The following is a 43685-nucleotide window of genomic DNA, read 5'->3' as shown; positions in this document are numbered from 1 at the left end:
TCTGGGCCGCCGAGCGGCAGCACACCGAGCACCGCGCATCGCCGACGTGGTGCAGCAGCTCGCGCACCACGGTGTGAAGAAGCGCCACATCAAGGACCCCGACAAGGCCTCCTGGCGGGAGGCCGAAGTCCAGGCGATGGCCGAGCAGGCCGGCTTCGAGCGCCGCTACCAAGCGGTCATCGCCGACAACGGCAGCCTCACGACCTGACAGCGCACCACCTCGTTGCGCACCGATGAGCCGATGGCTGGCCGGGGCCGAGCCCATCACTCCCCGGCCACAGCCCTGATGCGCAGCCGGTCATCGACCCATCACCCCCTACGGCGAGTGCGCACTCCACTTGATCCTCGCGGCTACCCGACGGAGCACCGGGCCCCGGGACGATGACTGCTGGTGGCAGTGGACAAGCCCACGCTGATCACCGGTCACGGCGCCAGCTGCTCGGCGACTGCGCAGCTGTCCGTTTTCGCGCCGACGGCGATGGGTGCGCGGCGCAGCTGTACGCCAACATCGCCCAACGAAGAACGGCTGCATGCCTCCCCGATGCTGACGCGGGGACGGCCAAACTCGGCCTCCTGCAGCGATCACACCCCTAGGCTGGTCATCTGCAGGTGCGCAGTGCCTCATCGCTGCAGGACCCGGTCACCGGATGCGCATTGCGCACCACATCGCAGGGAGGGGATGACGCCGATGACGACCGCGTTGCGCATCGCTGTGGACGCCGAGGTAAGCGACGTGGAGCTGCCGGACGATGGGGCCGCGCAACGGACGTGCCTGAACGATCTCGTCGGCGGCGACGTGGAACTGGCCTACTACCATCGCTCGACGGTGCTCCATCTACACGGCCGGGGCGCCGTCCTACAGCTCCCGCCGAACATCACCGCTTGGGCGCTGGCCTGCGTCTGGCGGCGTATGACCCTGCCCACCGAATACGTACTGCACGGCCCGATCGTCGTCACCGGCGCCTACGGTGACGATGGCCTCCTGGCGCCGCTGCCCGCCGAGTTCGATGTCCAGGTGCGCACCGCCGCGGCCACCGTGTGCGAAGCACTGCGCAGCTGGCAGGAGCGATCGCCGGTCTCCACCGAGGCCGCGCTCGCGGAAGTCCTCGCCTACGTACGGCGCGACGTGGCGTCAGCCTGACTGCGCAACGGGGGGGGGCGGCAGAGGACCTCACCCAGCGGTGTGGTCCTCGCGCGGACCCCACAAGGCTGGTGTTGGGCTGGGTTGGTCGAGTAGTTGATGGATGAGCTGCTCGGTCTCGATCTCCAGCGACAGGTCCAGCGAGCGGTTGACGGCCTCCAGGCGGGAGATCGCGGCTTTCAGCCCTCCACGATTGCCTGCGGCGGCTTCAATTTTGAACCACGCCCGATAGAGGAGTTCGGCGCTCTCGTCGACTTCCAGCCCGGTGGCGGTGGCCCGGCGGGCGAGGGTGAGGTCGTGGTGGGGGCCGGGGGCCAGGCGGTAGGTGGCCACGGTGTGGGCGACGTGCACGATGCGCATGGCCATCTCCTGTTGCAGTGGCGCGCTCCAGGGCAGCGGTTGGGCTCCGAAGGGACGGCCGCGGACCTGGTCCAGTGCCTTCTCCAACTGGGCGAGTCCTGCGGGGCCGTGGGGGAGGGCTGCTTCGACGGTGCGCTGGACGTGGTGCCAGTCGCAGCAGACCTTGTCGGACAGGGTGTAGGGGTCGGTCTTGATGGCGCGGCGCGGCACATAGGGCTCGCCGTCTGGGTCGTTGCCCAGGCTGCGGCGCAGTCCGCCCAGCCGCGCGTTGAGGGTGTCCGTGGACCAGGGCCTGGCCGGGTCCATGTCCGCGCAGAGGGTGTCGGCGCTGCGTCCGGGCTTCAGATGCAGCAGTGCGGCCAGGTGTGCCTCGCGGGTGGCGTGTCGGGAGGCAGCGACGCCGGAGATGGCCAGCGGGCCTAGAACCTGGATGAGGGGAGCAGTTGGGTCAGCGTGCTCGGCCGGGGCGGGCGGTGCGACGTTGCCGGTGCCGGGTTCCGATGCACTGGAGCGGTCGGTGGCCAGCCGCCCGGAAAGCGGGCTGTCGGCCTCCTCAGCATGCTTCTCCTGGTTGTCCCCGCCTGAGCTTGGAGAGTCGGCTTCACCGGGCGTATCTGGAGGAGTGGGCAAGGTGACGGCGGCCGGGGAGGGTGAGGCTGCCAGGAACGCTGGGAAGACCCCGAGCTCCGAGGCGCCCGTCACGCTGTCTTGGCTGCCTGCACTGGCAGCGACGGTCTCCACCGCAGGTGCGCTGGGCGGGGACGGCCGTGGGGTGGGGGCGGCGGGTGTCTGGTCCGGTTGCCGGTTGGCGGCCGCGGTGGGTGCTGCGTGAGCAGTGTGGGTTTCGGCGGGCACGTGCTGCCACGCGCCCTGGGCGGGGTGGGCGTCCTGACCGGAGACGGCCAGCGCGGCGGTGATCTCCTCCACGGCCTCTCGCTCCAGGCGCTGCAGGGTGATCTCGGTACCCAGGATGTCGATGCGCTGGGGCTGCCTGCCGGCCGCATCAATCACCTGGCTCTGCTCGAACAGCAAATCGACAGATGATGAGGCCGGTGCGATCAGCGCCACCTGCATCACGCCCGAGGCTTTGTCGAAGGCCTCGGCGATCTGCCAGGCGCTGTCCGCCGTGAGCTGCGGTGCGCAGAGGATGAGATAGGGCGGGCGGTTGCCTTTCGGCTCCTGATGAGCTTCCAGCAGGCTTTCGGTGAGATCACGTGCGGTGTGGGCGCTTTCACACATGTAGGCGATCCGGGACGTCGGCAGGAGCTGATTCAACCCCTCGCCGAAACCGGTCACCACGACTTCCGCACCCGTGCCCCAGGGGCTCATGCCCAACTCCAGCGCCATCGAGGTGAGGATCTCCTCGACCTGCTCCTGCTGGCCGCTCAGCAGGACGACGCCGGCATGGGGCAGATTTAGCAGCACCACGTTGCCCTGCTTGTCCGCTCCGATCGTCACCAGTCCCGGATAGGGGGCATCCACCTGCGCCGCGTCCTGCTCCTCCAGGAGTTCGACGGTCTCGTCACACGTCCACCAGCCGCCCCCACCTGAGGTGAAAGGGGATGCGGGAGAGGCTTGGAGGTCCTCGGGCAGGATCTGCACGCCGTTGCCGGTGATCCGGGCGCCGCGCACGGCAGGTGGGGGCGTGCCCTCGCGGCCAGCCTGGTAGGCCAGCGTGCGCAACGCCCGGTCCAGCCGCAACGGGCCTGCCGTTTCTGCGGCCTGCGCCATCTGCGCCTCGGCTGGGGAGACCTCGTCGGGCATGGCAATCAGCTCGCCGGGTCTGGCGCGGCGACGCTGCAGGATGCGGCGGAGGGCCAGCGCGAGTGTCACCGCGGCCGCCAGCGACACCAGCACCCCGGCCGTGCGCGTGGTGTTCAGCACGCTCGAGGACGTGTCGGTGGCGTCCGGCACGGGCGCTGGCGTGGAGGGGGCGGGGCTGGCGGGCGAGGCGGGCGTGGCCGATGGCGCGGGGCTCGATGGCGCGCCGGACGGCTTCTCACGGCGGTCCTGTGTGGGCGAGGGGCCGGGCTTGGCCGACTCGGCGGGCTTGTCGCCGCCAGCGGGAGCGTCCTGGTCCTTCTCGCCGTCCTGATCGTGAGGTGAGCCCTCCTCGTCATCCGGGCGCTCGCGGTCGCCGGAGGGGTCCTTGGACGCGGCAGCGGCCGGGATGGTGACCCGCTGGCCAGGAAAGATCAGATTGGGGTCGCTGAGGCGGGGCGTGCCGTTGGGTTGCGTGCGGTCCTTGCTTGCTTCGTACAGCTGCGGCCACTGGTCGGCGTCGCCGGTCTCGTCTTCGGCGATGCTGGAAAGAGACTCACCTGGCCTGACGGTGTGGGTGCGCTCTGCGCCCGCTTTGACGTCATGGGCCGTGGTGATCGGCTGCTCGCTGGCGGCGAGTTGGACATGCGGTGCGGACGCGGGCGAAGTATCGGCCTGTGGGATACGGGCGTCGGTGGGCAGTTGCACGGATGTTCCGGCGGGCAGGAGTGCGGTGTCGGGCAGCTGCGGGTTGAGGCTGCGGATCTCCTGAGCGCGGGGGCCGGAGCCGAGATACTCCACGGCCAAGTCCCACACGGTTTCACCGGTCTCACCCACCACATGGACCGGCCCAACGGCTGAACCCGGCGCCGGGGTGGCAGCACGCTCACCCTTCTCGGCGCCCAGGTCGGCGCCGGCGACGTGCACAGTGGGCTGCACCGGCGCTGTCGCGGCGATCGCCGGAGCCGGTGCGGCCATCGCCGTACCCGCGGGCAGCACCAGCAGCCCGCCCAGGAGGAAACCGGCAAGCCGTTGAGGAGCGCCCAGCACGCGCCGATGCCGCTTTGCGGGGCGGCGCCTGCGCACCAGTCGCGGGAGCTCGGTGAGCACCCCCAGCGCGAACCACCCCCACAACGCCCAGGCCACCACGGTCAGCACGGTGAACAGCACGCCGCCGTCGTCGGGAGACATCAGCGCATCGGTGAGGTCCGAACCACTGGGGGCGCCGCCGGGCAACGTGCCGGCCCTGGCCAGCACCCAGGGCACCCCGACCAGGAGCAGCGCAAGGGCGGCAAGGCTGGCCACGGCGCGCACCAGGCGCACAGCGAGGGCAGCAGGGCCGGGGGAGTGGGGCATCTTCAGGCTCCGGGGTCGGTGCGTTCGAGCGTGACGTCGGCGTGCGCACTCACCTGCATGCTGGAGTAGCCGAAGCCGCCCAGCAGCAGCGTGTGATAGGTGTCGTGGACGGTGATGTCGATGCTCTGCCCGTCCTGGGCCACCGTCACCGCGCCCTGCACCCCGGCATCGGCCAGAAAGGCCTGAGCGGTAGCGACGGCCTTCTGCGGGTCGGCGCGGGTTCCCTCACCGGTGATGGCGTCGGGCCCGTTGATCTCCTGCCCGGCGCTGCGGGCCGCTTCCGCGGCGATGTCCTCCGCATCCGCGGACGCCATCAGGAGACGCCCTCCATCGACCAGCAGTGCCAGCAGGCCGATCACGACGATGGCGAAGCCGAGGAAGTACAGGGTCACCGAACCCCGCTCTGCCCGGCCGCGCACGCGCTGTTGAAGGCTCACTCCACATTCCCCTCGCCCGTACGGTCGACGTAGCGGTCCACTGCGCTGTGCCGCGTCGCGGTGAGTGTCTTGGATCCAGGCAGCCCGGGAACAGCCAACTTGGCCAGGGGGATCGTGCAGTCCACGCGGACCGTGACGGTGCCCGGCTGTCCGGGCTGCGAGGGGAAACCACTGGTGTCGATGACGATGTCCGAACTCGCGCAGGTGCGCTGCGCCTGCCCCAGCGACTTCAACGCCGCCTGGCGGCCGCGGGCTTGAGCGATGTCGGGGTCATCCGATGCGCTGGCCGCGCGCGCGGCGGCCGCCGCCGCGTTCGCCGCGGTGCTGTCCCCCAGACCAGCCAGCCCGAACGCCGCGATGATCCCCAGGATCGGCACCAGCACGGTCAGGCACAACACCGCCTCCAGCGTGGAGGAGCCCCGGTCACCACCGGCCCGCGCGCGGCGTGCCGCGCCCTCCAGGACCCGCAGCGCAGCGCAGAACGGCGTGGGGAGATGGGGGAGCCGGCTCACTGGTTCTTCTCCACGGTGTCCTCGGCGCTGCGCTCGATGCGCAAATCCCACGGCAGGAAGTTCATGACCCTCCCGGTCACCGTCACCCGGACCCGCTCACCGGTGGAGCCAGCCGTGCTGACCTGGGACTGCTGGACCACCCCGACCTGGCTGAGCCAGGACTGGGCACGTTCTGCACCCTGCCCGGGGCTCGACTGGAATTCGGCACCGGTCTGTGCGCCCTTGCGGGCCGCGGTGTGGGCTGCGGTGCTGGCCAGGAAGAACACCCCCAACTGCAGGACGAGGCAGGAGATGAACAGCAGGATGGGCGTGATGATCAAAAACTCCAGGGTGGCGATGCCCCCATCCGCGCGGCGGCCGCGCCCGGCGTCCAGGCGGGCACGCCACCACCGCCAGATCCGGTGTCTCATGCGCCGACTGCGGCCTTGAACCGGTCGATCAGCGTCGTCGACGTGCTCTTGAAGACGGTGCCGAAGGCCACCGCGACTCCGAGCACGACCGCGCCCAGGATCAGCTTCTCCAATGTCTCCATCCCGGCGTCCCGGCGTGCGCCGGACATCTTCTCCACCCGGGTCAGCCATGCGGTGTGCAGCCGGATCGCAGCGTGGTCAAGCACGTTGAACTTCATGATCTGTTTCCCCTCGTTTTCCACCGCGCACCCCTGCGCGTGGTTGGTCGTCAGATGTTGGTCAGGGCGCTGAACGCCGGGTAGGCGAACATCACCAGCACGACGGTGAACAGGATCGTGCCGGGCACCACCAGCCGCTCCGAGGCGGAGTTCGCCTCCGCCTCCCGGTCGGTCAGCAGCCGCTGGCGCAGCAGCAACGCCTGCGTGGCCAGGGTCTTTTGAATCGAGGCGCCTGCCCCGGCCAGCGAGAACGACTCTGCCGGGGCGGCCAGTTCGGGAATGTCGAGCTGCTCACCGAGCTGCTTGAGCGCTTCCCACTGCGGGATACCGGCCAGCTCGGCGCGCTTGAGAGAAGCGCTAATCCGGGTCAGGATCCAGTGGTCGCCGACCTCGGCGGTGCGCTGCACGGCTGCCTCCGGCCCTACGTTCGCGCCCCGCTCCAGTTGCGCGCGCTCCAGGAAGGAGGCGATGGCGTAGCGGACCTCCAAACGGGCGGCCTTTGCCTGGCGGCGCACATTGGCATCCGCGTCGAACCAGATGTAGGCCGCGAACGCGAGCGATGCCAGCAACGGTGGTGCCCACGACAACCCAAAGCCCGCCAAGCTGAGGAGCAGACCGCCGGCTTGCACCATCACCATGGCCAGCAGTGAACCGAGGACCTTCGTCCCGACGTGGTGGGCCACTGACTTGTTCAGCAGCTCCAGGTCTGAGCGCGGCACGGTCAGCCGGTGGCCGTGCGAGGCCAGGATCTGCTCCCCGGCCCGCTCCCACACCGATCCCTTACGGCCAGGCTGCGCATCTGTGGCAGTGGTACTGCGGCGACCCGGTCCTGAGGTGGTGTTCTCCAGGCGGTCCAGGACGGCGTCCATGTCGGGGCGGGAGGGCAGTAGCTCCCGTACCAGCAGAAACAGTCCAGCGCCCACGACAGCGCCGCACGCGAGTGCTCCAGGCGAGATCACAACAGGGCCCCCTTCGCTTTCTGCTTCACGGGCTTGGCCGCTGCACCCAAGACGCTGGACGTGCCGTCAGCGGCCGACGCCAACGGGGCCAAAAGCCGTGGGGCGGGCTTCGATTGGGCGAGCTTGCGCATCCCCACCAGCGCACCGGTGAACATCAACCCGAGCACCAGCATCACCAGCTGCCCCGAAGCCGTGCGGTAGATCTCGCCCCAGGACGGGTTGGTCAGGATGTACACGGCGATCGCCAGCGAAATGATCGACACCCAGCGGGTACCGGTACGCACCTGGCTGCGCTTGGCATCCAGGCTGCGCAGCGAGATCGCCTCCTGCTCGGTGAGGCTGGCCATGGACTGCAGGGCCCGGCTCAAACCGGGCCCGTGATCCTGGGCGTGGGTCAGGAAGAGCATCACCGCGTTGTCGACGGCGCCGTCGGCGAACGCGTCGGCGAACTGCCGGTAGGCCAGGCTGGGGTTGGCGCCCACCCGCAGGCGTGCGGCCAGCAGCCGCACCTGCGGGCGGATCACCTGCGGGGCCCTGGTCGCTGAGGCGGTGATCGCACTGTCCAGGGTGCCGCCGGACTCGTGCACACCCGCCAGCTGCTGCATCCACTCCGCCAGCGCCTCCAGCCGCACGATCTGCCGACCGCTGGTCCCGGCCGGATTCCAGATCCACGGAATGCCCAGCACCGCCGCACCCGCCAGCAGTCCATGGACAGGCCGGGCCCAGATCAGCCAGGCCCCGACCGTGGCCAGGGCGGCGGCGATGACGATGAACCGATAGCGCCGCGCCCAGGCATCGGGCAGCGCGGCTTGGGCGGCCTGCCAGCGCACCACCCACCGCGACGGCGGCCGGTCCGCTGCCGCCACCGGTACACGCGTAACCCCGCGCACGCTCACCAGCAGCCCGCCGATGATCAGCGCGCCGCACAGCGCGGCCAGCAGACTCCACTGATCGCTGCTCATGCGGCGCTCTCCGTTCTGCCGACCAGATCCAGCGGCGTGGGCCAGGCCCCGTACTGGGGCACGGTCAGCCACCGCCGGTCGAACCCGGCCAGGCCTTCCAGCTCGGTGATGCAGGACGGCGCCAGCTGCGGCACCCCGCGCGGGTCAGACCCGTTGGGCGCGAAGATTTCCTGAATGGAGGGGTGGCCGCCCTCGCCGGGCTGAACCTCCAGGACATGCGAGATGAACCGGTGGCGGCGTCCGCCGACCCGGGTCTGGTTGATCTGCTTCAGATAGACGACGAAGTTGATGCTCGTGCCTACCAACTCGTGGACGTCGTCGCGGTGCATGCCCCGGCACAGCGTGACCAGACGCGGCAGCACCAGGTTGGGGTAGGCGGCGTGCAGCGTGCACATGGATCCGGCGCCGCCCGCGCTCATCGCCTGCAGCATCGCGATCGCCTCAAGGTCACGGACCTCACCGACGATCACCCGGGTGGACAGCATGCGCAGCGCGTGCGGGAACATCTGCTCCACGCTGATCTCTCCGACCGGGTGCCCGTCCACGAGCTCACCGTTGGACTCACGCGACTCCATCGCCAAAAACTGTGCGCCGCCCTCGAACTGGTCCAAGAACAGCTCACGGTCGGACTCCAGTGTGACGACGCGCTCTTCCGCGGGGATCTTCTGCGCGAGCGCCCGCAGCAGCGAAGTCTTGCCGGTGCCCATGTCCCCGGCGAACAGGATGTTCTTCCTCGCCAGCACCAAGGCGTGCAAGAAGGCGGACTGGGCGGGGGAGAGGGTGCCCCACTCCTGCAGTTGCTCCAGGTTCGAGGCCAGCACGCGGTGGCGGCGCACGCCCAGGAAGGGAACCGGGGTGAGGGTGGTGGCTTCGGCGCGTGAGCCGTCGGGCAGGCGGAAACTGACCATCGGCGAAGAGGCGGACAGCCTGCGCTCGCGGTGGCCGGAGTTGGAGGCCAGCCGGTTGATCAGCGCGATCAGCTCGTCGTCGTTCTGCGCGACCGGCGCCACCTTCGCGGTGGGCCGGTTGTAATAGTCGACCTGGACGTCGTCACCCAGGACCACGACGTTCTCCACGTCCGGGTCATCCAGGTACTTCTGCAGCGGTCCGGCGTGGAACAGCGCGTCGTAGACGGCCTGGGAGAGCGTCTCGACCTGCGCCGGGGCCAGGGCCTTGTGGCGGCGTGCCTGGTCCACGGCCCACCGAGAGACCCGCTCGGCAACCAGCGAACGCGCCCGTTCGCGGCGTGCGCTCTCGTTGGGCAACGGCTCCTGGTCATCGGCCTCGACGATGTCATCACTGACCGAATCCCGCAGATCAGCGATGTCCTGCGGTGAGGCGGGCAGCGCCCCGTGGGCGGCGACCTCAACAGCCGCCGGAGAGGGAGACGTCAGCGCGGCTGCCGGGCGCAGGGCGTTCGACGCCGCGCCCGGCGTGCCTGGCGCGGTGGGGCGCAGGGCCTGGCTCAGCACATCCTGCAACCGCGCCGGCGAGCCGTTCATGCCGGGTGTTCCGCCGTTCCGCTCAGCCATGCATGCTCACCCCCAGGCGCGGACCCTGAGGCGGCACCGGCGGGGCCTGCCTGCTGGAGGAAAGCCGCTGCAGCACTCCAGCCACCACAGGCGAACTCACCGGAGCCGCAGGCATGTCCAGCGCACGGCGCCGGGTGTGGACCTCCACCCCGATCGACGGCATGGTTTTGCGAGCCTGCTTGATCAAGGCCAGCTTCGCCAGCTTCACAGGGCGCTGCGAGCCGTGCGTAAACAACGCGCCTGCTGACGCATCCCACGGCAGCATGTCGACCACCGGCACGGCAAAGCGCCGCGCAATCGCATCAGTGCGCAACCCGCCCGCCGCCATGGGCAGTTCCTGGATGACCAGCAGCCGCAACGCATCCGCGCCACTGCCGTTGCGTTCCAGCTCACTCTGCAGCACCCGCGCGACCGGAAGCGTCTGCGCCACCGAGGTCAGCGAGTTGCGCACCACCAGCAGCACCACATCGGCCCGGTTGGCCAGCACAGCGGGGAAGAGGCTGGCATGCAGCCCGCCGCCATCGACGACCACCTGCCCGGCATCGACCACCACGTCATAGCCCGCGTGCTGGTCCATCGCCTGCAACAGCAGGGACAACGGCTCCCACGTCCCTGCCAGCGCGGCAGCTTGCGTCGGGTCGGTCAGACCCGGCAGCAGCAGCCGATTGCCCTCTGCATCCAAGGGACGCAGGTGCGCCTCGAACGCTTCGGCCAGCTGGTTTTGCAGGTGGGCCTGCGCCAGATGCCACAGCCCCACCTCCCCGCCCCAGGCCCCTTGCCGATACCCGGAGCGGATCGAGGCCTGCTTCGCCCCGGCCTCCACCAGGAGGGAGGGGCGGGTACTGGAAAGAGCCAACGCCAGCGCGGACACGGTGACACCGCACCCGTGGCCGCCGGCCAGCACCATCACAGACATCGCGCCTCAGCCCCCGGTCTTCAGCACGATCGCCACCTGGCCCGCACTCGCATCCGAAGCCACCCCAGCGCTGTCCGCTTCCAGGACGGCGACCTGCACGACGACGTCGCCGCTACTGGAGGGCGCACCGACCTTGACGACACGACCGCCGACCTCGGTGAGCTCAGGCTTCTTGCCGATTACGTCGCCCTCCTTGGGGCGGGTCACCAGGCTGACCGTGGCGCCGGGCCGCAGCGCATCAACCGGCGCCATGCCCCGCTTCACCTCCACAGCAACCAGGGCCTCGCCAGGCCGGAGTCCGCCCTTGCCGGTGAGCTGACGGGCTGTAAGCAGGGAACCTACCGACAATGCGGCAGAGGCACGCCGACCCACGATTGTGTTCTTCTTGGCGGCAGCCACCGGCTTCAGACCCGGGTCCTCCGGGAGGGCGACCACCCGCAGATCTTCGTCCGTGATCTTCTGTCCGGCCGGCACGTCGCGGGCCAGGGCGAGCACATCGGAACGCTGACCCGAGGCGTTCAACAGACCGGCGAACCCGATGGCCCCGGCCAGCACCATGACCGCGCCGATCACCATGAACGAACGGCGCCGACGGCGCGGCGGCTCCGGATCGATGATGTCCAGGTCCGGTCGCATTACATCCCCGGCCGGTGGGGCAGGCACCTTCGTTGCCCTGTTCTTCGTACTGCTCTTCAACACGTGCGTGCCATCCCGCCTAGTCGAGGACTCTCATCTCGCCCACGGACACCTCAAAGTCGCTCTCGCGGACCTCGGGGAACGCTCCCTGCTCGTCGCCGCCTGCGGTGACCTGCCAGTCCACCGCCCACGTCGCGGTTGCGGTGCCCTTGAAGCGGCCTTCCGCGTTCTCCTTAGAGGAGGTGCGGTAGAGGTGGCCGCAGTCGGGCGACTTGGCCATCCCGTAGGAGGCCTTGTACTTGGTACCCGCGCCCTGACAGGTGACCGTCTTCTCGTCACCCATCGACCAGCGGATAGACGACACCTTGGCCGTTGCCGACACCGTGACGCTCCCGGCTGTCGCGGTCGCTGTGTTGGGGCCGAACGTCGTGGTGGAAGGATTGACCCACATCCACATCGGCACCCCGACCGTGTACTTGCCCGCCGCACGTGGGCTGGCGACATCAGGGCCGAGCAAGTTCATCTTGTCCACGGCCTCCTGGGCCAAGACTTCGGGGTCAACAGCGGGTGGCTCCTCCGCCGCCCAGAAGGGCATGGGAATGGCTCCGATACCCCCGTCTGTCGAGAAGCGGCACTCCCGCTCGTAGACTGCGCCGTCGTCGTGGCCTGCCCAGAGCGCGCTGTCCTTGGGGGGTTGCGGATCCATCTTCGTGATCTTGCAGGCCTGACGCTCGTCCTTCTCCTTGCCCTTGCTGGTTCCTTTTCCAGCTCCAGATTGGGCGGGTTGGGCGCCGTTCCCACCCGGCGGGCGGCCTTCCTGGCCGGCCTTGCACATGATCAAGGTGACCGCTCCATCCACACAACTCCCGCTTTCGGGAGGAGCTGCCTGGGCAGGGCGTGGCGCTGCGACGGCGAGGCTGGCCACTGACGCCAGGGCGGCGAAGATGGTCAGCAGGCGCGCTGCTGGGGCTCGAGTTCCAAGACCATCCACTTCTTCCCCCACTTCTCGGCTTTGACGGTGGTCGTGTAGCGGCTGAGGTTTCCCGTGGGCAGGGGGACTGGCTTGCCCGACTTGCGGTAGAAGTACTTCCAGGTGGAGGTGTCGAGGCAGTCTGTGAGCTCGGCCCGGGGTACCTCGCGATTGAGATCGGTGCTGGTCACTTTGGTTTTGTGGCCAGGCTTGCCCTTGGCGAACATGCCCTTCTTCTGCAGGCCTTCGACATCGAGCTTGGCGCGCGCGTAGGCACCCGCCGTGGCGTACTTCTTCAGGGCGGTGCCTTCGAGGTCCGCTGCCGCATAGGCCTTGACCTGCTCTTCCCACATGCGCTCGTAGACTTTCAGGACTGCCCGCTTATCTGCGGCCTGCGGGTCTGCGCTCTTGGTGGGTTTGTCTGCGGTGGGCTTGCTGGGTGGGGCGGAGCTCTTGTCGGCCTTTGCGTCGGAGTCGCTGCTGCAGGCTGTGAGCACGCCTGCGCTACAGAGGGCGACAAACAGGGCGGTCGAGCGGTTCATTTTCCTGCTGCGAATGCCGGAATATGCCTGCTGGTGTGCTGCGCGTGTCACTGTGTCTCCCCGTGCGGCGTGATGGCGAGCCGGTCATCTCCCATGGCCGAGATCAATGCACTTGGGGAGTGCGCGGCTGGTGCGAGCTGCGGTGACGTGTTCTGTGACGGTCACACTACGACTCACCATGCGCATGGGTCACCCTGTTCCTCCCGCTCCCATAAGGGAGTTGGGTCAAATTCGGTCACAACAAGTCACCGTATGAAGGCAGTTGGAGAGCGTGGCTGTCTCTGCCTGCAGTGGGGCGGGGTCTGTGGCCGGTGCAAAGGCGAACACTGAAGCGGCGAGCGAATCCGGAGCGTGACGCCTGGCTTCGATCTGCCCTTGGTCTCCGAGTGCGAGGCGGTGCGTGGCGGCAAGACCGGTTGGGACGAGCTGTCGAGAGGCCAGGGAACTGGAGAAGGTAGAGGACGTGAATCGCCCGTGGTTTGCGCATGGGTAGGGGCCGCCCCCTGGATGGAGGAGTCGGCTGGGTCCTTTCGCGCGGGTAACGTTTCGCCTGCTCAGGGCGAGGACGCACGGACGCCTCGGGCTTCCCGGTGTGGTGTGCCTAAACTGCGCCGGAGCTACGGGTTCCATGGTCTGTGCTCATGCCAACGCCAAGGGAGGGATCACTGTTAATGAGTACGGCGGCGGGCCTCACGGGGTGGAGGAGCGGTCGATTGGGGCGGCGGAGGTAAGCATGGAGCAGTATGGGGTGAAGAAGCGGAATCTTGCGTGGTCTTCGTGCCGTCGCCCAGGGCTCCTTTCAGTCGGCCGCGGCCGACTACCGCGGCGTCGAGCAATATCCCGGGGCGACGGGCCGAATCCCGAGCGAAGCAGCGGTGTCAGCTGTTAGATAGCCGGGAAAGTTGGCGCGAATATGATGAGGGACGGGGTACGGGGGCCCAACCGCGCGTTGAGTCTGGTCTTGATCGATGAGGTGCCCGCTGTCGCACAGGGCTCTCTTGAAAATCACCTGCAGGCTGCCGTGTTGGCCCAGGTCAAGCGGAGTCCTGGTGGGGCGCGATAGTGACGTCGTGGCCAAGTGCCGCGAGTTGGGCGAGCAGGCGTCGGGTCTGCCGTTCCCTGCCCAGCCGGCTGGTGAAGTGATCCGCGCCCAGGTCCCGGTAGGGGGCACCCTCGTGCAAGATGTGCCACGCGGCGACGAGGATGGAGTGCCCGACCGCGACGGTCGCCCGTTTCACGCCACGGTGTGGCACCAGCCTTCGAAACTGGGCGCCGAGGTAGGTGGCCTTCATCCGGGCGGCGCTTGAACCGGCCATGTATAAACCGGTCTTGAGCCAGGTGTCGCCGTGCCGGGTCCGGCCCGACATTCGTTTGCCGGCGGACTCGTTGTTGCCCGGGCACATCCCTGCCCAGGAGGCGAGGTGGCCGGCGGTGGCGAACCTGCTCATGTCCACCCCGATCTCCGCGATGATCACCTGGGCCAGGACCAGGCTGACACCGGGAATCGTGGCCAGCAGTTCGGCCTGGCGCTGCAGCGGCCGCAGTTGACGAGCGATCTCCTGGCTCAGCTGGATGATCCGGGCGTCGGCCTGGTCGATCGCCCGCAGCATCGCCGCGACCATGAACGCATGGTGATCGGTGAAACTGTTGGTCAGTGCACGGTTCAGCAGCGGCACCTTCTCCAGCATGCGGCCCAGCGCCATCCCCGCCAGTACTTGCGGATCGCGCTCCCCGGCGACCAGGGCATCGAGCATGTTCCGGGCGGACCGGCCGGTGATGTCGGAGACCACCGCGCTGAGCTTGATGCCCGCGTCTTCCAGGAACATCGCCAGCCGGTTGACGTCCCTGGCCCGGTCCCGGACGGTCTCGGTGCGATAGCGGGTCAGATCCCGCAACTGCCGGATGTCGCGCGGCGGTACGAAACTGGGCCTCACCAGCCCGTGCTCGACCAGGCGGCAGATCCACTCGCAGTCCCTGACGTCGGTCTTGCGCCCCGGTACGGTCTTGATGTGCTGGGCGTTCAGCAGCCACGGATCGATGCCTTCAGTGGCTTCGAGCAGGTAGTACAACGGCTTCCAGTACGAGGCGGTGGCCTCCATACCTACCCTGGTGACCTCGTTCGCCAGCAGCCAGTCCCGCAGTTCCAGCAGGCCGTCGCACATCGTCGAGAACGTACGTACCTCGCGACGGCTCCGCTTCCCCTTCCCCGGAATCCGGATGCACACCTTGCACTCGATCTTGCCCAGGTCGACCCCGGCGCAGCGTTCCTCGAACACGTCCATAGCCGCCTCCACACGACCGGTTCGGTCAGCTGACGGTGCCCGCCCTTCCGGGGCCACAGGATTCGAAGAAGCTCTCTTGCGTGCTCATGGCAACATCACTGGACTCCTGCACACGGCCCCTGCGTCCGACTTCGTTTCGGGCTCAAGACTCGGCGCCAAGCTCCATCGACGTCCTCCGGACGAGCACCACCCGAATTTTCCCGGCCACGGGGCGGGCCCGCCAGGGACCGGGGCGACTTCGTTCTGATCGGCGGTGTCTTGGTACCGCCGATGGCACGAGCGGCAGTGCACCTCCTGGGTGCCAACGCGGATACCTTCACCCTCGTGTACGAGCCGCGGATGTCCGCGAGTGTCGCTAAACGTCCCTCGATCTTGATCTCTGCGGCGACGGTCCAGACGTGGGCTAAAATTCTTCGGGATCCGCGACGACGGCGGCTGGCTCGGAGGTTCCCGTGGCAGGGCGAAGAGATTGGCAAAGGGTTCGAATTCCAGTTGGTCGCGGACTACTGGAGTCGCGGTCGGCACAGTGCGGGTCCTCCTGGCGGCGATACAGCGAATCGTGGCCGAGCGTCAACGGCTGGCTCGCTCTACGGACGGCGTTGCGTCGACACGCGTTACACAGGAGGTGGAGGTACTTCGCGGGCTGCGCGGACATGGCGGCGGCCTCCGGCCGCTGAAGGCACCAGGGCCGAGGGGGCGTGCGGTACTACATCAACGGAACGGATTCGAGTCGCTGGATCTGTCCGTCACGGACGTGCACCATTGCTCCAATGGCGAGGGCCTGGAGGCCGAGGAGAACACGTGCGCGGGCACGTTCCGGCAGGGCCGCGAGAGCCTGCACGGTGGGCAGGACGCGCACCTTGGTGCGCGGGTCGCGGTAGGTCAGCGTCTCCGCCTGACGGTGTGTGAGGGGAGCAGTTACGACGATGTGGGTGATGATCTTGCGACGCCTCATCTGCACCTGGTCCACTGCGACTCTGCGCCGTGTCGGCAGGCCGGTGGGCAGCCTGGTGAGGACCGTCTGGGCGGCTTCCTCCGGACTCTGGTCGTGTTCGACTGCCCCGGTGGGGAGCGCCAAGGTGTTGCCCGGCCCGTATGCGAGGGCGAGTTCGAGTGCCCCGACGGGGACGAGGACGCAGACGCCGATGATCGGGGGGCGCCAGTTCTCGTACGGCGTCCGCGTCTGGGGCGTGGCTGTGAGCGCGAGGGTCAGTGTCACATCCAGCCGCCTTGCTCCACGGCGTTCACGATGTCGGCCAGGTGCTTGAGGCTGCTCGTTCCCGGAATGGGAGCTATGTGGGGGCCGTGGGCGAGGAGCCAGGAGAGCGGGGTGGTCACGTCTCCGTTCGGTGCTGCCGCGCCGGCATCGAGAGGCCGGTAGGGGACGTAAGGAATGCCGTGATCGCGGCACAGTTCCACGACTGGGTCGTACCGGTCATGGATGTTGAGGACGTTCTGCACGGCTGCCACGGGCGTCTGTTGCTGCGCCAGTTTGAAGTCCTCGGCGGTGATCCTGGAGAGGCCGATGTGCCCGATCTTCCCTTCCTCGCGGAGCGCGCGCAGCGTGCCGAGCTGATCGGCGAGGGGCACCTCGGGGTCGATGCGGTGCAGGTAGCACAGCTCCAGCCGCTCGACGCCGAGGCGGCGCAGGCTCGCCTCGATGCTGGCTCGCAGATACACCGGGTGCCCGTGCGGAGCCCACAGGTCCGGGGCCGGTCGCGCCAACCCGACCTTGGTCGCAAGCAGGATGTCGCCCGGGTAGGGGTACAGGGCGTCTTTGATCAGGTGCTCGACGGTGTGCGGGCCATAGGCGTCCGCGGTGTCGATATGAGTGATGCCGTGGGTGTGCACGGCGTGGCGCAGCACGGCCAAGGCCTGGCGGCGGTCGGCGGGGTCCCCCCAGGTTCCAGGTCCGGTCAGTCGCATGGTGCCGAATCCGAGTCGCGAAACGGTCTTTCCGGCGATCGCGATGGTGCCGCCGGGTGATGTCACCACAGGGTTGGCTCCTGTTCTGGTTCGGGGGCGCCGGGCAGGCCGGGCGGGACAGCGGCGGCCACGAGCTGGTCCCACGTCTCGTAGTGGCGGGCCATGGCGATGAGGATCTGGGCCGTCGCGTACGCGTCGTACGTCGCGCGGTGGCGCTGCGCGGGGGCCTGGGTCAGGTCCGGCTTAACGTGCTCGATCAGGGCGTCGAGGCGGTACTTGGGCAGGCCGGGATAGGTGGCTCTGGCCAGCCGAAGCGTGTCGATGACTCCGGCCGGCTGCCACTGCGGCAGATGCGCGGACAGGACGCGGTAGTCCACGTGCGCGTTGTGCGCGGCGATCCACGCCGTGCCCAGGCACGCGTGGACCGCGCCCTTGATCTCCTCCCAGCCTGGCTTGTCGGCCAAGAACTGATTGGTCAGGCCGTGCACCCGGGCCGCGAAGGGCGTGACGGGCCGGTTGGGCTTGGTCAGCCAGGCGCCAGCGGTGCTCGTGTCGAGCCTCCCGTCGCGTACGGGGAGTGCCGCGACCTCGACCAGGTCGGGTGGTGTGGTGCCGTTGCCCTCGACGTCGACGACCAACAGGGCGGGCCAGGAGGAGAAGTTCATTTGGCGGGTGTTCCGTTCTCCGCCTCCCAGCCGATGTCGGCTCGGCCATGCTGGCGGTGGTGGTGGGGCTTGGCTCGGTCGTGGCACTGGTATCCGAAGCCGTGTTGGAGGTAGTAGCGCGGCGGTTCGTCCAGTCCCTCCACGACGATGGCACGGTTGGTGACCTCGATCGGGCCAGTCGCGCCGAGCCCACGTGCTTCTTGAGTGACGGCCGTCAACGCTGGTTTGACCCAGGCGGTCTCGCATCGCGCGAGCTGCTCGGGCGGGCAGATGTCGCACAGTTCCCGGATGCCGTAGTGGCCGTTATAGTCGGCCTCCCCATGGGCGTAGGCCACGCCGCAGGAGGTCTTGCGGAACAGGGCTTCCCACGAGCCGTCTTGCTCGAAGGCGTCGAGGATCCGCCGCTCGGCGGCCTCGGGCAGGATCTTGCGTCGGGCCGTTTGGTCGTACGGCATCGTGAGGCCGTGCGCCTCGGAGGACGCGGCGATCTCGTCGCGGAAGAACAAGCCGGTGAAGACGGTGGCGTGCGCGTGCCGGGACAGTTCGCGGGCGCGCGCAAGGTCGGCGTCGGTGTCGTTGAGGCCGGGCACGATGGGCCGCCAATACAGGACGGTGCGATACCGCTCGGCGTGCTCGTACAGGACGCGCAGGCTCGCAGCGGCGATGCTGCTGTCCACCGGTTCGATCCGCTCGTCCTGAATGTTCGAGTGCGTCACCAGGACGGTCAGGCGCAGATTCTGGAGGCTGTTGAGGACAGCGCAGTCCTCCGGTGTCACCCTCCACCGCGTGATGACCAGGACGTGGTTGGTCAGGCCCCGCTCGTCCAGGTTCCGCAACACGCTGAACACGTGGGGCTTGACGGCCGGGAGCATCGGATCGGTGGCCCGGTTCAGGAGCTGGATTGGCGTCTTGTGCGGCACGAAGTAGGCGTGGCCGATGAGTTGGCGTACGGCTTCCTCATCGCTCATCAGGCGGCGTGGGACCTTCATCGCGAAGTTGTCGAAGGTCTGCCGGATGCAGTACGCACAGTCCAGCGGACAGCCCACGACCCAGTTGAGCGAGAGTCCGGACTTGCGGTACTCGATGACGGTCGCGAGGTCCGGCTTCAGGCTGGCGATACTGGCGGCAGACAGGATCGGCAGGGACCGTCGCGCGCCGACGGTGGGAGCGTTCATCAGGGTCTCCTTGGGTCAGGCTTGCGCGGATGTGCTCTGTGCCGGGAGGTCCGGGGTGAGGAGATCGCGGTGCCTCGCGCCGTACCAGGTGCCGAAGTCGCGGCGGGCCGCTTCCGGGTCGTCGGAGGTGTGCACGAGATTCCGGACAAGCCGCTTGTCGGCGAGCGCGGCCGAGAGGCTGTCATCACCCAGGTCGCCGCGGATCGTGCCTCGCGCGGCACGCGTGGGGTCGAAGTGGCCCACCAGATCACGCAGTCGGGCATGTACACCCGGCTCGCCGTGGGCGAGCGCGACGGTGACCTGGCGTCCTGCATATTCCGCGTCCAGGCACGCGGGTATGTCCCGGTCGGGGAAGTGGTCGGCGTCCACCAACAGGTCCCAGTAGTGCACGTGGGCCTGCCAGGGCTGCACGGTGACCTGCCGTTGGTTGGTGACCGTGGCGCCTTCGGCAGCGATCCGCTCCAATACCGCACCATCCAGTCCTCGCTCGACCGCATCGGGCTTGCACAGGATGACTGAGCAGCGCGCGAAGTCGGAGACGTTCAGGGACCGCCCTGCGCCGTACCAGGTGCCGAAGTCCCGGCGGGAAGCCTCCGGATCGTCCGAGGTGTGCACGAGATTGCGGACAAGCCGCCTCTCGCGGGTCGCGGCCGAGAGGCTGTCGTCCCTCAGATCGCCGCGTATCGTGCCGGACACGGCCCTCGTGGGGTCGGTGTGCCCGATCAGGCGCCGGAGGTAGGAGTGGATGTCGGGGCCGCCGTGCGCGAGAGCCACCGTGATGGGTTGCCCGGCGTACGCGGCGTCGATGTACGTGGGCAGGTCCGGCGGAAAACGGCCTGGGTCGGCCAGCAGGTCGCGGTAGACGACGTGTGGCTGCCACGGCTCGGCGAACAGTTCCATGCGGGCGCGCACGGAGACTCCGGTGCTTTCGATCCGTTCCAGTACTGCATCGACCAAGCCGCGCTGGATGGCGTCCGGCTTGCACAGGATGACGGCCCAGCGGTCGAAGTCGATACCCGATACGACCGCTCCGGACGACGGTTTGCCGATCACAGGGCACCCTCCTCGGTGGTGCACGCCGACCACTTGTGTCCCACAAGCCACCGCACACCGGGGTCCAGAGCGCCGAGCACGTCGGAGCTGACGGCGTCGCTCTTGTCGTGCACCATCTGTCGATAGGCCTCGAATAGCAGGAGGACTTGCTGCCAGTACGGATGCACGCCCAGGCTCGCGATGGCACGTGCGCTGTACTGCGCCAGATTCATCCGCAGCAGTTCCTCGTGGCCCAAGACGTGAGCGATGGCGTCAGGCGTGGTCCCGGCCGGCATGGCAGGGAAGGCGAAGTGATGGGGTGCGGTGCGTGTTTCTGCTTCGTGCAGCACCTTCTTGACCCGCTCGGTGTTGCAGTCGTTGACGTGGGCGGATCCGATGAGGTGGGTGTAGGAACCCAGCTCCAGGCCGAGCCGCACGGCCGCGTACTCCTGGATCATGGTGAAGCTGAAGACGTCGGAGAGCAGACCGCAGTCCAAGTCGTTGGCGCGCATGTGGCACACCATGTGCAGTTGTCCGTCGCGGGCAAGAAGGTGGAGCCCCGCCAGGCACGCCATGTCGACGTTGTCGGTGATGGCCAGCTCTGCGGGGGAGAAGACAGGGAGGTAGCCGCGCTTGCTGTCTGTCTCGGACCGGAGCAGTTCCAGGACGCGGTCGAAGGGGGAGGTGGTGTCGCCGTCGGCGGGGTTGAAGAGGGTGTTGCCGTAGGCGGATCCTCCGAGGTTGATTCCGTCGGGGGAACTGGAGCGCATAGAGGGGGCGTAGTAGCCGATCATCGCCAGGTCGCGGCGGCCGGCCAGGTGCCAGAGCGCTTCAGCGAACTGAAAGATCGGGTTGGCCTTGCGTGCGGCCAGGTAGGGGAGTCGCTGGCGGGGGTCGGTCAGTTGGAAGCTGACACCGAGGACTTCGTTGGCGTTGTTGCCGCGAGCGGTGATGTGGTGGTCGGGGCTGTCCGACACTCGTTGCAGCAAGGCAAGATATGCGCCTTCTACGCCAGGGAAGGTGGGGGCGGTGAGCATCATCTCTCCAGGTCAGCGGACAGTCGGTGGGTTCGACGGTGCGGGCTGTGCTCGGATGGGAATAGGCCGGCGCCGGGCCGACGGGGGATGCGGAACCCGGCGCCGGGGGGCGTACGCCGCTCGATGAGCAGGCAGGAGCCATCCGGCTCACCGAGCGGCTGTCTTGGGGCTACGCGGCCGGCACAAGATCGTCCAGGTCCACGACGCTGAATGAGATCAACGTGCGTACCAGTTGAGAGGCTAGGAACCACCGCAGGGCTGGGTCCCCGTAGGGGAGGGGCGCATCGTTGGCCGCCAGGACTCGGATGCCGTCGCCGTACGTGTACTCGTAGGGCGTTCCAATGACGCCGTACATGCGTGCGCGTCGCGCCAGCAGCGCGACGTGCCCGTGCTCTGCGAGATAGGGGCACCGCTTCGCGGCCATGCGCGCGTGCCGCCAGCAGAGCGGAGGCTGGGCAGTCCGGATCGTGGTGCTCGGCTCTGGAATGCCGCCCTTTTGGCTCTCCAGGAACAGGATCCCATCTGGGGTCCGGGCGTCAGCGACGCATACCTGGCACTTGAGCTTGAGCATGCACTCGCGCTGCCGGGACGGGTGGACCAGACGCCACTTCGGCTCTCCGGTCGGCAACCGGTCGTCCCCTATCGACTGCGAGACGCGGGCCCAGAGCACGCCCCGCACATCGCGATCTTCCGGCGTCTCATCCCAGTAGGCCAAACGTGAATGGCCCGCAAGGTCGAAGGAGGCACGCAGGGAGAGGAAGGATTCCACCTCTTCTCCATCACGCCCCGTAACGTAGGGGACCACGCTCCTGTTCTTCACTGTGTTCATGCGGTGGCTCCCGCCAGCTCGACGGGGCGGTGCGGGGCGATGATCGAGTTGTCCGGCGTTATCCCGCCGGTGTCGTCGAAGAGAAGGACACCGTTGCACAAGAGCGTCCAGCCCAGAACGTGGTCGCCCGCCATGGGTTTCGCGGCCTCACGGTCCGGTTCGCTCGCCGTGGGGCAGGGGGGCTTGTGCTGGCACATGTGCGTCGCGCTTCCTCTCGGTCGTGAGGTGGGAAGGGAGCCCTCTTCGGCAGCCCTACGGAGCCGCGGGGGAGCGGTGGTTGGTTGCCGAAGAGGGCGTCTGGGGGCCGCGCGTGGCGCTGGCGCGGCGGTTAATGAATGCGGCTATCGCGCTTTCGCTGTAGCCGTAGAAGCGGCCGAGGGTGACGTCAGCGCAGTCATGCCAGGATGCGGGTGGTTGCTCTCCCCACTCCACGGCATGGCAGGTGTCCGGATGGACAGAGAGCCGCACCCGCAGGTCGGGGAATCCGGGCCGATCACGGAGGACGTTGCGGACCTTGAAGCCGAGGCAGAGGCACGACATCGAGAGGTACCCGCCTCGCCGTGTCCCTCCGACGGGCACAGCGAGGAACGGTATGCGCAGCGTGCGTACAGCAACAGCCGCTTCCAAGAGCCGCGGGTCTGCTAGCCGGCCCGCGTAGAGGTCGTAGTCGTACGCCTCCAGCGGAGGCATGAGGGTGACGCTCACCTGCGGGTACGCGAGAGGGAGCATCACTCGGCTCCTTTGATGTAGCGGGCCTCGATCAGCTCGTCGGCAAGGTCGGAGAGAGCAAAGGCAAGGCGCCGGGCGAGGCCGATGGCTTGCAGATAACCGGTGGGCGTTACCTCGTCCCTCAAGAGCCGTGCCCGCTCTACGAGTCGGACCATCTCGTCGGTAGGCGGGTACTTCGCATCAGCCACGGTGATGTCGCTGAGCTGCTTCAGGTAGCCGCGAAGGCGGTCGAGCAGCGCCGCAGTCACCGGGGCGGGCGGGAGTTCGTCGCCGATCACCGTGTCCAGGTCATCGAAGATCGCCTCAAGATCGAGAGGCTTCCACGCGACGACGCGCGCCAAGACGTGCCTCAGGCCGTCCGCGTCGAGTGGAGGCGTCCACTTCTGGGCGCTGGGCTCATCGGATTGCGGAGGGACCACATCGTTCTCCGAAACCAGAGCGGTGGGGGACATCGGAACTCCTGGAAAGGGCCGGCCGTGGGGATCAGACGTGCTCGGGTGTGTCCTGATTGCCTATGAAGACCCACACGTCCTTGCCCGCTGAGGTCATGGACACGGAGGTGTCGTCAGCCAGGGCCCGCAGGAGCAGCAAGCCGCGGCCCTCTTCGGACTGAAGGCCCGGAGGCTCGTACACCGGCGCGCAAGGGTCCGTGTCGCGGGCAACGGCGGTGACGCCGTCCGGGACCTTGTGGAGGAGCAGGCTGGCCATCCTGCACCCGTCGGCATCCGCAGGCGTGTGCTGCAAAATGTTGGTGAGGAGTTCATTGACCACGGTCAGCATCCGGTGGGCGGTGCCGTCGTCGATGCGCCACCAGCACAGATGCGCCTGGATGATGTCCCTGATGGTTCCCAGGTCTTCGGCTCGGACGTCGAAGCTCACGTCGAGCTGGCCGCTCACGCTTCTGGACGTGACGCGAAGAGAAGTGCTCCGATCACGGGTGCCAAGGAGGAGTTCCATCGTTGCTCCCTCCGTTCTGCCAGAACCCCTTCAGCAAGGCGGGGTTGCGGTGTGTACTGGAATCGAACCGGACAGCAACCATTCAGGCAGAGCACACCGAGAACGTGCAGAGCCTGATGCCGACAGACGGAAAGTTCGGCATCAACGACTTCGGGGGCAGAAAAATGCCGCAGCCAATGAAGACGCTCGACCCGGGAGCCTCCCCTCAGGAGTGGTTCGGGAACGAATTGCGCAAGCTGCGCATTGCAGAGCGGCTGTCCGCCAGGGAGCTGGGCCGGTTAGTGCAGGTCAGCGATGACATGATCTTGGCGGTCGAGAAGGGCAAGTACCCAAGTTGCCGCCGTGATTTGGCCCAGCGGCTCGACGAAGTCTTCCGCACAGACGGGCTGTTCGACCGAGCGTGGCCGATGGTCTTCGGGCAGCGTGATGCCGACAAAAAGCGGGCTGATGCCGATAAGGCGGTCACAGGTAGGGGGGAGGGAACCGTTCCTGCGCAGACAGGCCGCATCCTGGGCAGAGATGACCCAACGCCTCGCCCAGGGAGCCATGAGCCCGTGCACCGACGAGCCTTCCTCCACCTCGGCGGCATCGCCGCCATAGCCCCCATCGACCTCACCGAGGTCTTCGCCCCGGCCGGATTGTCGCTTCCCGCCACTGTCAGCCCCTGCCATATCGACCAGGTCTTGGCGGCAGCCACCGCTATCAGCGGCATGGACAACGAACTGGGTGGCGGCGGCATGGTGCGCGACGTGGCCAGTCGGGCAATGCAGTGGTCGGCTGGACTGCTACAAGCCCCGTGCCCCGAGCATCTGCACGCCGAAATGTTCGCCTCCGTATCTCGACTCGGCATAGTGGTAGGGGCCTCGGCCTTCGACGCCTACCGCCACGATGAAGCCAGCACGACGTTCAAGTTCGCAGCCGATTGCGCCGAGGAGGCGGGCGACTGGCATCTACGGGCCAAGACGTACTCCTTCCTCGCACGGCAAGCTGTGTGGATCGGTGCACCAGACGATGGCCTCACCTACGCCGAAAAGGGATTGGTGCGCTCCGACCGGTTGACCGCTACGGAACAGGCGATGCTCCACACCGCACGAGCCAGGGCTTTCGGGAAAATGGGCAACGTGCGCGACACCATGGCGGCCGTCGGTGCCGCGGACGACGCTTTCACCCGGGCCCGACCGGGCGAGGACTCGCCTTGGATGGCCTACTACGACACGGCGCAGCACAACGGGGACACCGCCCATGCGCTGTTTGACCTCGCCATCCTTGCGGGACAGGACCCAGGCAGGGCGGCCCGCCGCTTCGACACCGCGGTGAAGGGACATCCGGACGCCTACCGGCGGTCCCGCGCAATCTCCCGCACCAAACTGGCCTCCCTGATCATGGCCAAGGGCGACCCACGTCAAGCGGCAACCATCGGCCACGATGCACTGGACGAGGTAGGGCGGCTGACATCCCGGCGTGCGGCCGACGACCTACGGCAGCTCGGCCGCTTCGCCTCCAAACATCAGCAGATCCCAGAGGCATCGGACCTGCGTGACCGGATCGCCGCTACGGTCTCGGTATGACAACCTCGGCAGCCGCGCCCGCACGCCGCGCCCTGGCAGAAGCTTGCTCCGCAGTCGGATTGGACCCCGATGGGGCAGAGCCGCTGCGACTGGCCGAGAACCAGATATGGCGACTCCCCGGCGTGGTCATACGGATCTCACAGGCAGGCCAAGGCGCCGCTGCCGCCCGGGAGGTGCGCGTCGCACGCTGGCTCGCCCAGGAGAACCTCCCTGCTGTGCGCCTGGTCGCGGTGGAGCAGCCCATCGAGGCGGACGGCCGCCCCGTGACCTTCTGGGTGGAACTCCCGGCCCAGGAGCACGGCTCGGTCGAAGACCTTGCCCAACTCCTCGCGCGCCTGCACTCATTGCCGACGCCAGACATCGAGCTGGGGTACCTCGATCCCTTCGTCCGCGTCGACGAGCGACTGCGAGCGGCCACCACGATCCACAGGGCCGACAGGGAGTGGCTGCGAGGCCTTCACCGCGACCTGGCAGCGGCATGGGCCGAGCGGCCCGCCGGCCTTCCAGACAGAGCCGTACATGGCGACGCCTGGCCCGGAAACTTCGTTCGCACGCCCGACGGGCCCCTGATGATGGATCTGGAACGCTTCTCCCTCGGGCCCCCGGAGTGGGATCTCGTGTCCACCGCGGTACGCGCGAAGACGACCGGCGCGGTCACTGCGGGCGAGTACGACCAGTTCTGTGAGGCCTATGGGCACGACGTCATGGCATGGGAGGGGTACCCCACCCTTGCGGCTGCCAGAGAACTGCGAATGGTGACGTACGCCGCGCAGCACGCAGCCAGCAACGAGGACTGGCTAGGCCAAGCGCAATACCGGATCGATTGCCTTCGCGGTCGATCCGGGCCACGGCCGTGGACGTGGAAAGGCATCTTCTGAGTGGGCCATGCGGTGGCTCGCCTGCTTCAACTCGCCACTCAGGTGGATTCCTCTGCTTGAGACGGCATCGCGCCGCGGGCCTCCGCGACCGCTGCTCGTGCGGGCCCGCTGTGCTGCGGGACGGCGTCGAGTGGGTCGCGGGTGCCCGCGCCGTGGCGGCGGTGTCGTACACCGTGTCGGGTGTGTGATCCGTCAGCCCACCGGCTGGCCTTATTGCGTTCGGCGAGCGGCACGCCCTTCTCGGCCATGTCGGTGTTCGCGCCGGCCCGCCAGGAGTGCGAGGTGACCGTCTTGCCGTCGATGTAGGGCGCCCACGCCCGCTCGGCGAGGATCTGGAGGCGTTCGTTGAGCGAGCCCGGCCGCATCCGTGTCCCGCGCTCGCGGTCCGCCGGGTAGTTGCGGAGGCCACCCTTGACGGTCAGGGCCGCGTTGGTGGACGCGTTGCCGCCGGCGGCCCGCCACGCCCACTTACGGCCTGAAATCCCCGGCCTCGCACCCCCCCACCACATGTAATAGATGCACCCATGTCTGTTGAAAGGACTGCCCGGATGAACCGACCCAGGCGGGCACGGCGGCGCGGAGCCGGCATCCCCTTTTTTGCCCTCACGATGCTTCTGCTCCCCACGGCGGTCGCGCACGCGGCACAGGGGCACGCGGGCGCCGCGTCCCAACCTTCCGTCGTGACCGGGTACGTCACGGTCGCCAGCAAGGTACGAGGCTTGTGCATCCAGCGGAGCCCGAGTTTGAGGTTGGCTGCGTGCAAAGAGAGGGACACAGGATTCCACTGGTACAGCGCGACGCCCAGCGGTGCCTCTTCCAGCGTTGTAGAGCTCCGGGCCCCCGTCAACTCCAGCGCATGCCTGACCGGTATGGGCGGCCTCGTCGGCTTCGGCCTGTGCGGCCAAGAGCAGGCCTCCTGGGAGGACACATCCAACGGTCAGCTGAGGAACGTGGCAGACGACGACGGCTGCCTGACCGCTAGGCACTACAGCGGCGGCCGCACGCAACTCAAGGTGGAATCCTGCGACACGACGAGAGACGACCAGAAGTGGCAGATCAGCACCGTGCAATAGCCAGCGCTGGACCGCTCCACACGCGACATTCCGTTCACGAACCTGCCGGAAGTCATCCAAGCCCAGCGCCGGCTCGACCAACTCGCCCGGCACCACCAGCAGCTCGCACAAGTCCTCCCTCTTGCGCGGAAGATCGTCCAGGAGCGGTCCGCCTCCATCGGTCGGCTTGAGAAGCGCGGACTGCTCGCACGGAAGCGGATCCCCGGTTCCGGAAGGCGCACCACCGCGACGCTGACCGAGGCCGGTTACGACGTAGTGGTGGCAGCGGCGCCGGGACACGTCGCCGCAGTCCCCGAGTACCTGATCGATGATCTCGGTCCTCAGGAGCTGGCGGCACTGCGCCGCATCGGTGCCACGGTGGACGCGGCCATCAAGCGCGGGCAACCCGACGCGGGCTCTGCGGCTTCGTCTCCGGGGGACGGCGCGGTGGACGGCCAGTCACCCACGATTCATCCGGCTTCACAGCCGCCGGCCGACACCTTGATCGTGACTCCCCGCGGGCCCACCGGCCAAGAGCCTGACCAGCCCTAACTGGCGGGCGTGAGTGATCCGCGCAGCTTGCGGGCCGTGCTGGGCTGCACCACAGCAGGCGACCTTCACCGTCCGTGACGACCGTCGACTTGACAGCGTTCTGCTTGTTCTTGCCGGAGATGAACTTGCATACCCAAAGCGGGTGTGAGCCGGAATGCGAGGGCGGCTCGGCAGGGGGTGTCGCCATCGCCGCCCAACGAGTCGTTGTGCGGCTGGTCCAAGATCTTCATCGAACGCGCCTGGTTCTGTCGACGTTGGAGAGCAGGGTCTCGCGCTGTTCGGGAGGCACCTCGGCTGCCAGTTCGGGCAAGCAGCGAACAGCGGAACGGCGGAGGCAGGTGTGAGCCGTCCGCGCTCTTCGTCGGCGTGAGCAAAGCGCTGGCTACAGGGCAGTGTTCGTAACAACCGTCTCCCGAACTCGTCGACATCGACTTTCCTCGAGCCGCAGGCGTCTGCCGTGGTCGTCGACAACTGCTGTCGCAGGACATCGAGAAAGCCATGCCAGCCGCACGCCTCTGCGGGGCCGTGGTCCGCCGGTCGGCGGCCAGCGCCATCCTCCGCCACTGAGCCCACAGCGCGCCGAGTCAACTCCCTGCTCGCAGATTCCATCCGGCTCGGTCGAGACCCTGAGGAAGTGCCACGTTCGTGAGACCGAGCGCTGTGCCAGCGACCTGAGACAGCGAAAGTGCCGCTGGTCGGCGAGTACAGCCTGTGCCAAGGAACGCGAGACCCTACAACAGGACCGCACCCTGCGCGCCGAGAGCGTGTGGCGCCGCACGGCCCACACCCGCGTCTGCGAGGCCGCGCTCTCCCCGACCCCCGGCGCACACTCGCTGCTCTTCCCCGTAGTTGAAGACCTGCTCGCCCAAGCCGATCCCCTCGCCCTCGCGGCGCAACCTCGGGACCTCGCGCTCGGTTACGTGGGCAACCAGTACGACCGCGACGAGCCCTTCGACCGCTTCTTCGCTCCGGCCGCTGCCCACGTCGAGCACTTGGTCGCCGGGAAGTGGACGAAGACCGGCCGCTGGCCGCACGTCCGCTTCGCGGGCCGGATCCCGTTCGCGGACGCCGCCGGCGTCTACGGCCGGTCCCTGGCCACGGTGCTCATGCTGCCCGAGCGGTACGCCGCCGTCGGGCAGATGACCCAGCGCATCTTCGAGGCCGTGCTCGCTGGTTGCCTGCCGCTGGCCCCGGCGGGCATCCGCTTCGCCGACCACTTCGATCCGAATGAGCTGGTCGTGCGCTCCGGCAGCGACGTTGCTCGAATGCCTCTCCTACCTGCGCGAGATCGCCGGCACCGGGCAGCACGCCGCCCTGATCGCCGTGTGCGTGGACCGGCTGCGCCTGTTCGGCCTGTGCAAGCAGGTCAACACCCTGGAGTCCGTCCTGCACGGCCTCCTCCAGTCCACCGCGACCGGGCGGGGAGCTGCCTGATGCGGACCGCTCGATCGACCACGGCGCGCGGATCCTTCGGGCGCGTCCCGGAGGGTGGGTCCGCCGACCACCCGAACCTCTCTACGCTGGAGCACCATGAAGAAGGTCGCCATCGTCGGCTGCGGAGGCAGCGGCAAATCCCACGTGGCCCGCGAGCTGGGCAAGATCCTCGACGCACCGGTGACGCACCTGGACGCCGCGTTCTACGACGACGAGTGGAACGCGTTGCCCATGGACCGGTTCACCGACGTGCAGCGCGAACTGGTCTCGCAGCCGCGGTGGGTGATCGACGGCAACTACAACTCGACGCTGCAGGTACGGCTCGAAGCCTGCGACACGGTGGTCCTGATGGATGTGTCGACCGTGGCGTCGCTGTACGGGATCTTCTCCCGGCAGATCCGGCACGGAGCCGGGCACAAGGGCAACGGGGTGCACAACCGGATCCACTGGGGCGTGATCAAGTACGTCGCCACGTACCGGCGCAAGATGCGGCCCCGCGTGATGGCGAAGATCGAGGAATTCGGCTCCGGTGCCGATGTGGTGCTGCTGGCTAACCGGCGCCAGAAGCGACGCTGGCTGCGGAAGGTGGCCGCCGAGCAGTCCTGACCGGCCGAGCCCAGCCCGTTCCTGGACCCCGCCCGGCAGCAGGAGCTGTACGGACATGCCTCGCGGCTTGCCGGGCGGACCGGCGCCCTGATGCGCGCCAAGACCGCCGGCCACCCCGTGCCCGAGACCATCGTCAGCCTGGTGCAGACCCATCACGCCCGGCCGGACCGGCTCGGCCTGGTGCTCGACACCGGCTGCGGTCGCGGCACGAGCAGCCTCGTCCTCGCCAAGCAGCTCCGGCCGCAGCGCGTCGTCGGCCTGGACGCCGCCCCCTCCCTGCTGGTCCAGGCACGCGAGCGCGCCACGGACCTGCCCGACCACACGGTGGTCTTCGTCGAAGGCGACTTCCACGGCCTCCCCCTGCCCGAGGGGGCAAGCGACGTCGTCGTCGCCGCGTTCTGCCTTTTTTAGCGCGGACATGGGCGGTGTCGAGGACGACGCGGGTGACGTCGACGAGGTCCGCGTCATCGAGGCGGTGCAACACGGCCTCGTGCAGACGGCCCCAGACCCCCAGCCCGGGACCAGATCACGAACCGGCGATGCGCGGTCGACTTCGAGATACCGAAGCACGGCGGCATAGCCCGCCAGGCGCACCCGCTGACCAGCACATAGTCGTGGACAAGGTCCGCGAGGAATGGCTAACCAGCAGCAGTGACATCGCCATCGCCTTCGACTAGGTGACCGGGCTCGGGACCTTCATCGAGTTCGAATTCAAGGGCGACGCCGACAGCATCGAGGCCGCAACCGACCGGCTGGACGAGTTCATTGCGGGCCTTGGCGCGGAACTCGGCGACCGCGTCAACGGGGGCTACCCACACCTCGTCCTCGGCCGCTAGGCGAGAGGGAAACCACGTCGCCCCCCAAGTACCCGCATCCGGCTGCAGCGTCAGGGCGTTCACAGTTCCGTCCATGAACGCGGGGCTCCCCTGCCCGTGAGTGGTGTCCACACCGGGCCCGATGGACCGGCCACTTCAAGCTCTTCCAGGACAGCCGCGCCGAGCGGCGCGCTGCGGGCAAGGCGTGCGACGGCCGGGTGTTCGGCGGCCATGGCCTGGAGGTCCTCGATCCGGTTGGCCAAGGCGCGCGGTCCCGCCCCGGTGAGGACGAACAAAATTCGTGGGAACACCGGGTACCAGCGCTGCCACCCGGGCGCGGGGGCGCCCCCTCCGCGCCGACCGGGGGCGGCGGGTGTGTAGACGTGCAGGCGGGCGTAGTCGATGAGTTTGGTGGCCAGCCGTTCCGAGCTCATGGTGGCCCGGTCGACTTCGATCAGCGCCCGCAGTTTGGTGCGTGTGCCGTCTTCCTGGTGCAGGACGTAGTGCATGAGGGCGTCTGCGATGACGCGTTCCCCGTCACCGAGGGGGTGGGAGACCTCGGGTGTCCAGTCCAGGTGACTGTGCTCATCACCGCGACGGCGTGCGTCGGTGACGAAGGCAAGGTGGGAACGGAGCACGGTGAGGGTGTGCGCAGTCTTCATCGACGCGGCCGAGCCGGAATTGATCGGGTAGGGCGGGCGGCCCTGGAGGTGTGGCCAGTCCCGGGTGAGGCGAGCGCCTTCAGCGCTGAGATACCAGGCGCGGGCGCGATGGGAGTTGGGAAGCACGGTGAAGTCGACGAGGCTTTCGCGGCGCATCCGGTTCAAAACTTCGGACACGTACTGACGCCGGGCTACGGGGCGCAGAAGTTGATGCAGCTGGGTGATGGTGGCCATCCGATGCTGGGACAGTGCGGCAAGCAGCTGGTGAGGCAGTGTTTCGGCCGGGCTGGGTGTGAAGGGGGAGGCGGTCTGCTTGACGGACACGGGCAGCGTCATTGGTAGTTCCTGTTCTTGGTGAGTGTTACGGCGCCGGTAGTTGAGGGAGCGAACCTGCGGAGGAAGGTGCAGACACGCTGAAGCTGGGCGGCTGCGGATGCGCTGAGCTGGTCCAGGGGGAGGGCTTGGGCATTGCGGTCGGCGGCCTGCTCCAGTGCGTCGATGCGGCCGGGCCGGTAATGCTCGGCGAAGACCTCCTCCAGATGAGGCCCGTGGATGAGAACGGGGCCGACGGTCCGGCCGTCGATGGTGAATGAGGTGTAGTGGTCGTACTGGTCGAGGGCGGCGACCTGTGCGGCGTTGGGCTTGTCGCCCCATTCCTCGGTGATGGGCGTGATGGCGGCACGGGAGCCGCGGGTGGTGGACAGCGTGGACGCGTTCTGCACCAGCGACTGCCGCACCCCGAGGGGCAGCCGGGCCAGAAGCTGGGTCAGCGCATGCAGCTGGATCTTGTACTTGCGGAAGTCCTCAAACATGCTGGCGATGGAGTCACCGCCGGAGCTGGCCAGCGTGATGAGTTCGTCGAAGTAGCCGCGAAAGGGAACCCGTTTGCCCTCAGGGATGTCGACGCGGGAGCGTCCCGCGCGCAACAGGTCTCGGTTGAGGAGGGCGACCAGAAGGCGGTCGGTGGGGCCGTTTCCGCCGGTGCTTACCCACACGATCATGCGGTTGTCCATGGCCGTACGGATGTTGTAGGCGCCGAGTGGTTGCCCCAGGAAGGCCCGGATGACCGGGTTGGCCGCCAGCCGGGTCAGGGGATTGATCAGGACGTTGAATGCGTCAGGCGGGAAGGTGGGGAAAGTGGTCTGCCACCACTCGCGGGACTCCTCGTCCAGGGTCTGCTCAACGGCCGCCAGCGCGCTTGCGCGGAATTCGGCGTCAGTAAGAAGCGACCGGACGTGGAAGAGCGTGGTCTGATCGGCGCCGCGCCTGGCCCGGCACGCCAGTTCGTTGACGGCCGTCAGCACGGTCAGGGCCTGGGTGAAAATGGCGATGGCGCGCGGGGCGTTCGCGTCGTCCCAGCCGAACGCGGTGGCGAAGGAGTCCACGACGTCCTCGACGACCTCGTAGGCGGCCCGGCCCGGGTGGTGCATGCCGATCGGATTCCAGGCAGTGAGTAGAGGGTTGGGGCCGCGGCCCTTGGCACGCAGGTCGATCCGCGCGATCCGGTCCATGATCGACTGATGTCCGAGGAAGGGAGCCACGCGGCGCCAGGAGTCGTGGTGGGGGTCGATGAACAGCAGCCCGCCGCCCGCGTGCGCGTAGCCGACCGCCTGGGCGGCAGCCCGCTCGGTCTTGCCGCCTCCGGCCTTTCCCACTCCGATCTCAAAGAGCGTCTGCTCGGCGTGGGTGGCCACCAGCCGGCGTCGGCCGTCAGGGGCGCGATACCAGCCCTGGAGCAGCAGACCTGGGTCGCCGTGTACGAAGGTGGGCAGGTCGACGGAGAGCAGCGGCACCCGGCAATGCACGGTGGGGGGCTTGAGCAGCCCCAGCAGCTCATCCAGCCGCACCCAGTTAGCGGCGGGGGGCATGCACTGCCCGGTGCGCCAGCGCAGGTCGAAGCGGGTGCGATGGGGCCAGCGGTCCGCGCCCAGGCGCCACGGGCCAATGCGCAGGCCGCTCATCGCCCACCGGGCGGAGCCGCCGAAGACGTCGAAGCCGGCCTGGATGCGAGCCAGGCGGGCCTGGGCGCGGCCCTCGATGTCGGAGGCGCAGCGCACCAGGATCTGTACCCGCACCAGATGACTGTCCTCGGCCAGCTTGCCCAGCGCCTCGGTCCTGTCCACGCGGACCGGAGGCGCCGACATGACCATGCCCCGGCCCGCCCGGGCTTGGCCTCCATTGCCCGGCGTGATCAGCTGCTGGAACTGCCCGATCAACGAGTCGTCCAGCCGGGCGTCCCGGTTCATCCACCGGGAGGTACGTGCCGCCTCGCGCTGCTCGGTGCGCCGCGCGTTGTGCATGAGATGCCAGCGCCGTTTGCGCAGCGCCCATTTCGGTGCACGTTGTAGGTCGATGCAGATTTCGGCGACGTCTCCCAGGTCGGCGCGCAGGTCGGCGACGGCGTCGACCAGCGGCTGCAGCGGATCGGGCTGCAGCGGTACCTCGCGCAGGGAGGCGACGGGATTCCCGCGCAGGATGAACTCGGCTCGCACCTCGTGAGTGCGCGGTGCGTCCTTTAGCGGGACCGCCTTGGACACCTTGACCTCAGGCCCAAACGGCGTGGTGGTCAGCAACCGTGTGGCGCCCGCCGGGCCCTCAAGCCGGTAAGAGAAGGGCGACGCGGCGTCCGAGCGCAGGCGGATCCGCACCGTCTTGGCGCGGCGCGGCGCCCACCAGGGCAGCGCGGTGCAGGCACGGGTCAGTTCCACACCCCGCCGGAAGATCTCCTCGTGTCCGGGATCGAAGTGCCGGGCCGGGGTGAACTCCAGGGCCATCCGCTCCTGGGATGCCGTGGCGGCCAGGCGGCGCACCAGATACTCCCCCGCCGCGCAGGCCGCCGCCAGGAGAATAGCGAGCAGATACCAGTGGGCGGCCAGCCACTGCGCCACTTTGATCGCGGCGTCGGCGGCAGGGTAGATGTCGGACGCATCAGCGGTCATCGCCGGTGTGGGGACATGGGTGTCCACGGGCCTGCTCCTTTCGAGCGGTGGAAGTAGAGGTCGCTGATGCGTCCGTCGGTGTAGGTGCCGCCGCGGTCGGCAGCGGCCCACACCAGGTGCACCACCGCCCGGCCGGTCGTGGTGTCTTTGCGGGCGATGGCGGCCTGGACACGGAAGCGGATGAACGCGGGCGCCACCTGTTTCGCCGACCGGTCGCCGAACACCTTCGGGAAGCGCTCACGCCCCACCCCGGTCGCGTCCGCACGCAGCAACACAGCGGCATCACGACGCAACTGCTGCTCCTGGCTTGGGGGGAGGTCGGCAGGCCAAGCCCGTTCGAGCAGGTGTTGGATCTGCCCGTCCGCAGCGCGTCCCTCGCCGCGCGGCGGCACGATCGCCGCCGAAGGGGAGGAGGAAGAAGCGGCGGGGGAGGGCGTCTGAGCGGCCGGTGCGGTGTGCTCGGCCGGACGTGTAGCAGGTGTGCCGTGCGCGTACGGGAGGGAGACAGGCCCGGCACCGTCGGCCCTAGCGGGATGAGGGGACTGCCCGCTGTCCAGGAGCAGATAGCCGCAGGCTGCCAGGACCAGGGTGCAGGCCAGCAGCAGCCACGGAGCACCCCGAACGGGTCGAGGGCTGTTGATCTTCGGCGTCATAGGACCCGCGCCCCTCCCGCGAACCCGGACATCGCATCAACGGGGTCAATGCGGACCTTGGTGCCGGGCCGGGCGGCATTGATCATCTGTCCGTCTCCTACGTAGATCCCGACGTGATAGATCGTCGAATCCGCACCTGGTGCGTAGCCGTAGAACACCAAGTCCCCCGGCCTGAGCGAGGCTTTGGACGTGATGCGCTGGCCTTTGGCGGCCTGTGCGGAGGCGACGCGTGGCAGGCGGATCCCTGCCTGGGCGAAGGCGTATGTGGTCAGGCCTGAGCAGTCGAAGCCTTTGATGTCGGCGCCGCTCTTGCCGCTGGGTGAGCAGCAGATACCGGTGCTGGGGCCCCGCTCGTTCCCGCCGCCCCATGAGTAGGGAACGCCACGCTGGGCGAGCGCCGTCTGAAGAACCTTCTTCGCCTTGCCCGAGACTCCCGCCAGGTCCACGCCCTTGATCGAGCCCTTCGCCGCGGCCCGGTACTGGGCGATCCAGTTGCTGACGTTGGCGACGTACTCCTGCGAGCGGTTGTACTGGAAGATCGCCGCTTTAAGCTGGCTGGACTTCCCGAGATCGCGCCCGTTGCCACACAGATACACCGCCGCGCCCAGCGCTGCGTCGAAGGCGTTGTGCGGATCGATGTCCTTGTCGCCGTTGCCGTCACGGCCGTTGCCCTGCCAGGTGGAGGGCAGGAACTGAAAGGGCCCCACCGCCCGCTCGCCCTGAGCGGTGCCGTCCCACTTGCCGCCGTCGGTGTCCGGGAACGTGGTGGTGTTGCCGCCCTGACCAGAACCGTTGAGCAACACCCCCAAAATCCGGGGCTTGTGGATGTCGCCGTTCTTGGCAATGGTGCGCCCCACCGCATGGTTGGACTCGACCTTCGCGATGCCCGCGACGATCGGCCAGGACATGCCCCGGCACTTGGGGACATGGCGGCCGACCAGCTTCGAGGCCTTCTTGTACGCGGCGAGCATGGTGGGCGGAATGCCCGCGGCGCTGCCGCCCTCGGTGATGCCGATATCGCTCTCCTGCTCCCGGCCTGCGAGTTGCGCGGCGGCGGACAGCACGCTGGCGAAGGGCAGGGCGCAGACGAGCACCGTCAGCAGAGCGATCAGCAGGCACCCCCACTTCGCGCGCCGCCGACGCGGCCGTTTGAGACGCCTGGGGCGCATCAGCTTTCACCGCCGGCATCGGCGTCATCGCCGTAGCGGCGTTGCAACTCCTCGCGTACGCGCTGGCGTTCGGCCTCGCCCGAGGCTCCGCCGAAGCGCTCGATGAAGCGGCGGCGCAGTTCGGCGGGGTCGGTCTCGGCGTGGCGCCGCATTTCGGCGGGATCGGTGGACGCCGGGTCTGGTGCGGCGGTCGGCGATCCGGGCCCCGCGCCCCGGCCGCTCAGGGGGTAGCGCATGGGCCCGGCAGGTCCCAGGTTCAGATCGCTGGCACGGCGATCGGGCCCGGCGTGGGCGTCGGGGGAGGATCCGCCCGCGGCGGGTCCCCGGGCTGTCCCCGGGGAGTCGGGGCGAGGCTGGCGCGCCGGGTCAGCGTGGGGCGCAGGGGGAGTTGGCGCGCGCTGCGAACCCTCTGGGGAAGTGCGCAGCACCCGGGTGGAGGGTGACAAGGTGGTGCCGCCGCGGCCATCCGATACACCGCTTACCGAAGGGTACGGCTCGCTGTGGGGCCGCCAGGACCGTCCGTCCTCACGCAGGGTGTTGCCCCACACCCGCAGCTGCTGCTTGGCGTCCTGAGTGTGTTCGGAGGCTCCCTGACGCGCCCGGCGGGTCGTGGTGGGCAGCCCGAGGGTGGCGCCGTAGGCGATGCGTCCGCCGCGGTGCAAGAAGCGGTAACCGCGCAGCCTCACCAGGCGGTTATAGGCCCGGGTGGACAACAGCGTGCGGTCGCTGTTCTGGTCGTGGAGCGTCTCGCCCGAGGTGCGGTTGGCGATCGTGCCGTCGGTGTCCCGGTAGCGGTCCGGCGGTCCATCCCGGCGCGGACCGTGTGGGCCTGCGGGGCCGTTGGTGCCGCCACCGGGGCCGGATCCGGTGGCGTCCTGCGGGCCGCTGCCCGGGGTGTCGCCCTCCGCGGTGGGCTTGCGCAGCCGCTCCAGAACTTTGCCGTCGGGGCGCTTCCCGACCAGCAGGCCCCACGCGCCGCGCGCGCCGATGCCGGCGCCCGTGGCCGCCAGCGCGAGCGGCGCGAGCCCGCGGGAGGCCTCCGCGCCCGCATCGGCCAACAGCCGGCCGGTATCGACCGGCATGCCGGTGCCGTCGGTCATCGCGGCCAGCGAACGCATGATGCGCTGACGGGTGCCAAGCCTTCCGTACCCGCCGCCCATCGAGCGCAGACCGAACCCGCCGGTCATCCCCATGCCGCCGCTGCCATGCACGGCCAGGGCGGCGCCGATTTCGGAGGTGTCGCCGGGCAGGTGGGTGCCGCCGATCTTCGCGTAGCGCATCCGCAGGGAGAGCCGCTGTCCGGCCGAAGTGATGCCCGCCAGCAGTCTGCGATGGAAGGCGAGCGCGGCCAGAGCCAGCGCGTTGAGCGCCAACAGCCGTTCCGCCGGCACGTCGGGGCCGTCGGTGAGGACCACATCGATGCCGATGGCGTAGGAGGGAAGGAACGTGCAGATCGCGAACATGCCGGCCACCGAAATGCCCAGCAGGGCAAGCCACTTCCAGGCGGCCTGCCGGTTGGGTCCCGGCAGCATCGCCCACACGAGCACCACCGAGCCGACCGCTGCCGCTGCGGCGTCGGCGGCTTGCATGCCCAGCAGCACGAACGCCGCGGACAGCGGGATCGCGGAGATCAGCAGCGCGGCGGCGAACAGCATCAGCACGCCGGCGGTGCGCCAGCCCGTGGGTTCCTTGGCGTACTCGGCAGCCGACTTGCCCACCGGGCCGGCCTTCTCCAGTTCCTTGAGGAACGCGGCGAACTGCTGGTCCTGGGAGCTGAGGATTGGGGTGGCGGCGTCCAGCAGCGCGTCGCCGGGGGTGAGCGGGACCGGCTTGATCACGGGGTCGCCATCGGGTGAAGGGTTCTTCTCGTCCTGCATGCAGTACTTGTGGGCCGGCCCCTTGACCCACTCGCAGTTCTCCTCGGCCTTCTCGCGTGCCGCATTGCTCGCTGCGGAGTCGGGTTTGTATCCGCCGGAGACCCACTTCAGGTGCAGGGCGTAGGCCTTGCGGTCGGAGGCCTTGGCGGGGTCGAGGATCCGCCCGTACTGCACGAGCATGTAGCCCTTGACGACGCTCACGTTGGTCAGGGAGTCCTGGATGGGCTTGGCCACCTCGGACGCGGAGTGCGGCTTCTTGTTCTCTTCCGCGTAACACTTCTCCAGAGCTGGACCGGACAGGCCCGCGCCGCAGGGGCCCGCGTCCCCACTGGCGATCTTGCCTCCCCAGTCGTAGGAGTCCACCGTCATCTGGGCGACTTCGGAGGCGGCCTGCTCGCTCTGGGCCAGCGGGCCGTCCTGACCCAGCAGATAGTCCGGGCGCACGAACGCGGACGCCGCGAACGCGGCGAGTACCAGGGTGAGGACGATTTCCCCCAGGCCTTTGCCGGCCTTGCCGCGCACCAGCAGGATGGCGCCGAAGATGAACGCCCAGGACAGCAGCAGTCCCTTGATTCCCAGGGTGTCGACGACGATGTCGGTGTAGGTGTCGGAGAGCTTCTGCGCCGGATCGGCCAGCATCTTGATCAGCGGGAAGCGCAGGGCGAATTCGATGGTCCAGCAGGACAGGCCCACTACCAGGCGCAGCAGCGTGAACAGCCCGTTCATGATGAAGGCGTAGGCGTTGGTCCGGAGGGCGAAGATGGAGCCGCCCTGGGCGGAGAGCTCGTAGCCGTTGATCGGCACGCCTTCGGAACTGTCCACGTTCAGCGGGCCCATCATGTCCGCGCCGCCGTCGGCCGCGTAGGCGACCTGGGCATTGACGATGAGAAACACCACGGCCAGGGCCAGCGCGTGCAGCAGGGTGCGTCCCCGGCCGCGCCATCGGCTGAGTTTGATACGCCAGATCATCATGGTTGTCCCGGCTTTCCCGACCGGCGTCGCAGGATTGCCAGGGCGAGCAGACCGGCGGCGGTCGGCACCAGGACCCAGGCATGCGCGTCTTGGGCGGGCATCGGCGGGGTCGCGGGCGTGGATGTGGTGCGCAGGCAGTAGGCCTTGGCCGGGCCGACGATCAGTGTGCAGGCTGCCTCGCGCCGGGTGTCGGCCGGCGAGCGGGCCTCACCGCTGCGTGCGGCATCGGGGGCAGCAGGCGATGCGGCGGGCGAGGCCAGGACTGCGGCCAGTGCGGCAAGCAGGAGAGCCACTAGCACGAGGACGCCTCCCGCACGCCATGCTGCTGCGCGGCGCCGGCTGCGCTGCCAATCACGGCTGATCATCAGGCCCCCTCTCGTGCGGCGGCCCATGGCTGCGGGTCAGCCGTCGGCAGCGACTTGGTCAGGTCCGGTGCGCCAGCGGGCGCAGTTGTTCTCTGCCTGCGCTGGCCGGGGGTGGTGGTGATGCGGGACTTGATGCGGGGAATCTCGGGGATGGCGACTTTGATGCGGCCGGTGTTCTGCCGCGGCCCGGTCAGCAGGACCTCACCGGCGCGTTCCTTGTGCCCGACGGGGGACAGGCCGGAGGTGACCATCCGCACGAGCTCGGTGTCGGCTGCGTCAAGGCCGATGAAGTCCAGGCCGCGGCGGGCCCGCTCGCGCTCGGTGGTCCGGGCCAGGACCCGGTAAGCCATCAGCCCGCGGTCGGGGCCCAGTTCGGTGGCATCGTGGGCGCCCGCGGCCAGTCCTGCGCCGTGCTTGCGGCCATCGTGGAGGATCTCGTGGACCAGGGCAGTGCCCTCGGCGGACGAGGTCAGCCAGTACAACTCGTCCAGGGCAACCACACAGAACCGCTCAGGTGCGGAGAAGGCGGCCTGGCGGGCTATCGCCGCAATCAGATACAGCACCGCCCGACCGATCAGTGCCTCCAAAGGTTGCTGGTGCAGGATCTCGGCGTGCTCAAAGGCCTGCTTGGGCGGCAGCTTCAACCCGGTCGTCGTGATCACGATGAAGTCCGAGGCATCGCTGCCGTCCAGGCTGACCGGTGGCAGTGTCGGGTCGAAGACCATGCGCGCCAGCGGGTTTTGTTCCACCAGGCGCAGCAGTCCGGCCAGGGTGGCGGCGGCGTCCTGGCGTTTGCCGCTCCCGGAGCCCGCCATCTGACGCAGGACCTCGACCACGCCGCTCATCGAGGGGGAGGGGGAGAGGGCGGCCTGTTCGATGGCATGGTGCAGGACCTCACCGGAGGTGGTCATCGGCCCGATGCCCAGTTGCAGGGTGAGGTAGCTGAGCGCGTAGTGGCGGCCCTCCGCGCCCGGAAAGAGGCGCAGTGGGTCGATGGACAGCGCGGCCTGGGCGGCGTCGATGATCTGGCAACGGCCCGGGGACGCAGCCTGGGCGAAGGACGCCCACTCGCGGACCGGGGTGCGGTCGATACAGATGGCGCGCCCGCCCCGGTCCACGACCGACTGGCTGACGTACTTCAGCAGCACGCTCTTGCCCGAGCCCAGATCACCCACCACGCCCAGCGAGGCGGAAGCATCCTGCTTGGGGGCGTCGGCCACGTTGATCAGCACGGGGCGAGTGGTGCCGCAGTCCAGGTCGAAGCCCAGCAGCATCCCGGTGGGATCACCGACCTCGCTGTGCGTGAAGGCACCCGACAACGCCCAGTCCTCGCTGACCTGATGCTGGGTGAACTCCTTGAGCCGATGCGTCCGCACCGCACCGGGCAGCCCGAGCGTGAACAGGTCGCCCTGCAAGCCGGCGGGGCGCACGGCCCGGTAGTCGGCGCCCGCCAGCAGTTTCTCCAGGGCGCGGGCCCGTGCGTCACACAGCTGCGCACTTGGCCCCCACACGGTCAGCGCCGTGACGGCCTGCACCTCCACCTCCACCGAAGTCCGCGAGAGCCGTGAGTCGAGCTCGCCCAGATCGCGGGCGGCATCGGGCAGGGAGGCGGGCATGCCGGTGGGACGCGCCTCGTACTGATCGGCCTGGTCGACCAGCTCGGTCTTCTTGCGCTGCACCTGGGCGCGCGCCTTCTCCGCCGGCACCAGGGTCAGATCGATGGTGAAGTCGACGGGAAAGTCCAGGACTTCGAGCTGCGCGAACAGGTCTGCGGCCTCCTGCGAGACGGCGGGCGGGCACTCGGCCAGCGCCAGGTGGGCCTGATAACCCGTTCCTTGGTCGTTCTCGATCTGCAGCCAACGACGCCGCAACGGGGACGCCGATCGCGTCTTCCACCACCGCCCCCGACCGGCCGCGGCGCCGCGGCCACGCGCCTGGCCTTGGTCTTCCTGGTCCGCGTCGACGGCGGTTTCGGTACCGCCTTCCTCGAGGCGGACCTGCCCGAGATCGGCGTAGCTGGGGGAGCGCAGCAGTCCACCGCGAACCTGCCCGCCGTACAGCTCGCTGAGCGTCGCCTCGCCGAGCAGCGGTTCGGCCAGGCCCCGGTGCACCGCGTGCTGGATCATCCACACGATCTCCGCGGGACGGGCCGGACGAAAGGAGGCACCGCCGGCCAGCTGCGCCTCGACCTGCCCGGCCTGCTCGCGGCAGGACTTCACCTCCGCGCGGGTCACCGGGGCGGCCCGCATACCCAGAGTGTCGGAAACTTCCGCCCACAAGGCGCTTGCCGCCTTCATGCCCTGGTTGTCTGCCTCGAGCGGGACGGCCAGCCACCAGGTGCGCTGGTGCATCTCCTGGCCCTGCAGGAGATCGAGCGCGGCATCGAGGTGTTCCACCCAGGGGCGGGCCGCGGGCGTCAGGCCCTCTTCTGCGTCGACGTCCTCCAGGCCGTCGGCCATCCTCCAGGCGATCTCGGCCGGGTCGACCTGCGCGCACAGCCCGAACAGACGCGGAGCTCCGGACAGGGAGCGCACCAAGTGCGTGACCTTGGACAGGAGTTCGTCACGGACGGCCGGAGGCACATGGGTGCCCGGGATGGTCTCCTGGCTGCGGCCCTCGGCATCCGGGCCGGGGTGCAGGCGGTAGACCGCCCACACGTGGCCGTGTGTGGACCACAGCAGGTGCCCGGCGATGTGCCGGATGGGAACACGCATCACGCTCCCCTTTCCTGGTTCTGGGTATGGAGGCGGGCTTGGGCCAATAGCGCTGCTGCAGGTGCCACAGCCGCTGCCGGTGCAGCCGCCTGCGGGGCTCCAGCGGGTCGGGTCGGTTTGGATCGCTCCCCGTGCAGGGGGTCCACTGGCCGTGAGGGCTTGGCTTCATGTGCGTGGACGGCTCGGCCGCGTGAGGGTGTCGGCGCCGCGGTCCCCGGCGAGGGGCCGGGGCCGGGGGCTGCGAAGTCTTCGAGAGTGAAACCGCCGCCCAGGCGGGAGGCGCGGGGATCACGCGCCGCACGCTGGCCGATCCGCCCCCCGCCGGGCTGCACAAACAGCGCCACCATCCCCAGCGCAGCCGACATGGGGTGGCGGCCACCGATCTTGGGCCTGCGCAGCAGCCAGATCCCCACCAGCCAAAGGGCGACCGGGATAGGACCCAGCACGCTCCACACCGCCATCGTCTTGACCAGGACGAAACCGCCCACGACGGCCAAGCCGATCTGCGCGGCGTTATAGGGGCCAAGCGGCAGGCGCCAGTCGGCGAGTTTGCCCATCACCCAGGGATGCCGCCGCGCCGCGGTGTAGAAGCGCGCCGTTCTGGGCGCGGCGGCCGCGCTCACGCCCGACCCTCCAACCCGCGGATCGTGAGGGCGTCAGCGTCTCGGTAGGGGTGGTTGAAGGCGGGGGCGCCCTTGGCGGGGTTCTTCACCTCGTCCTCGAACATGTCCGCCAGGTCGTTGCGGGAGGAGTAGAGGCCAAGGGCGATCACCATGAGGATCAGCGCGCCGATCCCGGCCTTCAGCGAGAACCGCTGAATCATGATCACCACGACGATCACGATCAGAGCCGCCTGCAAGCCCTTGGTGCCCCAGTCCTTCGCCGTACCGATCCAGGAATCCCCCAGATCGGCCAACTCTCCGGCCATCACCATCTCGTTGAGCGTGTTCATCGCTGCTCACCCGCCGTGACCTTCGTACCTGCTTCGAGCGCGGCGATCTCCCAACGGCCGCCCCGGGAGGACAGCGTGAGCTCGTAGGCCAGGGGCCAGCGGCCGGATCCGTCGCGGGCCTCGACCGTGACGAGCACATGCACCCGCGTGCCATCCCGCGCCACCTTCTCGCCGGCCGCAGCCTCCTCACGAGCGGAGACCTCCTGCACCTCCACAGAGGCGGCGGCCGCAGGGGAGACGGCGGACATCTTCACGCCCGGCGCCAGATACCGGCCCACCTCGCCGCGCCCGGCCAGATACGCGCTCAAAAACTCCCCGGCGGTCGTCGTCAGCGGTCCCTCCTCGACGCTGACGCCATAGGCGGACTCGGGCAGCGGATGCGGAGCGGGCGCGGCGACCAGAGCCGGTGCCGCGGTCACGGCGAACGAGCCGCCACTGGCAGCGGAGATCGCTGGCACGGCGAAGTAGCGCACTACGTCCGCGTACTGCGCAGCCACCGTCACCGACCACTGCCCGCCCTTGCCCGGTGCGCTGCGCACCGGGGTGACCCGCCGCGGCGCGGGCGCATCGTCATCGCGGGCGGGCAGCAGAACGCCGGGGGCCATCGACTGCGCACGCCGCGATGCCGCACTGCTCGCGTCGTCGCTGCTGCGCAGCCACGCGTCGACGAACTCGGCGACGTAGCCCGAGGGGTCGGCGACGGAAGCGGTCTGTGTGGTCCGCTGCGGGGTGGGTGCCGGCGCGGCCGCGACCGTGGCGGAGGGCTGGCCCACCGCGACGGCCAGTGCGAGGGGACCGGCCGCCAGCGAGGCCCAGACACCGGCGCGGCCGAACTGGACGCGCCGGCGCATCTGGGTCAGGGCGAGTCCGGCGGCAACGGGCTGCTGCCCGGCGCCTGGTGGTGATGCCTTGGATCGGAACACGGGGGACTCCCGGAGAGGCTCAGAGGGTTGATGACTTGAGACAACCCGCCAGCCCCGACCGGTCTGTCGACCACTGACCCCCGACCACGATGACGAACAGGTCACGAATGCGTGGTCGGGGTGGTGGTAGCAGCTAATGGGAAGCGAAGAGGCGGTTCGCCAGCCCTGTTCCCACCCGGCGCCGTGAGCGCTAGCAATAGAGCGGGCGGG

At 68.8% G+C, this 43685-nt stretch carries 45 protein-coding genes and 2 pseudogenes; 11 read left to right on the top strand and 36 right to left on the bottom strand.

The window, feature by feature from the left end:
- Together AC5P1C_RS38905 and AC5P1C_RS38900 are read left to right on the top strand one after the other, a co-directional pair.
- Window positions 1-208: hypothetical protein (locus AC5P1C_RS38905; protein WP_493870705.1), on the top strand; the 208-nt coding region annotated here is incomplete at its 5' end.
- Window positions 209-688: 480 nt separating this feature from the next.
- Window positions 689-1141 carry a hypothetical protein gene (locus AC5P1C_RS38900; RefSeq protein ID WP_493870704.1) on the top strand — a complete coding sequence of 151 codons (453 nt, stop codon included), beginning with the start codon at window positions 689-691 and terminating at the stop codon, window positions 1139-1141.
- A gap of 30 nt (window positions 1142-1171) precedes the next feature.
- Here the strand turns inward: AC5P1C_RS38900 and AC5P1C_RS38895 are convergent, their stop codons facing one another.
- The 24 genes from AC5P1C_RS38895 to AC5P1C_RS38780 all read right to left on the bottom strand — a co-directional run bounded on the left by AC5P1C_RS38895 (window position 1172) and on the right by AC5P1C_RS38780 (window position 23284).
- Entirely contained in the window at window positions 1172-4567 is a 3396-nt protein-coding gene (locus AC5P1C_RS38895; RefSeq protein WP_493870703.1) for a LysM peptidoglycan-binding domain-containing protein, read from the bottom strand.
- Between the two features lie 53 nt (window positions 4568-4620).
- Window positions 4621-5055 (bottom strand): pilus assembly protein TadG-related protein, encoded by a 435-nt coding sequence (locus AC5P1C_RS38890; RefSeq protein ID WP_493870702.1) that lies wholly within the window; start codon window positions 5053-5055, stop codon window positions 4621-4623.
- On the bottom strand, window positions 5052-5567 hold the full coding sequence (locus AC5P1C_RS38885; protein ID WP_493870701.1) for a TadE/TadG family type IV pilus assembly protein: 516 nt from the start codon (window positions 5565-5567) through the stop codon (window positions 5052-5054). Before AC5P1C_RS38885 ends, AC5P1C_RS38890 begins: the two co-directional genes overlap by 4 nt.
- Window positions 5564-5977, bottom strand: coding sequence for a TadE family protein (locus AC5P1C_RS38880; RefSeq protein WP_493870700.1), 414 nt, complete (start codon window positions 5975-5977; stop codon window positions 5564-5566). The genes AC5P1C_RS38885 and AC5P1C_RS38880 overlap by 4 nt, the downstream gene beginning before the upstream one ends.
- Complete coding sequence (locus tag AC5P1C_RS38875) at window positions 5974-6195, bottom strand: hypothetical protein (RefSeq protein WP_493870699.1); 222 nt, start codon at window positions 6193-6195, stop codon at window positions 5974-5976. The genes AC5P1C_RS38880 and AC5P1C_RS38875 overlap by 4 nt, the downstream gene beginning before the upstream one ends.
- 50 nt (window positions 6196-6245) lie before the next feature.
- On the bottom strand, window positions 6246-7064 hold the full coding sequence (locus AC5P1C_RS38870; protein ID WP_493870698.1) for a hypothetical protein: 819 nt from the start codon (window positions 7062-7064) through the stop codon (window positions 6246-6248).
- A gap of 86 nt (window positions 7065-7150) precedes the next feature.
- The gene (locus AC5P1C_RS38865) at window positions 7151-8116 is read right to left on the bottom strand and encodes a type II secretion system F family protein (RefSeq protein ID WP_493870697.1); all 966 of its coding nucleotides are present in this window, start codon (window positions 8114-8116) and stop codon (window positions 7151-7153) included.
- Window positions 8113-9648 carry a TadA family conjugal transfer-associated ATPase gene (locus AC5P1C_RS38860; RefSeq protein WP_493870696.1) on the bottom strand — a complete coding sequence of 512 codons (1536 nt, stop codon included), beginning with the start codon at window positions 9646-9648 and terminating at the stop codon, window positions 8113-8115. The genes AC5P1C_RS38865 and AC5P1C_RS38860 overlap by 4 nt, the downstream gene beginning before the upstream one ends.
- A complete protein-coding gene (locus AC5P1C_RS38855) occupies window positions 9641-10555 on the bottom strand; it encodes a hypothetical protein (RefSeq protein WP_493870695.1) in 915 nt (304 codons plus the stop codon). The genes AC5P1C_RS38860 and AC5P1C_RS38855 overlap by 8 nt, the downstream gene beginning before the upstream one ends.
- A gap of 15 nt (window positions 10556-10570) precedes the next feature.
- Window positions 10571-11200, bottom strand: coding sequence for an SAF domain-containing protein (locus tag AC5P1C_RS38850; protein ID WP_493870694.1), 630 nt, complete (start codon window positions 11198-11200; stop codon window positions 10571-10573).
- A 79-nt stretch (window positions 11201-11279) separates the two neighbouring features.
- Complete coding sequence (locus AC5P1C_RS38845) at window positions 11280-11906, bottom strand: ATP/GTP-binding protein (protein WP_493870693.1); 627 nt, start codon at window positions 11904-11906, stop codon at window positions 11280-11282.
- Window positions 11907-12148: 242 nt separating this feature from the next.
- Window positions 12149-12763 (bottom strand): hypothetical protein, encoded by a 615-nt coding sequence (locus AC5P1C_RS38840; RefSeq protein WP_493870692.1) that lies wholly within the window; start codon window positions 12761-12763, stop codon window positions 12149-12151.
- Between the two features lie 983 nt (window positions 12764-13746).
- Window positions 13747-14994 carry an IS110 family RNA-guided transposase gene (locus AC5P1C_RS38835; RefSeq protein ID WP_493870691.1) on the bottom strand — a complete coding sequence of 416 codons (1248 nt, stop codon included), beginning with the start codon at window positions 14992-14994 and terminating at the stop codon, window positions 13747-13749.
- A gap of 706 nt (window positions 14995-15700) precedes the next feature.
- Window positions 15701-16213: a hypothetical protein gene (locus tag AC5P1C_RS38830; RefSeq protein WP_493870690.1), complete on the bottom strand. Its 513-nt coding sequence runs from the start codon at window positions 16211-16213 to the stop codon at window positions 15701-15703.
- A complete protein-coding gene (locus tag AC5P1C_RS38825; RefSeq protein WP_493870689.1) occupies window positions 16210-16989 on the bottom strand; it encodes an aldo/keto reductase in 780 nt (259 codons plus the stop codon). The genes AC5P1C_RS38830 and AC5P1C_RS38825 overlap by 4 nt, the downstream gene beginning before the upstream one ends.
- On the bottom strand, window positions 16983-17585 hold the full coding sequence (locus tag AC5P1C_RS38820; RefSeq protein ID WP_493870688.1) for a 3'-5' exonuclease: 603 nt from the start codon (window positions 17583-17585) through the stop codon (window positions 16983-16985). The genes AC5P1C_RS38825 and AC5P1C_RS38820 overlap by 7 nt, the downstream gene beginning before the upstream one ends.
- A complete protein-coding gene (locus tag AC5P1C_RS38815) occupies window positions 17582-18760 on the bottom strand; it encodes a radical SAM protein (protein ID WP_493870687.1) in 1179 nt (392 codons plus the stop codon). Before AC5P1C_RS38815 ends, AC5P1C_RS38820 begins: the two co-directional genes overlap by 4 nt.
- A 15-nt stretch (window positions 18761-18775) precedes the next feature.
- Window positions 18776-19813, bottom strand: coding sequence for a nucleoside-diphosphate kinase (locus AC5P1C_RS38810; RefSeq protein ID WP_493870686.1), 1038 nt, complete (start codon window positions 19811-19813; stop codon window positions 18776-18778).
- Complete coding sequence (locus tag AC5P1C_RS38805; RefSeq protein WP_493870685.1) at window positions 19810-20781, bottom strand: thymidylate synthase; 972 nt, start codon at window positions 20779-20781, stop codon at window positions 19810-19812. The genes AC5P1C_RS38810 and AC5P1C_RS38805 overlap by 4 nt, the downstream gene beginning before the upstream one ends.
- A gap of 217 nt (window positions 20782-20998) precedes the next feature.
- Window positions 20999-21658, bottom strand: coding sequence for a hypothetical protein (locus AC5P1C_RS38800; RefSeq protein ID WP_493870684.1), 660 nt, complete (start codon window positions 21656-21658; stop codon window positions 20999-21001).
- A complete protein-coding gene (locus AC5P1C_RS38795) occupies window positions 21655-21855 on the bottom strand; it encodes a DUF5999 family protein (protein ID WP_493870683.1) in 201 nt (66 codons plus the stop codon). The genes AC5P1C_RS38800 and AC5P1C_RS38795 overlap by 4 nt, the downstream gene beginning before the upstream one ends.
- Window positions 21856-21910: 55 nt before the next feature.
- Window positions 21911-22387, bottom strand: coding sequence for a DUF6302 family protein (locus AC5P1C_RS38790; RefSeq protein ID WP_493870682.1), 477 nt, complete (start codon window positions 22385-22387; stop codon window positions 21911-21913).
- A complete protein-coding gene (locus tag AC5P1C_RS38785) occupies window positions 22387-22839 on the bottom strand; it encodes a DUF6415 family natural product biosynthesis protein (protein WP_493870681.1) in 453 nt (150 codons plus the stop codon). The genes AC5P1C_RS38790 and AC5P1C_RS38785 overlap by 1 nt, the downstream gene beginning before the upstream one ends.
- A 31-nt stretch (window positions 22840-22870) precedes the next feature.
- On the bottom strand, window positions 22871-23284 hold the full coding sequence (locus tag AC5P1C_RS38780; protein WP_493870680.1) for an ATP-binding protein: 414 nt from the start codon (window positions 23282-23284) through the stop codon (window positions 22871-22873).
- 62 nt (window positions 23285-23346) lie between these two features.
- Here AC5P1C_RS38780 and AC5P1C_RS38775 point away from each other — a divergent pair, with 62 nt between their 5' ends.
- Window positions 23347-24912, top strand: coding sequence for a helix-turn-helix domain-containing protein (locus AC5P1C_RS38775; protein WP_493870679.1), 1566 nt, complete (start codon window positions 23347-23349; stop codon window positions 24910-24912).
- Window positions 24909-25790 carry a phosphotransferase family protein gene (locus AC5P1C_RS38770; RefSeq protein WP_493870678.1) on the top strand — a complete coding sequence of 294 codons (882 nt, stop codon included), beginning with the start codon at window positions 24909-24911 and terminating at the stop codon, window positions 25788-25790. Before AC5P1C_RS38775 ends, AC5P1C_RS38770 begins: the two co-directional genes overlap by 4 nt.
- A gap of 38 nt (window positions 25791-25828) precedes the next feature.
- On the opposite strand, the gene AC5P1C_RS38765 is transcribed toward AC5P1C_RS38770, so the two are convergent.
- The gene (locus tag AC5P1C_RS38765) at window positions 25829-26299 is read right to left on the bottom strand and encodes a site-specific integrase (RefSeq protein ID WP_493870677.1); all 471 of its coding nucleotides are present in this window, start codon (window positions 26297-26299) and stop codon (window positions 25829-25831) included.
- A 171-nt stretch (window positions 26300-26470) separates the two neighbouring features.
- On the opposite strand from AC5P1C_RS38765, the gene AC5P1C_RS38760 reads away from it, so the two are divergent.
- The 6 genes and pseudogenes from AC5P1C_RS38760 to AC5P1C_RS38735 all read left to right on the top strand — a co-directional run bounded on the left by AC5P1C_RS38760 (window position 26471) and on the right by AC5P1C_RS38735 (window position 29845).
- Complete coding sequence (locus AC5P1C_RS38760) at window positions 26471-26863, top strand: ricin-type beta-trefoil lectin domain protein (protein WP_493870676.1); 393 nt, start codon at window positions 26471-26473, stop codon at window positions 26861-26863.
- Between the two features lie 258 nt (window positions 26864-27121).
- Complete coding sequence (locus AC5P1C_RS38755; protein ID WP_493870675.1) at window positions 27122-27394, top strand: hypothetical protein; 273 nt, start codon at window positions 27122-27124, stop codon at window positions 27392-27394.
- A gap of 392 nt (window positions 27395-27786) precedes the next feature.
- A pseudogene (locus AC5P1C_RS38750) lies at window positions 27787-28662 on the top strand (glycosyltransferase family protein); the annotation flags it as partial.
- Window positions 28622-28828 (top strand): hypothetical protein, encoded by a 207-nt coding sequence (locus AC5P1C_RS38745; protein WP_493870674.1) that lies wholly within the window; start codon window positions 28622-28624, stop codon window positions 28826-28828. The pseudogene AC5P1C_RS38750 and the gene AC5P1C_RS38745, both read left to right, overlap by 41 nt.
- A 96-nt stretch (window positions 28829-28924) precedes the next feature.
- Window positions 28925-29434 carry a P-loop NTPase family protein gene (locus AC5P1C_RS38740; RefSeq protein ID WP_493870673.1) on the top strand — a complete coding sequence of 170 codons (510 nt, stop codon included), beginning with the start codon at window positions 28925-28927 and terminating at the stop codon, window positions 29432-29434.
- Window positions 29435-29524: 90 nt separating this feature from the next.
- On the top strand, window positions 29525-29845 hold the full coding sequence (locus tag AC5P1C_RS38735; protein ID WP_493870672.1) for a class I SAM-dependent methyltransferase: 321 nt from the start codon (window positions 29525-29527) through the stop codon (window positions 29843-29845).
- Here the strand turns inward: AC5P1C_RS38735 and AC5P1C_RS38730 are convergent.
- A pseudogene (locus AC5P1C_RS38730) lies at window positions 29835-30045 on the bottom strand (transposase); the annotation flags it as partial. The gene AC5P1C_RS38735 and the pseudogene AC5P1C_RS38730 sit on opposite strands and share 11 nt — an antisense overlap.
- Window positions 30046-30111: 66 nt before the next feature.
- On the opposite strand from AC5P1C_RS38730, the gene AC5P1C_RS38725 reads away from it, so the two are divergent.
- The gene (locus tag AC5P1C_RS38725; protein WP_493870671.1) at window positions 30112-30270 is read left to right on the top strand and encodes a hypothetical protein; all 159 of its coding nucleotides are present in this window, start codon (window positions 30112-30114) and stop codon (window positions 30268-30270) included.
- A 59-nt stretch (window positions 30271-30329) separates the two neighbouring features.
- Here the strand turns inward: AC5P1C_RS38725 and AC5P1C_RS38720 are convergent, their stop codons facing one another.
- The 10 genes from AC5P1C_RS38720 to AC5P1C_RS38675 form a co-directional block, all read right to left on the bottom strand.
- Window positions 30330-31247 (bottom strand): replication-relaxation family protein, encoded by a 918-nt coding sequence (locus AC5P1C_RS38720; protein ID WP_493870670.1) that lies wholly within the window; start codon window positions 31245-31247, stop codon window positions 30330-30332.
- Window positions 31244-33877 (bottom strand): ATP/GTP-binding protein, encoded by a 2634-nt coding sequence (locus AC5P1C_RS38715; protein ID WP_493870669.1) that lies wholly within the window; start codon window positions 33875-33877, stop codon window positions 31244-31246. The genes AC5P1C_RS38720 and AC5P1C_RS38715 overlap by 4 nt, the downstream gene beginning before the upstream one ends.
- Entirely contained in the window at window positions 33847-34503 is a 657-nt protein-coding gene (locus AC5P1C_RS38710; protein WP_493870668.1) for a hypothetical protein, read from the bottom strand. The genes AC5P1C_RS38715 and AC5P1C_RS38710 overlap by 31 nt, the downstream gene beginning before the upstream one ends.
- A complete protein-coding gene (locus tag AC5P1C_RS38705) occupies window positions 34500-35567 on the bottom strand; it encodes a C40 family peptidase (protein WP_493870667.1) in 1068 nt (355 codons plus the stop codon). The genes AC5P1C_RS38710 and AC5P1C_RS38705 overlap by 4 nt, the downstream gene beginning before the upstream one ends.
- Before the next feature lie 104 nt (window positions 35568-35671).
- Window positions 35672-38521 (bottom strand): hypothetical protein, encoded by a 2850-nt coding sequence (locus tag AC5P1C_RS38700; protein WP_493870666.1) that lies wholly within the window; start codon window positions 38519-38521, stop codon window positions 35672-35674.
- Complete coding sequence (locus AC5P1C_RS38695) at window positions 38518-38886, bottom strand: hypothetical protein (protein WP_493870665.1); 369 nt, start codon at window positions 38884-38886, stop codon at window positions 38518-38520. Before AC5P1C_RS38695 ends, AC5P1C_RS38700 begins: the two co-directional genes overlap by 4 nt.
- Complete coding sequence (locus AC5P1C_RS38690; RefSeq protein ID WP_493870664.1) at window positions 38886-41600, bottom strand: ATP-binding protein; 2715 nt, start codon at window positions 41598-41600, stop codon at window positions 38886-38888. Before AC5P1C_RS38690 ends, AC5P1C_RS38695 begins: the two co-directional genes overlap by 1 nt.
- Window positions 41600-42223, bottom strand: a complete 624-nt coding sequence (locus AC5P1C_RS38685; protein ID WP_493870663.1) for a hypothetical protein — start codon at window positions 42221-42223, stop codon at window positions 41600-41602. The genes AC5P1C_RS38690 and AC5P1C_RS38685 overlap by 1 nt, the downstream gene beginning before the upstream one ends.
- On the bottom strand, window positions 42220-42552 hold the full coding sequence (locus AC5P1C_RS38680; RefSeq protein ID WP_493870662.1) for a hypothetical protein: 333 nt from the start codon (window positions 42550-42552) through the stop codon (window positions 42220-42222). Before AC5P1C_RS38680 ends, AC5P1C_RS38685 begins: the two co-directional genes overlap by 4 nt.
- Entirely contained in the window at window positions 42549-43475 is a 927-nt protein-coding gene (locus AC5P1C_RS38675; protein WP_493870661.1) for a conjugal transfer protein, read from the bottom strand. The genes AC5P1C_RS38680 and AC5P1C_RS38675 overlap by 4 nt, the downstream gene beginning before the upstream one ends.
- Window positions 43476-43685 lie beyond the last annotated feature (210 nt).

It is taken from the genome of Streptomyces sp. A18 (genome assembly GCF_059026065.1).
The sequence above is the reverse complement of the archived record's forward strand: the minus strand, read 5'-3'. Positions and strand labels throughout refer to the sequence as shown.

What these genes read in the sequence shown, in the direction of transcription:
- AC5P1C_RS38900 (WP_493870704.1), top strand. Translation starts at nt 689, where the DNA reads ATGACGACCGCGTTGCGCATCGCTGTGGACGCCGAGGTAAGCGACGTG.
- AC5P1C_RS38880 (WP_493870700.1), bottom strand. Translation starts at nt 5,977, where the DNA reads ATGAGACACCGGATCTGGCGGTGGTGGCGTGCCCGCCTGGACGCCGGG.
- AC5P1C_RS38875 (WP_493870699.1), bottom strand. Translation starts at nt 6,195, where the DNA reads ATGAAGTTCAACGTGCTTGACCACGCTGCGATCCGGCTGCACACCGCA.
- AC5P1C_RS38870 (WP_493870698.1), bottom strand. Translation starts at nt 7,064, where the DNA reads ATGGACGCCGTCCTGGACCGCCTGGAGAACACCACCTCAGGACCGGGT.
- AC5P1C_RS38865 (WP_493870697.1), bottom strand. Translation starts at nt 8,116, where the DNA reads ATGAGCAGCGATCAGTGGAGTCTGCTGGCCGCGCTGTGCGGCGCGCTG.
- AC5P1C_RS38860 (WP_493870696.1), bottom strand. Translation starts at nt 9,648, where the DNA reads ATGGCTGAGCGGAACGGCGGAACACCCGGCATGAACGGCTCGCCGGCG.
- AC5P1C_RS38855 (WP_493870695.1), bottom strand. Translation starts at nt 10,555, where the DNA reads ATGGTGCTGGCCGGCGGCCACGGGTGCGGTGTCACCGTGTCCGCGCTG.
- AC5P1C_RS38850 (WP_493870694.1), bottom strand. Translation starts at nt 11,200, where the DNA reads ATGCGACCGGACCTGGACATCATCGATCCGGAGCCGCCGCGCCGTCGG.
- AC5P1C_RS38845 (WP_493870693.1), bottom strand. Translation starts at nt 11,906, where the DNA reads ATGGATCCGCAACCCCCCAAGGACAGCGCGCTCTGGGCAGGCCACGAC.
- AC5P1C_RS38835 (WP_493870691.1), bottom strand. Translation starts at nt 14,994, where the DNA reads ATGGACGTGTTCGAGGAACGCTGCGCCGGGGTCGACCTGGGCAAGATC.
- AC5P1C_RS38820 (WP_493870688.1), bottom strand. Translation starts at nt 17,585, where the DNA reads ATGAACTTCTCCTCCTGGCCCGCCCTGTTGGTCGTCGACGTCGAGGGC.
- AC5P1C_RS38815 (WP_493870687.1), bottom strand. Translation starts at nt 18,760, where the DNA reads ATGAACGCTCCCACCGTCGGCGCGCGACGGTCCCTGCCGATCCTGTCT.
- AC5P1C_RS38800 (WP_493870684.1), bottom strand. Translation starts at nt 21,658, where the DNA reads ATGAACACAGTGAAGAACAGGAGCGTGGTCCCCTACGTTACGGGGCGT.
- AC5P1C_RS38795 (WP_493870683.1), bottom strand. Translation starts at nt 21,855, where the DNA reads ATGTGCCAGCACAAGCCCCCCTGCCCCACGGCGAGCGAACCGGACCGT.
- AC5P1C_RS38790 (WP_493870682.1), bottom strand. Translation starts at nt 22,387, where the DNA reads ATGCTCCCTCTCGCGTACCCGCAGGTGAGCGTCACCCTCATGCCTCCG.
- AC5P1C_RS38785 (WP_493870681.1), bottom strand. Translation starts at nt 22,839, where the DNA reads ATGTCCCCCACCGCTCTGGTTTCGGAGAACGATGTGGTCCCTCCGCAA.
- AC5P1C_RS38770 (WP_493870678.1), top strand. Translation starts at nt 24,909, where the DNA reads ATGACAACCTCGGCAGCCGCGCCCGCACGCCGCGCCCTGGCAGAAGCT.
- AC5P1C_RS38765 (WP_493870677.1), bottom strand. Translation starts at nt 26,299, where the DNA reads ATGTGGTGGGGGGGTGCGAGGCCGGGGATTTCAGGCCGTAAGTGGGCG.
- AC5P1C_RS38745 (WP_493870674.1), top strand. Translation starts at nt 28,622, where the DNA reads ATGAGCTGGTCGTGCGCTCCGGCAGCGACGTTGCTCGAATGCCTCTCC.
- AC5P1C_RS38740 (WP_493870673.1), top strand. Translation starts at nt 28,925, where the DNA reads ATGAAGAAGGTCGCCATCGTCGGCTGCGGAGGCAGCGGCAAATCCCAC.
- AC5P1C_RS38735 (WP_493870672.1), top strand. Translation starts at nt 29,525, where the DNA reads ATGCGCGCCAAGACCGCCGGCCACCCCGTGCCCGAGACCATCGTCAGC.
- AC5P1C_RS38720 (WP_493870670.1), bottom strand. Translation starts at nt 31,247, where the DNA reads ATGACGCTGCCCGTGTCCGTCAAGCAGACCGCCTCCCCCTTCACACCC.
- AC5P1C_RS38710 (WP_493870668.1), bottom strand. Translation starts at nt 34,503, where the DNA reads ATGACGCCGAAGATCAACAGCCCTCGACCCGTTCGGGGTGCTCCGTGG.
- AC5P1C_RS38700 (WP_493870666.1), bottom strand. Translation starts at nt 38,521, where the DNA reads ATGATGATCTGGCGTATCAAACTCAGCCGATGGCGCGGCCGGGGACGC.
- AC5P1C_RS38695 (WP_493870665.1), bottom strand. Translation starts at nt 38,886, where the DNA reads ATGATCAGCCGTGATTGGCAGCGCAGCCGGCGCCGCGCAGCAGCATGG.
- AC5P1C_RS38690 (WP_493870664.1), bottom strand. Translation starts at nt 41,600, where the DNA reads ATGCGTGTTCCCATCCGGCACATCGCCGGGCACCTGCTGTGGTCCACA.
- AC5P1C_RS38680 (WP_493870662.1), bottom strand. Translation starts at nt 42,552, where the DNA reads ATGAACACGCTCAACGAGATGGTGATGGCCGGAGAGTTGGCCGATCTG.